The sequence below is a fragment of the Azospirillaceae bacterium genome (assembly GCA_028283825.1).
GTDB lineage: Bacteria > Pseudomonadota > Alphaproteobacteria > Azospirillales > Azospirillaceae > Nitrospirillum.
Genome location: JAPWJW010000005.1, coordinates 1 through 57,671, shown reverse-complemented (window position 1 = coordinate 57,671; position 57,671 = coordinate 1). Strand labels below are relative to the sequence as shown.

39 protein-coding genes (1 of these 39 running past the window's edge) are annotated in these 57,671 nt (G+C 68.0%); 22 read left to right on the top strand and 17 right to left on the bottom strand.

Annotated features, from left to right (window positions below; genetic code table 11):
• Both PW843_27130 and PW843_27125 read right to left on the bottom strand, forming a co-directional pair.
• Positions 1 to 1,670 carry the 5' end (the start) of a hypothetical protein gene (locus PW843_27130; GenBank protein MDE1150240.1) on the bottom strand. 4,513 nt of this gene lie to the left of the window's left edge, so only the first 1,670 of its 6,183 coding nucleotides appear in the window; its start codon is at positions 1,668 to 1,670; the stop codon falls past the left edge of the window.
• A 3,092-nt stretch (positions 1,671 to 4,762) separates the two neighbouring features.
• Positions 4,763 to 8,716 (bottom strand): hypothetical protein, encoded by a 3,954-nt coding sequence (locus PW843_27125; protein ID MDE1150239.1) that lies wholly within the window; start codon positions 8,714 to 8,716, stop codon positions 4,763 to 4,765.
• A gap of 690 nt (positions 8,717 to 9,406) precedes the next feature.
• Between PW843_27125 and PW843_27120 the strand changes: the two genes are divergently transcribed.
• Positions 9,407 to 10,168, top strand: coding sequence for a phytanoyl-CoA dioxygenase family protein (locus PW843_27120; GenBank protein MDE1150238.1), 762 nt, complete (start codon positions 9,407 to 9,409; stop codon positions 10,166 to 10,168).
• 198 nt (positions 10,169 to 10,366) lie between these two features.
• Here PW843_27120 and PW843_27115 read toward each other — a convergent pair whose 3' ends face one another.
• Complete coding sequence (locus PW843_27115; GenBank protein MDE1150237.1) at positions 10,367 to 11,470, bottom strand: Gfo/Idh/MocA family oxidoreductase; 1,104 nt, start codon at positions 11,468 to 11,470, stop codon at positions 10,367 to 10,369.
• A gap of 181 nt (positions 11,471 to 11,651) precedes the next feature.
• On the opposite strand from PW843_27115, the gene PW843_27110 reads away from it, so the two are divergent.
• From PW843_27110 to PW843_27095, 4 genes are all read left to right on the top strand, one after another.
• Positions 11,652 to 12,590 (top strand): LysR substrate-binding domain-containing protein, encoded by a 939-nt coding sequence (locus PW843_27110; GenBank protein MDE1150236.1) that lies wholly within the window; start codon positions 11,652 to 11,654, stop codon positions 12,588 to 12,590.
• A 394-nt stretch (positions 12,591 to 12,984) separates the two neighbouring features.
• Positions 12,985 to 13,524, top strand: coding sequence for a hypothetical protein (locus tag PW843_27105; protein MDE1150235.1), 540 nt, complete (start codon positions 12,985 to 12,987; stop codon positions 13,522 to 13,524).
• A gap of 153 nt (positions 13,525 to 13,677) precedes the next feature.
• The gene (locus tag PW843_27100; GenBank protein MDE1150234.1) at positions 13,678 to 14,877 is read left to right on the top strand and encodes an IS256 family transposase; all 1,200 of its coding nucleotides are present in this window, start codon (positions 13,678 to 13,680) and stop codon (positions 14,875 to 14,877) included.
• Between the two features lie 112 nt (positions 14,878 to 14,989).
• Positions 14,990 to 15,454 (top strand): hypothetical protein, encoded by a 465-nt coding sequence (locus PW843_27095; protein ID MDE1150233.1) that lies wholly within the window; start codon positions 14,990 to 14,992, stop codon positions 15,452 to 15,454.
• Between the two features lie 25 nt (positions 15,455 to 15,479).
• Here the strand turns inward: PW843_27095 and PW843_27090 are convergent, their stop codons facing one another.
• Entirely contained in the window at positions 15,480 to 16,697 is a 1,218-nt protein-coding gene (locus tag PW843_27090; GenBank protein MDE1150232.1) for an MFS transporter, read from the bottom strand.
• 2 nt (positions 16,698 to 16,699) lie between these two features.
• Positions 16,700 to 19,024, bottom strand: a complete 2,325-nt coding sequence (locus PW843_27085; GenBank protein ID MDE1150231.1) for a TonB-dependent receptor — start codon at positions 19,022 to 19,024, stop codon at positions 16,700 to 16,702.
• Between the two features lie 483 nt (positions 19,025 to 19,507).
• Here PW843_27085 and PW843_27080 point away from each other — a divergent pair, with 483 nt between their 5' ends.
• From PW843_27080 to PW843_27070, 3 genes are all read left to right on the top strand, one after another.
• Positions 19,508 to 20,416: a nickel/cobalt efflux transporter gene (locus tag PW843_27080; protein ID MDE1150230.1), complete on the top strand. Its 909-nt coding sequence runs from the start codon at positions 19,508 to 19,510 to the stop codon at positions 20,414 to 20,416.
• A gap of 25 nt (positions 20,417 to 20,441) precedes the next feature.
• Complete coding sequence (locus tag PW843_27075) at positions 20,442 to 21,323, top strand: AraC family transcriptional regulator (protein ID MDE1150229.1); 882 nt, start codon at positions 20,442 to 20,444, stop codon at positions 21,321 to 21,323.
• A 224-nt stretch (positions 21,324 to 21,547) separates the two neighbouring features.
• Positions 21,548 to 22,303: an SDR family oxidoreductase gene (locus PW843_27070; GenBank protein ID MDE1150228.1), complete on the top strand. Its 756-nt coding sequence runs from the start codon at positions 21,548 to 21,550 to the stop codon at positions 22,301 to 22,303.
• Between the two features lie 4 nt (positions 22,304 to 22,307).
• Here PW843_27070 and PW843_27065 read toward each other — a convergent pair whose 3' ends face one another.
• Positions 22,308 to 23,717: a PLP-dependent aminotransferase family protein gene (locus PW843_27065; protein ID MDE1150227.1), complete on the bottom strand. Its 1,410-nt coding sequence runs from the start codon at positions 23,715 to 23,717 to the stop codon at positions 22,308 to 22,310.
• 354 nt (positions 23,718 to 24,071) lie between these two features.
• On the opposite strand from PW843_27065, the gene cyoA reads away from it, so the two are divergent.
• From cyoA to PW843_27030, 7 genes are all read left to right on the top strand, one after another.
• Positions 24,072 to 25,040, top strand: a complete 969-nt coding sequence (gene cyoA, locus PW843_27060) for a ubiquinol oxidase subunit II (protein MDE1150226.1) — start codon at positions 24,072 to 24,074, stop codon at positions 25,038 to 25,040.
• Complete coding sequence (gene cyoB / locus PW843_27055; GenBank protein MDE1150225.1) at positions 25,040 to 27,016, top strand: cytochrome o ubiquinol oxidase subunit I; 1,977 nt, start codon at positions 25,040 to 25,042, stop codon at positions 27,014 to 27,016. The genes cyoA and cyoB overlap by 1 nt, the downstream gene beginning before the upstream one ends.
• A gap of 3 nt (positions 27,017 to 27,019) precedes the next feature.
• Positions 27,020 to 27,640 carry a cytochrome o ubiquinol oxidase subunit III gene (gene cyoC, locus PW843_27050; protein ID MDE1150224.1) on the top strand — a complete coding sequence of 207 codons (621 nt, stop codon included), beginning with the start codon at positions 27,020 to 27,022 and terminating at the stop codon, positions 27,638 to 27,640.
• Complete coding sequence (gene cyoD / locus PW843_27045; GenBank protein ID MDE1150223.1) at positions 27,640 to 28,005, top strand: cytochrome o ubiquinol oxidase subunit IV; 366 nt, start codon at positions 27,640 to 27,642, stop codon at positions 28,003 to 28,005. The genes cyoC and cyoD overlap by 1 nt, the downstream gene beginning before the upstream one ends.
• Positions 28,006 to 28,289: 284 nt before the next feature.
• Positions 28,290 to 28,745, top strand: a complete 456-nt coding sequence (locus PW843_27040) for a (2Fe-2S)-binding protein (GenBank protein ID MDE1150222.1) — start codon at positions 28,290 to 28,292, stop codon at positions 28,743 to 28,745.
• 13 nt (positions 28,746 to 28,758) lie between these two features.
• The gene (locus PW843_27035) at positions 28,759 to 30,933 is read left to right on the top strand and encodes a xanthine dehydrogenase family protein molybdopterin-binding subunit (GenBank protein MDE1150221.1); all 2,175 of its coding nucleotides are present in this window, start codon (positions 28,759 to 28,761) and stop codon (positions 30,931 to 30,933) included.
• Positions 30,933 to 32,264, top strand: a complete 1,332-nt coding sequence (locus tag PW843_27030) for a cytochrome c (GenBank protein MDE1150220.1) — start codon at positions 30,933 to 30,935, stop codon at positions 32,262 to 32,264. The genes PW843_27035 and PW843_27030 overlap by 1 nt, the downstream gene beginning before the upstream one ends.
• A 139-nt stretch (positions 32,265 to 32,403) precedes the next feature.
• On the opposite strand, the gene PW843_27025 is transcribed toward PW843_27030, so the two are convergent.
• The 3 genes from PW843_27025 to PW843_27015 are packed head-to-tail and all read right to left on the bottom strand — an operon-like array spanning position 32,404 to position 33,835.
• The gene (locus PW843_27025) at positions 32,404 to 33,066 is read right to left on the bottom strand and encodes a peroxiredoxin-like family protein (GenBank protein ID MDE1150219.1); all 663 of its coding nucleotides are present in this window, start codon (positions 33,064 to 33,066) and stop codon (positions 32,404 to 32,406) included.
• A gap of 30 nt (positions 33,067 to 33,096) precedes the next feature.
• Positions 33,097 to 33,729: a glutathione binding-like protein gene (locus tag PW843_27020; GenBank protein ID MDE1150218.1), complete on the bottom strand. Its 633-nt coding sequence runs from the start codon at positions 33,727 to 33,729 to the stop codon at positions 33,097 to 33,099.
• Positions 33,695 to 33,835, bottom strand: a complete 141-nt coding sequence (locus tag PW843_27015; protein MDE1150217.1) for a hypothetical protein — start codon at positions 33,833 to 33,835, stop codon at positions 33,695 to 33,697. Before PW843_27015 ends, PW843_27020 begins: the two co-directional genes overlap by 35 nt.
• 143 nt (positions 33,836 to 33,978) lie before the next feature.
• Between PW843_27015 and PW843_27010 the strand changes: the two genes are divergently transcribed.
• Positions 33,979 to 34,857 (top strand): LysR family transcriptional regulator, encoded by an 879-nt coding sequence (locus PW843_27010; protein ID MDE1150216.1) that lies wholly within the window; start codon positions 33,979 to 33,981, stop codon positions 34,855 to 34,857.
• A 134-nt stretch (positions 34,858 to 34,991) separates the two neighbouring features.
• Positions 34,992 to 35,549: a carboxymuconolactone decarboxylase family protein gene (locus tag PW843_27005; GenBank protein ID MDE1150215.1), complete on the top strand. Its 558-nt coding sequence runs from the start codon at positions 34,992 to 34,994 to the stop codon at positions 35,547 to 35,549.
• A 27-nt stretch (positions 35,550 to 35,576) separates the two neighbouring features.
• Here PW843_27005 and PW843_27000 read toward each other — a convergent pair whose 3' ends face one another.
• The 3 genes from PW843_27000 to paoA are packed head-to-tail and all read right to left on the bottom strand — an operon-like array spanning position 35,577 to position 39,385.
• Positions 35,577 to 37,784 carry a xanthine dehydrogenase family protein molybdopterin-binding subunit gene (locus tag PW843_27000; protein ID MDE1150214.1) on the bottom strand — a complete coding sequence of 736 codons (2,208 nt, stop codon included), beginning with the start codon at positions 37,782 to 37,784 and terminating at the stop codon, positions 35,577 to 35,579.
• A 3-nt stretch (positions 37,785 to 37,787) separates the two neighbouring features.
• Positions 37,788 to 38,735 carry a xanthine dehydrogenase family protein subunit M gene (locus PW843_26995; protein MDE1150213.1) on the bottom strand — a complete coding sequence of 316 codons (948 nt, stop codon included), beginning with the start codon at positions 38,733 to 38,735 and terminating at the stop codon, positions 37,788 to 37,790.
• Positions 38,732 to 39,385: an aldehyde dehydrogenase iron-sulfur subunit gene (gene paoA / locus PW843_26990; protein MDE1150212.1), complete on the bottom strand. Its 654-nt coding sequence runs from the start codon at positions 39,383 to 39,385 to the stop codon at positions 38,732 to 38,734. The genes PW843_26995 and paoA overlap by 4 nt, the downstream gene beginning before the upstream one ends.
• 419 nt (positions 39,386 to 39,804) lie before the next feature.
• On the opposite strand from paoA, the gene PW843_26985 reads away from it, so the two are divergent.
• From PW843_26985 to PW843_26975, 3 genes are read left to right on the top strand one after another with little or no spacing between them, the layout of a single operon-like run.
• Positions 39,805 to 43,008, top strand: coding sequence for an efflux RND transporter permease subunit (locus PW843_26985; protein ID MDE1150211.1), 3,204 nt, complete (start codon positions 39,805 to 39,807; stop codon positions 43,006 to 43,008).
• On the top strand, positions 43,001 to 44,161 hold the full coding sequence (locus PW843_26980; protein MDE1150210.1) for an efflux RND transporter periplasmic adaptor subunit: 1,161 nt from the start codon (positions 43,001 to 43,003) through the stop codon (positions 44,159 to 44,161). Before PW843_26985 ends, PW843_26980 begins: the two co-directional genes overlap by 8 nt.
• Positions 44,162 to 44,190: 29 nt before the next feature.
• Positions 44,191 to 45,594 (top strand): efflux transporter outer membrane subunit, encoded by a 1,404-nt coding sequence (locus PW843_26975; GenBank protein ID MDE1150209.1) that lies wholly within the window; start codon positions 44,191 to 44,193, stop codon positions 45,592 to 45,594.
• A gap of 40 nt (positions 45,595 to 45,634) precedes the next feature.
• Here PW843_26975 and tehA read toward each other — a convergent pair whose 3' ends face one another.
• Entirely contained in the window at positions 45,635 to 46,585 is a 951-nt protein-coding gene (gene tehA / locus PW843_26970; GenBank protein MDE1150208.1) for a dicarboxylate transporter/tellurite-resistance protein TehA, read from the bottom strand.
• A 216-nt stretch (positions 46,586 to 46,801) separates the two neighbouring features.
• Between tehA and PW843_26965 the strand changes: the two genes are divergently transcribed.
• Together PW843_26965 and PW843_26960 are read left to right on the top strand one after the other, a co-directional pair.
• A complete protein-coding gene (locus PW843_26965; protein ID MDE1150207.1) occupies positions 46,802 to 47,815 on the top strand; it encodes a zinc-binding alcohol dehydrogenase family protein in 1,014 nt (337 codons plus the stop codon).
• Between the two features lie 105 nt (positions 47,816 to 47,920).
• Positions 47,921 to 48,232: a putative quinol monooxygenase gene (locus PW843_26960; protein MDE1150206.1), complete on the top strand. Its 312-nt coding sequence runs from the start codon at positions 47,921 to 47,923 to the stop codon at positions 48,230 to 48,232.
• A gap of 70 nt (positions 48,233 to 48,302) precedes the next feature.
• Here PW843_26960 and PW843_26955 read toward each other — a convergent pair whose 3' ends face one another.
• From PW843_26955 to PW843_26940, 4 genes are all read right to left on the bottom strand, one after another.
• Positions 48,303 to 49,220 carry a LysR family transcriptional regulator gene (locus tag PW843_26955; GenBank protein ID MDE1150205.1) on the bottom strand — a complete coding sequence of 306 codons (918 nt, stop codon included), beginning with the start codon at positions 49,218 to 49,220 and terminating at the stop codon, positions 48,303 to 48,305.
• Positions 49,221 to 49,286: 66 nt separating this feature from the next.
• Positions 49,287 to 55,898, bottom strand: a complete 6,612-nt coding sequence (locus tag PW843_26950; protein MDE1150204.1) for a hypothetical protein — start codon at positions 55,896 to 55,898, stop codon at positions 49,287 to 49,289.
• A 102-nt stretch (positions 55,899 to 56,000) separates the two neighbouring features.
• Positions 56,001 to 57,032: a hypothetical protein gene (locus PW843_26945; GenBank protein MDE1150203.1), complete on the bottom strand. Its 1,032-nt coding sequence runs from the start codon at positions 57,030 to 57,032 to the stop codon at positions 56,001 to 56,003.
• The coding region (locus PW843_26940; protein MDE1150202.1) for a hypothetical protein at positions 57,002 to 57,671 on the bottom strand (670 nt) is incomplete at its 5' end. The genes PW843_26940 and PW843_26945, both read right to left, overlap by 31 nt.

The window sequence follows — 57,671 nt, the reverse complement described above, 5'->3', positions numbered from 1 at the left end:
TTCGACAGCGTGCCGATGCTGCCGGTGGTGGCCACGAAGGCGGCGGTGGTGACGCCGGCGATGGTTCCGGTGTTGTTCAGCGTCGGCAGGATGGTGCCGACATAATCGTTGGCACCGGCCAGGATCAGGTCGACGTTGGACCCGATGGTGGCCGTGGCGCTCGACACCACCAGGCCGGTGATGCCGCTGGTGACCGAGATGTTGTAGCTGGACCCCAGGCCGCCCTGCACCAGGGTACCGGCGGCCGACCCCACCAGATAGTTGCCCGACGCGTCCAGCACCGACGTGCTGATGTCGCCGCCGGAGATGTTGGCGACGCCGCTGACCACCAGGACGGAGTTGCCCAAGGCCAGGTAGCCGCCGGTCTGGGTGTAGTTGCCGGTGATGGTGAGCGGGTTCACCAGCGCCAGGTTGGCGCCGGCGTTGGTCACCGTGTGGCTGCCGACGTTGATGTCGTCGTTCAGGATCACGTTGCCCGACGCGAACAGCAGGTTGGACCCGGTATTGGTGATGGTGCCCCGGGCACCGTCATAGCCCGTGTACACCGCCGACCCGGTCACGCCGCCGATGACCGTCAGGTCAGCGGTCGAACTGTTGGCGATGTTGCCGGCGATGGTGCCGGCGCCGCTGATGGTGTCCAGGCGGCCGCTGCTGCTGATGGCGGCAAAGCTGCCGGTCAGCAGGCCGGTGTTGTTCAGCGTGCCGATGCTGCCGTCGTTCACCACGCCCAGGACACCCTGGATGGTGCCGGCGTTGTTCAGCAGCGCCAGGCTGCTGGCCGTGCCGGCGTTGTGCAGGCCGATGGTGTTGCCGTTGATCAGCCCGGTATTGGTCAGCGTGGTGATGCCGCCCTGGTTGTACACGCCGGCCGCCTGGCCGGTCAGCACGCCGTTGTTGAACAGGGTGCCGACGCTACCCGTCGCCGCCACGTAGACGGCGTTGACGGCACTGATGGTGCCGGCGTTGTTCAGGGTGCCCAGGCTGCCGCCGACATAGTCGTTGAGGCCGACGATGTAGAGGCTGTTGCCGGCCACGGAGCCCGTGACCTCCAGCCCCGCCAGGTCGCTGGCATAGCTGAGGTTGGTGAAGGTGGAGGTGGTGCCGCCGGCGACCACGGCGCTGCCGCCGCCTTGGCCCGCCAGCACATTGACCGTGCCCGGCACGCCGCTGACCGCCACCGTGCCGCCGGTCATGACGGCCGCACCGCTGACCGTCAGCCGGCCGGCGCCGTAAGCCGCCACCAGGGTGCCGGCCGACTGGCTGAAGTTGCCGGTGACGGCGACGACCGTTTCCAGCCGGACCGAGGCGCCGCTGTTGACCAGGGTGTGGCTGCCCAGGCTGAAGACATCGTCCACCAGCAGGTTGCCCGAGGCCAGCACGACGTTGCCCAGCGGGGCCGTGACCGTGCCCATGGCACCGCTGCTGTAGCCGGTCAGCGTGCCGACGGTGGTGCCGGTGCCGCCGGTGAGGACCAGGTCGCCGGTGCCGACGTTCTGGATGTTGCCGGCGATGGTGCCGCTGTTGGCCACCGTGCCCAGGGTGCCGGTGTTGGCCAGCGCGTAGGTGGAGCCGGTGATCAGGCCGCTGTTGGCCAGGGTGCCGATGGTGCCGCTGTTGCGGATGCCGGCACCCGCCGTGCCCATGATCGCGCCGCTGTTGTCCAGCGCCATCGATATGGCCAGTGTTGTAGACACCGTTCTGGCCGGTGATCAGGTTGGTGTTGGCCACCGACCCGATGCTGCCCCCCAAATTGTACAGGCCCATGGCGCCGCCGCCGGCGAGGGTGCCGTCGTTGATGACGGCGTCGATGGAACCGGTGTTGTACAGCCCCATGGCCACGCCGGCGATGGTGCCCTGGTTGTCGATGGTGCCGACGCCACCGGCGTTGTTCAGGCCATAGCCGTTGCCGCTGAGGACGCCCTGGTTGTCGATGACACCGACGGTGCCGCCGACGGTGTTGAACAGGCCGGCCACCGAACCGTTGATGCTGCCGCTGTTGTCGACCAGGCCGATGGTGCCACGGTTCTCGACCCCGTACTGGCTGCCGTCCAGCAGGCCGCTGTTGGACAGGGTGCCGATGCTGCCGGTGGCCGCCACATAGGCAGCCGTGCGGACGCCGGTGATGGTGCCGCTGTTGTCCAGGTTGGACAGGGTGCCGCCGATATAGTCGTTGGCGACGGCCACGACCAGATCCACGCCCGAACCGATGGTGGCGGTTTCGGCGGTGACGCTGAGGCCGGTGACGTTGGACGTCAGGCTGACGCCGGTGTAGCTGGAACCGGCACCGCCCTGGACCAGGATGTTGCCGCTGCTGGTGCCCACGACATAGTTGGCGCCGGCATCGATGTTGGCGCTGATGGCGCCGCCGCTGATGTTGGCGACACCGCTGACCACCGCCGTCAGGGTGCCCAGGGCCAGCGTGCCGCTGGCTTGGCTGTAGTTGCCGGTGATGCTGAGCGTGCTGTCCAGCGACAACGTGGCGCCGTTGTTCACCACCGTGTGGCTGCCGACGTCGATGACGTCGTTCAGTTCCACCTTGCCCGAGACGAACGTCAGGTCGACCCCGGTGCTGGTGATCGTGCCGACGGTGCCGTTGTAGCCGGTGAACAGGGCCGCCGTCGCCGTGCCGCCGGCGATGGTCAGCCCATGGGCGCCGGTGTTGAGGACATTGCCGGCGAAGGTGCCGTCGCCGCTGATCAGGCCGATGCTGCCGTTGATGTTGTACAGGGCATAGATGGTGCTGGTGATCAGGCCGGTGTTGTTCAGCGTGCCGATCGTGCCGGCGTTGGCGATGCCGTTCTTGGTGCTGGTGATGGTGCCGGCGTTGTCCAGCAGGCCGATGGCCTTCCGGTTGAACACGCCGATGGTGGTGCCGGAGATCAGGCCGTCGTTCACCAGGGTGACGATGGTGCCGCCGTTCTGGACGCCATCGACCTGGCCGATCAGCGCGCCGGTGTTGACCAGGGTGCCGATGCTGCCGGCGGTATCGACGTAGACGGCGTTGTTGGCGCTGACCGTGCCGGTGTTGCCCAGGCTGCCCAGGATGGTGCCGACAAAGTCGTTGACGCCGGCGGTGTACAGGTCGTTGCCCACCACGCTGCCGGTCAGTTCCTGGCCCTGCACGCCGTTGAGGACGTAGCCGCTGTAGCTGGAACCGGCGCCGCCGGCGATGACGATGCTGCCACGCTGGCCCGCCAGCAGGTTGCCGGCGGTGGTGACATCCGTGGCGGCGATGGTGCCGCCGGTGACGACGGCCGCCCCGCTGACCGACAGTTGCGCGCCGCCCGCGACGCTGAGCACCAGGTCGCCCGTTGACTGGCTGTAGTTGCCCGTGACGTTGACCACCGTGGTCAGCGAGACCGAATAGGCGTTGTTGACCAGGGTGCCGGTACCGACATTCACCTGGTCGTTCAGCAACAGGCTGCCCGAGGCCAGCACCACGTTGCCCAGGGTGCTGACGATGCTGCCCATGCCGGTGTAGCCGGTCAGGACGCCGACGGTGGTGCCGGTGCCGCCGGTGATGACCAGATCCTGGGCGGCAAGGTTGCGGATGACGCCGGCGATGGTGCCGCTGTTGGCGATCGTGCCCAGGCTGCCGCTGTTCACCAGGGCGTTGAAGCTGCCGGCGATCAGGCCGCTGTTGACCAGCGTGCCGATGGTGCCCGCGCCCGTGACCTGGATGGCCGTGCCGGCGGCGCTGATGGTGCCGCTGTTGTCCAGGCTGCCCAGGACGCCGCTGTTGTAGACGCCGGTGGCGTCGTTGATCAGGCCGGTGTTGACCAGGCTGCCGATGCTGCCGGCGTTGCGCACGCCCAGGCCGGTGCTGCCGCCGATCACGCCGCTGTTGGTGACGCCACCGATGGTGCCCAGGTTCACCAGGCCGTGGGCCTGGCCGTAGATGGTGCCGGTGGCCTGGTTGTCGATGGTGCCGATGGTGCCGGCGATGCTGTTGTACAGGCCGTAGACGCCGCTGGTGATGCTGCCCTGGTTGCTGACGGCGCCGATGGTGCCGACGTTGTACAGGCCGTAGGACTGGCCGCTGATGGTGCCGGTCCCCTGGTTGTCCACCAGGTTGATGCTGCCGGCGTTGTTCAGGCCGGCCGCGGCGGCCGAGGCCCCGTCCAGCAGGCTGCCGCTGTTCACCACCGTGCCGATGGCACCCACATTGTACAGCGCCACCAGGCCGCTGACCGTGCCGGTGTTGTCGATCAGGCCGAGGGTACCGTCATTGAGGAGGCCGTACTGGTTGCCGGCCAGCACGCCGCTGTTGTGCAACGTACCCAGGCTGCCGGTGGACGCCACGTAAAGGGCGGTGCGCACCGCGGCGATGGTGCCGCTGGTGTCCAGGCTGGACAGGGTGCCGCCGATGTAATCGTTGGTGCTGCTGAGCAGCAGGTCGACGTTGGCCCCCAGGGTGGTGGCACCCGAGGCCAGCGTCAGGCCATCGATGGTGGACGCGACCTCGACGCCGGTGTAGCTGGACCCCGCCCCGCCCTGCACCAGGGTGCCGGCGACAGTGCCCACGATGTAGTTGGCGGTGGCGTCCAGCAGGGCGGTGGTGAGGGTGCCGCCTGACAGGTTGGCGGCGCCGCTGACCACCAGGGTGTTGGCGCCCAGGCCCAACGTGCCGCTGGTCTGGGTGTAGTTGCCGGTGATGCTGAGGGTGCTCAGCAGGGCCAGGCTGGCGCCGATATTCAGCACCGTGTGGCCGGTGGCGTTGATGATGTCGTTCAGCGCCAGGTTGCCGCCGCTGAACACCAAATCATGGCTGGTGCTGGTGATGACGCCCTGGCTGGTCAGGTCGTAACCGGTCAGCGTGCCCACCGTGCCGCCGGTGCCGCCGCCGATGGTCAGGTCGCCGGCGCCGGTGTTGCGGATGTCGCCGGCCAGGACGCCACTGTTGATCAGCGTGCCCACCGTGGCGGTGGAGGTGATGTAGAGGGCGCCGGTCGCGTTGTTGCCGATCAGGGTGCCGCTGTTGTCGATGGTGCCGATCACGCCGCCACCGGCGTAAATGCCGCCGCCGCCCCCCATGACACCGCTGTTCACCACCGTGCCGATGGTGCCGTCGTATGTGGACAGGCCGAGACTGTTGCCGATGCCGATGCGGCCGGTGTTGATCAGCGTGCCGATGACGCCCCGGTTCTGGACGCCCGTGCCGGCGATGATGCCGCCGCCGTTGTCCAGCACCGCGATGGTGGCGTTGGTTACATTGCTCAGGCCGTAATAGACGGCGTTGATGGTGCCGGTGTTGCCGATGCTGCCGATAAGGCCGGTGTTCTCGATGCCGGCGCCGCTGATGGTGGCGGCGATGATGCTGTTGTTCAGCAGGGCGCCGATGGTGCCGTAGTTCTGCACGCCGTCGCCGAAATGGCTGCCGGTGGCGCCGATGACGCCGCTGTTGACCAGCGTGCCGATGCTGCCGACGACGCGCACGCCGGCGGCGCTGGAGGCGCTGGAGGTGCCGACCAGCGTGCCGGTGTTGGTGAAGGTGCCGACGGTGCCGGTGGCCGCGACGACGGCGGCGTAGACGACACCGCCGATGCTGCCGGTGTTGCCGATGCTGGCCTGGGTGTCGCCGATGTAATCGTTGCCGGCGGTCGCCACCAGGTTGGTGCCGTCGCTGTTGGTGGACAGCGCCAGGCCGGAGACGCCGGCGGCCACCACCCGTCGCGCCGGAATAGTCGGACGCGGCCCCCGCCTGGACCAGGGTGCCGACGGCGCTGCCGGCCATGTAGGTGGCGTTGGCGTTGAAGCCGCTGGCGGAAATGACGCCGCCGGTGATGCTGGCGGCACCGGTGACCGCCAGGGACGCGCCGGTGGCCAGCGCCAGGGTGCCGGCGGTCTGGCTGTAGGCGCCGGTCACGGTGACGATGCTGTTGAGTTGCAGCGACGCGCCGGTGTTCAGCACCGTGTGGCCGGTGGCGTTGACGTTGTCGTTCAGCAATAGGCTGCCGCCGGCGAACACCAGGTTGCTGGCGGTGTTGGTGATGACACCCTGGCCGGTAACACCCGTCAGGGTACCGACGGTGCCATTGGCCCCGCCCACGATGGTCAGGGCGGTGCTGGCGTCGTTCTCGATGGTGCCGGCGATGGTGCCGCTGTTGACCAGCGTGCCGATGGTGCCGGTGTTGAAGATGGCATAGCTGCCGCTGATCAGGCCGCTGTTGGACAGCGTGCCGATGGTGCCGGCGTTGCCGACACCGCCGGAGATGGTGCCGCTGTTGATCAGCACGCCCAACCAGCCCTGCGCGTCGTTGAAGACGCCGGCGTTGCCGTCGGAGATGATCTGCCCGCTGTTGATCAGCGTGCCCAGGCTGCCTTCGTTACGCACCGCCGAGCTGGTGGCGCGGATGACACCGCCGAGGGTGTTGACCAGGGTGCCGACGCTGCCGCCGTTGAAGACACCGTAATCCTGCGTGCCGTACAGCGTGCCGCTGTTGACCAGCGTGCCCAAGGTGCCGGTGGCGGCCACATAAACGGCGGTGGCCGCACCGATGCTGCCGGTATTGCCCAGGCTGGCCAGCGTGCCGCCGATGTAATCGTTCAGGATGGCCAGCGACAGGCCGCCCGCACCCGACACCAGGGTGGCGGCCTGGCCGGTGACGGTGGACATGTCGGCATTGGGCGTGCCGATGATGCTGCCGCTCACCAGGGTCTGGGTGCCCGTCAGGTAGTTGCCGGTGCCGGAGAAACTGACCTGCACCGCGCCGCCGCTGAGGTCGGCCGTGCCGGTGACGACCAGGCCGCCGCTGCCGCCTGGCGTCAGCGCCAGGGTGCCGCCGCCGGCCTGGCTGTAATCGCCGGTGATGGTGACGGCGTTGTCCAGGCGCAGGGTGGCACCGGTGTTCAGCACCGTGGCGCCGATATCGTCGTTCAGGGCCAGGGTGCCGCTGCCGAAAACCAGATCGGGAACCGACACGATCGTGCCCTTGGCGCCGCCGACACCGGTCAGCGTGCCGATGGTGCCGCCCATGCCGCCATCAATGGTCAGTGCCGCGGATCCGACGTTGGCGATGGCGCCTTCGATGGTGCCGCTGTTGACCAGCGTGCCCATCGAGCCGCTGCTGGTCATGAGCAGGGCGTAGTTGTTCGTGCCCTGCGCCAGCAGGGTGCCATCGTTGACCAGCGTGCCGATGCTGCCGACGACATAGGCGGCGGCGACGACGCCGATGATCAGGCCACTGTTAAGCACGGTGCCAATGGTGCCACCGGCATCCACCCCGATGCCGACGCCGGCGATGAGGGTGCCACTGTTGCTGATGGTGCCGATCTGGCCAGCGCCAAGCGTGCCGCTGCCGGTCACAGCCACAGCGACCGTGCCATAGATCAGCCCGGCATTGTTCAGCGATGTCAGAACGCCGCCGTCGCCCACCACCACGCCATTGATGATGCTGCCGCCCGTCTGGTTGACCAGATTGACGATGGTGCCGCCACCGACGATCGACACGCCACTGGAGGTGCCGGACAGCAGGCCGCTGTTGATCAGCGTGCCCACGCTACCGGATCCTGCCACGTAGACGGCGGTGGGCACGGCGCTGATGGTGCCGGTGTTGCCGATGCTGGCCTGGGCGTCGCCGATGTAATCGTTGCCGATGCTGGCGACCAGGTTGGTGCCGTCGGTGCTGGACGCGTAGGCCAGGCCGGTGACGTCAGCGGAGGTGATGACGGCACCGTCATAGGTGGACCCGACGCCGGCGGAAATCAGGGTGCTGCTGCCGCCACTGCCCGCCAGGTATGTCGCATTGGCGGACAGGGTGCCGCCGCCGACGGCGATGGTGCCGCCGGTGATGCTGGCGACGCCGGTGACGATCAGCGTGCCGCCCCCGCCCACGGTCAGGGTGCCGCTGGCCTGCGCATAGGTGCCCAAGATGGTGTCGGCGCCCGAGATGATCAGGTTGGCGCCGTCGTTCACCACCGTATGGGTGCCGACGCTGATGGTGTCGGCCACCACCATGGTGCCGCCGGCGAAGATCACGTTGCTGCTGGTGTTGGAGATGATGCCGCCCGTCAGGGTGCCGACGGCGGTGCCGCTGCCGCCCACGAACACCAGATTGACCGCCGAGGCGTTGTTGATGGCACCGCTGATCGTGCCGGTATTGGTGATGGTGCCCAGGGTGGCGGAGGAGGACCCGACATTGATGGCGCCGCCGCCGCCGGTGATCAGGCCGCTGTTGATCAGCGTGCCGATGCTGCCGGCGCCGACCATGCCGATGCCCCACAGCGAGGTGCCGGCGATGGTGCCGCTGTTGATCAGCGTGCCGATGGTCACGTTGGTGTGCACACCGCTGACGCCGCCGATGATGGTGCCGCCCGAATTGTTCAGGGTGCTGATGCTGGAGGCGCCGGAATTGATGCCGAAACTGCCGCCGCTGATCAGGCCGGAATTGGTGATGTTGGTGATGGCGCCGAAGGCCTTGATGCCGGCCGTGCCGCCCTGGATGGTGCCGCCGATGCTGTTGTAGACCGCGCCGACGGCGGCGCTGATGGAAAGGCCGGCGTCGGTGCCCAGCAAGTGGCCGGCGTTGTACAGCGTGCCGGCCGTGACGGTCGCGGTCAGGCCGCTGAGGGTGCCGGTGACGCTGCCTGCGACGGTGCCCGTGCTGGTGATGGTGAAGTTGCTGGTTGCCGGCCAGTTGCGGCCGGTGACGGAACCGCCGATGGTGCTAATCCGCCGCGCGGGCCGGGTGGGGTGCCGCCAGCGCCAAGCCGACAACCACCAGGGAAGAACCGGCCAACAGTGCCTTGCTGACCATCTTGCGCTTCGTCATAGCCCCATCCTCAACACCAGCGACACGGGGGGAACGCGACCGGCACCGTCCGGGGTACTTCCCCGGCTAGGCCCCATCGCACCCGCGTATCTTTTTTTGACCCAACGTCCACACCATCGGTTCGGACACAGACCTGTCCGAAAGATAGTTTCCTACCAGACCTTCTGGGGCAGCAACAGATGTGTGTCAATCGCTACGTGGGTAAGATTGTATGTATAGCTGGAATGAATTTGGCGAAATGTCAGAACCTGTCACGTAATGTCTAAAAATAGATCGCCTTTACAATTGCGTTTGCGTTTTTGTTCTCACTTTCCATTTATCAGAGAATCGTCATCATGATTGTGTGATACCGATCACACAGTACGAATGCGCCAAAAACTACTTAAGTAAAATCAAAGAACATACAAATGATTGGGCCGATCCCGCGCACCGGGATGGAATAAATCGGATGCCGGGTTACCTCGAAAGGTAAGTCTTGCGCCAGTATCCCGGGCATTGCCGGCATCCATAGCGTGGCCGAATGAGCCCCAGAATTCATTCGATTGGATTTGCCGGCGGACGGGCGCCAGCATGGGGCCGGGTCACGGGAAAAACCCATGGGGAAGAACGGGCGGCACCGAGGGGGCAAGACCACCATGAGTTTTGAGACACAGCGCCGGCAATTCGCCGCCGAGGGCTACGCCGTCTTCGAAGGCGCCCTGCTGGGGCCGGCGCTGGACCTGCTGCGCGCCGAATGCCAGCGCTTCGTGGCGCGCGAGGATGCGCGGCTGGACGCCCTGGGCGTGGACGCCGACGGCATCACCCACCGTGGGCGGCGTTATTTCGCCGGGGAGTGCCAACGGGAACAGCCGGCCTTGCGCGGCGTGCTGTTCGGCCAGGTGATGGCCGACATCTGCAGCACCACACTGGGCCCCGACGCCTATTTCTTCTTCGACCAGTTCGTGGTGAAGGGGCCGGACAACGGCATGGCGTTCAGCTGGCACCAGGATTCCGGCTATATGAAATACAATGGCGGACCGCCAGACCACCCGCCCTACCTCACCTGCTGGTGCCCGCTGGACGATGCCACGGCGGAGAACGGCACCGTGCACCTGCTGCCCTTCACCCAAGTGCCGGAAAGCCGCGACGCCATCCTGCATCATGAGCGCAACCCCGCCACCCGCGACCTGATCGGCTGGACCGGGCCGGAGGAGGGTACGGTGGTGGAGGTGCCGGCCGGCAGCGTCGTCGCCTTCAGCAGCCGGCTGCTGCACGCCACCGGCCCCAACCTCACGCCCCACCTGCGCCGCGTCTACCTGATGCAGTATTCCGCCCTGCCCATCCTGGATCCGGGGCCGGGCCACCTGCGCCGCAACGCCGTGCCGGTGGTGCGCGGCGGCCAGCGGGTGATGAGTTGACGCAAAGAACCCCGGGCACCGACGGCGCCTGGGGTATCCTCACCCACCACCAGCGGCATGAGACTTTACTCATGCCGCTGTAGGCCCCGACTGGGGCCGCCGGAGATTTCTGGGAGCCGAAGGCGGACTGGAAATCGAGGAAGCCCAAGCCGGCGGATGCCGGCGCCCGGCGATTGAGGGGGCATTTGATCCGACGGATCAAACGCCGCGCGTATTAAACTCCGCCAGGTCGACCGCCCGCTTCTCCCGCGCGCTCAGTTCGGCGGCGGCGCCGATCTGCACGGCGCGGTAGCCATCCTCGGCCGACACCTGCACCGGGCCGCCGGACAGGATGGCGTCCAGGAAGGCGCGGTGCTGGTAATAGGTGGCACCGTGGTGGTGGCCGGCGTCCAGCACCACCTGGTCCACCGCCACGTGTTCCCGCTCCACCCGGTCCGGCCGGCGGAAGGCGCGGCGGGGCCTGTAGACCAGGTCGCCCTTGGGGATGGTGACGTCCAGGCGGGCCTGGTCACCCACGGCGATCACCTCCTCCTGCTCCTGCGCGCCTTCGGCGAACATGGAGAGATCCAGCAGGCCGCGCACGCCGTTGGCGAAGTCCACCACGGTGTAGCTGTTGTCGATGATGTCCGGCGTCTCACCATCGTACCGCTCGTCCAGATGATTCACGTCCATGGCGCCGGAGCAATAGACGCGCACCGCCTCCGCCCCCACCACCAGGCGCATGAGGTCGAAGAAGTGGCAGCACTTCTCCACCATCGTGCCGCCGGTGTTGCGGCTGAAGCGGTTCCAGTCCCCCACCTTGGGCAGGAAGGGGAAGCGGTGCTCGCGCATGGACAGCATCACCAGCCGCCCCACCCGGCCGCCATGCACATCCTGGACGAAGCGGGCCACCGGCGGCATGTAGCGGTATTCCATGCCCACCCAGAACACGCCGCGATGGCCGGCCGCGGCATCCGCCACCCGGGCCGCATCGTCCAGATCGGCGCACATCGGCTTTTCACACAGGATGTGCAGGTCGGTGCCCAGCAGGGGCTGCAGCACATCGTGGTGGGTGTGGTTGGGGGAGGCCAGGATGACGCCGTCCAGCCGCCCGCCCTTCAGCATGTCCGCGACACTGCCATAGGCGGTGACATCGGCGTTCTTGCCCGTGCGCCGCAGGGCGTCGCGCGCCCAATCCAGCGAGGAGGGGGTGGGGTCGACGATGGCCGCCACCTCCACCTCCGGCGACAGGGCCAAGCTGGCGATATGCTCCACCCCCATCATGCCGGTACCGACGATGCCGAAACGCAGGCGCGCGCTCATGGAAACCTTCCCCTTTCCATATTTAACATTTAATTTTGCGTCATTAACTGACTCATATGACGCATACTATCGGACGTTTTTGTGTTGAACTGTGGATTTCACAGTCTAATTTATCCCACCCACCATTCATTCGATCCAATCGAATTGGTTTCCCTATCCATCCGCTGAAGCTATCCATCCCATGCAGATCCGACAGATCGAAGCCTTCCGCGCCGTGATGACCAGCGGCGGCATCACCGCCGCCGCCGCCATGCTGAACATCAGCCAGCCCTCGGTCAGCCGCCTGATCGCGGACCTGGAACGGGTGGTGGGGTTCGACCTGTTCGAACGGCGGGGCCGCCGCCTGGTGCCCACCGAACAGGCCAACAGTTTCTATGAGGCCGTGCACCAGAGTTTCACGGGCGTGGAACTGTTAAAACAGGCGGCCCGGCGCATCCGCGCCCATCCGGTGGGCACCATCCGCATCGCCGCCCTGTCGGCCCTGGCCGGCGGCATCCTGCCCACGGTGATGGCGCGCTTCCACGCCCTGTACCCCGACGTGAAGGTCACGGTGGAATCCCAGGGCCAGCATGGGGTGGAGGACCGGGTGTTCCTGGGCCAGGCGGATCTTGGCCTGGGCGTCAACGCCCCGCCGCGCCAGGGCCTGCGCACCAGCCCGCTGGTGCCGGCGGAATATGTCTGCGTGCTGCCGCCGGACCACCCGCTGGGCGCCAAGCGCGTCATCCACGCCGGCGACCTGGCCGGCCAGCGCTTCATCGGCCCCATGCACGAGGCCGACGCCCTGTGGGACGACATCGACCGCATGCTGGTGGCGGAGGGCGTGGTGGTCGACCGGCTGATCGAGACCCAGCATTCCTTCCCGGCCTATTGCTACGTCACCGCCGGGCTGGGTGTCACCATCGCGGAGCCGTTCTCCGCCCTGCTGTTCGCCCGCCTGGGCGCGCAAATCCGCCGCTTCCGCCCCCGCATCGCCAGCACCTTCACCTTGCTGGAGGCCACCAGCATCGGCCCCACCCCCGGCCTGGTGGCGCAGTTCCGCCAGATCATCCAGGACGTGGCCACGGAACACATGGCGGCGGTGGAGCGCCTGGCCAATCCAACCGGCGGGCCGGTTGATTGAGGCCGTCACACGGCCGCCTCGCCACCGCAACCTAGCACGCCGACATATACAATCCACATTGCTTGCATAACTGTCGTATATAAGCCAAAAAATCTATCAACCGACAATGATATGCACTCCATGATTGATGTCTTGATTTGGAACGGAGATCAAAATGGAGATCACGGACGTACAATCGGCACGCGCATTAAGAACCCAACAAAATATCAATACCGAACCCAATTTGTGGATAAATGACTCACGAAACAATAATATATACCAAATAACCAATGGTATATTGCAACAATCACAACCGAATCAAACTGATATAGTTAATATCAATGACGACATACCAACAAATTAGCCCCTTGAATTCCTGGGATTTTTGGAGAAAACACGCAGAACCCAGTCATCATTGACCGTGAATACGACGGCAGCGGCAGTGGATTCTGGCACATCTGGAATCTCAACCATCCGGCCCCTTTATGAAGAATCCCCCTCAAGTGACGACAATGAAGTCGTCGTGTATGGTCAGCCATCCCCGACCGCGCCGTTCAGTTTCTGGACTTTATCATTTCCACCCGACGGGGGAATGATTTGGTCCGCCGCGACAGGCTCTTATCAAAACGTGCCAACGCCCTATGGGGGCGACGTCTCGGCCAGTCCCGACTGGAATACTTTCCTCACAAACACGTACGCGAAACATGGCCCAGGCGCCAATGCCACGGGGAAAAGCGAATTCGACGTCGACTACCACACCTTCACCGTCATGGTCGCAACAACAATCGTTCAGGGTGAACGATTTGTTCCAACCGGCTGGGCGAATAGTCCGGCGACCGTGATATCGAAGGACTTTGGAGCACCGATCGGCAAGTTGGCTGACGGAACGCCGACCAGCATCATGACCATAATTTCCACCCAGAATGGCCAAGCCGCTACCATCTACGCGGGCTAGGTCACGTCCCACTGCGTGGTGTAGGAGCGCCTCCGCCGTGTCAGGCGTGGAGGCCGGCATAGCCGGCTGGAAGGCCTGACACGGCGGGCGGTCATCGCGGTTCTTCGGTAGAGTTTGGTCACCACAACACATCCCCAACCGAGGGTGACCACGATGACCGACCCGATGATGGCGCTGCGCGTGATGCTTGAAAAGGGCGCAGACGCCGATGTCCTGAGACAGATGATCGGCTTTGCCGCCGAGCGACTGATGGAACTGGAGGTTCAGGAGTTGACCGGTGCCGGCCACGGCGAACGGTCGGCCGACCGCCTGGTTCAGCGCAATGGCTACCGTGACCGCGATTGGCATACCCGCGCCGGCACGGTGGAACTGCACATCCCCAAGCTGCGCAAGGGCAGCTACTTCCCAGGCTTCCTGGAGCCCCGCCGCATGGCGGAGAAAGCGCTGACCGCCGTGATCCAGGAGGCCTACATCCAGGGCGTCTCCACCCGCGCGGTGGACGACCTGGTCCAGGCCATGGGCATGACCGGCATCTCCAAGAGCCAGGTCAGCCGGCTGTGCGAGGAGATCGACGGCCGGGTTAAGACCTTCCTGGAACGGCCGCTGGAAGGCGACTGGCCCTACCTGTGGATCGACGCCACCTATGTGAAGGTCCGCCAGAACGGCCGCATCGTCTCCGTGGCCGTCACCATCGCCGTGGCGGTCAATACCAACGGTCGGCGAGAGATCCTGGGCATGGACATCGGCACCTCGGAAGCCGAGACCTTCTGGGTAGAGTTCCTGCGCAAGCTCAAACGCCGCGGCCTGGGTGGCGTCAAGCTGGTCGTCTCCGATGCCCACGAGGGCATCAAGGCCGCTGTCGCCCGCGTATTCCGTGCCACCTGGCAGCGTTGCCGTGTCCACTTTATGCGCAACGCCTTGGCCCACGCCGGCAAGCAAGGCCGCCGTGTGGTGGCTGCCTTCATCGGCACCGCCTTTGCCCAGGATGACGCCACCGCCGCCCGGACCCAGTGGCGCCAGGTCGCCGATCAACTCCGACCCAAGGTCGGCAAGCTCGCCGCCCTGATGGACGAGGCCGAGGAGGACGTCCTGGCCTTCATGTCCTTCCCCGCCGCCCACAGGGCAAAGCTGCACAGCACCAACCCCATCGAACGCCTCAACGGCGAGATCAAGCGCCGTACCGAGGTCGTCGGTATCTTCCCGAACGAGGACGCCATCACCCGCCTGGTGGGTGCCGTCCTCATGGAGATCAACGATGAATGGGCAGTTCAGCGCGGTCGCTACATGACCCTGGAAACCATCGCCGCCGTCGGCGATGATCCAACCATCATGCTGCCCACTGTCGCCGCATGATCGTCCCGGCCAAACGCGCCGGAGACCAAAATGACCGGGCGCTTCTTACACCACGACCTGGGACACGATCCGCGGGCTATCCCAGCGCCGTCGACTCGCCAACGAGAGACAAATGATGAGCATCAAACTGAACCTCAAGAATGACCTGCAGAATGACTTCAAGGGGTATTTTGATTTCGAGACGATGCTCTGGAACAATATCGAAGGAGATGTCGAAATGAGGATTGATCAGAGCCAGGCATTATTCCGCGACCGCCCGGCCCTGCATATGCTGTCGACACTCGCCATCATCGCCAAAAAGTTGGAATCCGGCGACACGGCCCCTCAACCATGGGCGGACAAATTCCTGGATTATTCCATGACCTTGGCTCGGCAGGGCGATCTGGTCGACATATATACCAACGCCGACGCGTCAGGAAAAAGACTGCCCAAGAGCCACCGGCTGGGCACAATCCCAGTCTCCGATTTCACGCGGAGCGTTAGGGAGGGGCTTTCAACCATCTTTGATCATGTCCGGAGCACGCGGCCGGACATTGCGTCGATGCCTGAATTCACATCCAGATTTCCGGCACTGTGATGTTCGACCGGCCATGTGCACCCTGTTAAGTGGCACCCACCAAGCTTGGCCGAGCCCGAAGCAGCAGTATCCAGCCTAGGGCCAGCAGGTAGGAGACGGAGGCCAGCGCCAGCATGGGCGCGTAGCCGTGGCCGTCCGCCAGCACGTGGCCGGTCACCTGCAGGATGGCCATGCCGGCCAGGTTGCCGCTGAGCGCGCCCAGGCCGGTGACCAGGCCCACCCGCGCCGGCGGCACGATGTCGGTGATCATGCCGAACAGGTTGGTGGAGAAACCCTGGTGCGCCGCCAGCGTCAGGCCCAACAGGCACACCGCCGCCCAGACGCCATCGACGTTCAGCACCAGCGGCAGGGGCAGGACGCAAAGGCCGCACACCAGGAAGATGGCCCGGCGTGCCCGCTCCGCGGACCAGCCCCGCCGTTCCACCAGCCGGCCGAAGGCGCCACCGCCCAGGGCGGCCCCCACCGCCGCCGCCACATAGATGGTGGCCAGCGGCACGGCGGACTGCATCAGGTCCAGATGGAAGATTCGGTGGAACAGGTCCGGCGCCCAATAGAGCAGGAACCACCAGACATGGTCGCTCAAGGCCTTGGCGCCGGCGATGGCCCAGGTGCCCCGGTCGCTGAGCGCCTGGCGCCACAGCCCGGCCTCACGCACCGGCACCGCCTCCGCCGGCAGGGGTGCCTCCACCGTGCCCCGGGCCAGCAGGACCCAGGCGATCACCCAGACAAAACCCAATCCACCGGTGATGAGGAAGGTGCCGCGCCAGCCGACGTGCGCCGCCACCACGGGAATGAACAGCGGCGTCAGGATGGCGCCGATGCTGCCAGCGGCGTTCATCAGGCCCAGGGCCTGGGTGCGGCCCGCCGTGCCGAAGCTGAGCGCGATGGTTTTCACCGCCGTGGGCGTGCCCAGGGCCTCGGTGGCGCCCAGGGCCACGCGGGCCATCAGGAACTGCGGCAGGGTGACGGCCACGGCATGCGCCATGGCCGCCAGGCTCCACGAGCCCACCGCCAGCGGGTTGGCCCACTTCGCCCCCACCAGATCGACGAAGCGCCCGGCGAAGAGGAAGGTGGCCGCAGCCGCCAGCTGGAAGACGGCGGCCAACTGGCCATAGTCCGCGTCCGACCAGCCCAGGTCCTGGCTTAGCAGGGGCTTCACCAGGGCGATGATCTGGCGGTCGGCGTAGTTCAGGATGCCGCCACTGATCAGCAGCACCAGCATCCAGCGGCGGGCGATGAGCACTATCAGAAGTCCTTGCGCACGGTGATGCCGTAATAGCGGCTGTCGTCACGCGGCACCCACCGCACCAGGCCCGCCAGGTTGCCGTGGGCGAGGTAGGAGGAGTAGTGCGTGTCCAGGAGGTTCTTCACCAGGCCGGTGACGCGCAGGCCGTCATCGTCATCGGCGAAGGTAATGTTGGCGTTCCAGATGCCGTAGGCGTCCTGGATGGTGTCCGGCGTCTCGGTCAGCTGGTACTGCACCTTGCTCTGCCACCGGTAATCGGTGTCCAGCACCAGGTTGAACCGGCCGTTGAGCGGGATGGTGTATGTCGCCGAGGTGTTCAGCTTCCAGTCCGGGGCGAAGGGCAGCGGCTGGCCGTCGATGTCGCAGCTGCTGGCGGCGTTGGCCGGGCAGTTGAAATGGTCGACACGCGCCTGGGTCCAGGCCAGCGACTGGGTCAGGACCAGATTGTCGATGGGACGGTAGGTGATGTCGGCCTCGATGCCCTTGGTGGACACGCTGCCGGCGTTGATCAGGCGGGTCACCAGGGCGCCGCCCACCGTGTCGGCGAAGTTGGCCTGGTAGTTCTGGAAGTTGGTGATGAAGCCGGCGAAGTCCGCCTGCAACTTGCCGCCCAGCGCCTTGGCCTTCAGGCCGATCTCATAGCTGTCCGAGGTTTCCGGCTTCAGCGCCAGGGTGGAACTGGCCACCATGTTGAAGAAGGCGTTATAGGCCGGACCCATGTAGCCGCGCGAGTAGGTCGCGTAAGCCGTCACGTCGTGGCTGATGTCGTATTGCAGGCCCAGGCGGTCGGAATAATCGGTGGTGCCGGTGGACCCGCTGCTGCTGAACGCCGGCTGGATGGCGGTCACGGCCGTGGCGGAGGTGGAGACGCGGTTGAAGCCGTAGTCCAGATCGTCATGCACCACGCGGACACCGGCGATGGCGCGGAAGTCCGGGGTGAAGTTGATGTTGGCCTCACCGAAGGCGGCGTAGTTGTTGCCGGTGGTGCCGAAGCGGGCGGTGCCCTGGTTGGTGACCTGGCTGCCACCCGAGATCTGCGTCACGCCGCGTCCGTACACCTCGGTATCCACCGCGTGCATGTAATAGAGGCCGGCGACGTAGTCGATCAGCCCGCCCTTGGGCGAGGCCAGGCGCACCTCCTCCGACGACTGGCTGAACAGCAGATAGCCGTTGTCGGCCACCTGCGGGATGGAGGAGGTTAGCTGCGACAGCTGGTCGTAATCCTGGAACTGGGTGTTCTGCCATTTGCGGTACGCGGTGATGGAGGTCAGCGTGTAGCCGTTGAACGACCAGTCCACCGTGGCGGAGATGCCGCCGTTGTTGTCCTTGGTGCCGCTGTTGGTGTTGGCGTTGACGCGGGTGTTGTCGCCGGACGCCTGGATGTTGGCGGCACTCAGCGCGGCGGCCAGGGGTGCGCTGCTGGTGACGGCGTTGGTGGGATAGGCGGTCTGCGTCGTGGCGGCGAACACGCCGGTGGGAACACTGTCGCGGGAGAACAGATAGTCGGCCGCCACCGTCACCGTCACATCGTCCGACGGGGTGAACAGGAACTTGGCCCGGCCGCCGCTGTGGGTGTAGCCGTTGACCTTGTCGTTGGTGTAGGCGTTGGTGACATTGCCGTCATAGCCGCTGGTCACCACCGACAGCAGGCCGTCCAGCTTGCCTGGCACCAGCGGGCCGGAGATGCCGGCCTTCACCCGGTATTCATCGCCGCCGCTGAAGTACGACCCCTCGACATAACCGTGGAACTGGTCGGTGGGGTTGGTGGTGGCGACGTTGACGACGCCGGCGGTGGCGTTCTTGCCGAACAGCGTGCCTTGGGGCCCGCGCAGCACCTCGATATGGTCGATGTCCAGCAGGTCCAGGGTGGCCTGGCCGGGGCGCGCCAGCACCACGCCGTCCACCACCATGGACACCGACGGCTCCACGCCCGGCGAGGTGGTGACGGTGCCGATGCCGCGGATGAAGATGTCACGGTCCTTGTTGGAGGCGCCGGTGCGGAAGTTCAGGGCGGGGACGGCGGCGCTGAGGTCCTGCACGTCGGCCAGGCCGCGCCGTTCCATCACCGCGCCATCGATCACGGACACGGCCAGCGGCACCTCTTCCAGGCGCTGGGACCGGCGGGTGGCGGTGACCACCACGTCCTGGATGGCCTGTCCATCGGCCGGGGCTGCGTCAGCCGGGGCGGCGGCATCCGCCGCAGCGGCCTGGAACGCCACCATGCCCAGCAGCAGCGCGCCGACACCCGCACCTGCCTTCAGATGGGCGGCCAGCGTCTGAACATCCTTGCCCGGATTAGAAGACCGGGACGTTGCTTTCCCCATGATTTTCCCCACTTCGCGTACTTGGTTCGGCTGTCCCGGGGCCGGCGACCATCACCACCCGTTTTGCCAGTAGAAGTCGCGTTAAACCGTTTGATGCGGCATTCGTTCAACGCGCCATTTGTGTGGAAAAAATCAATTACGCAGACGGTAGCGTCAAATCGAATTGATTTCACTACTCATTCGTCAATGCTATGGATCGGCGGGGGCGGCGAAGCGGACTGGGCGGAACGGCTGAAAGCCACGGTTTCCGGGAACCGCCGGCACCAGAACGCCGGGATGCGGGGCGGCCATGCGCCGAAGCATGCCCCAAAGGGCGCCCACATAAAGCCCACATCCGGGGTGTGAAACCCTGACGCATTCACTTTCTGCGCCGATCACGGGCGGGGGTCAAGCCCCCTCGCCCGCCGGCATCGGACTGTGGCTTGCGCATATCCCCTCGGGGGGGATAGGATACCGGCCAACGATCAAAGCCTGTGAGCCTCAATGACCCCGCTTTCCGACCTGCTGCAGCAGGGGGCCGGCAATGCCTGGCTGTTCATCCCCAGTGCCATCCTGTTGGGCGCCCTGCATGGGCTGGAGCCCGGGCATTCCAAAACCATGATGGCCGCCTTCATCATCGCCATCCGCGGCACGGTGGGCCAAGCCGTGCTGCTGGGCCTGTCGGCCACCCTGTCCCATACCCTGGTGGTGTGGCTGGTGGCATTGGCCGGCCTGCATTTCGGCGGCACCTGGAACGCGGAAACGACGGAGCCCTATTTCCAGCTGGCGTCCGGCGCCATCGTCATCGCCGTGGCCCTGTGGATGCTGTGGCGTACCCGCCAGGCGCAGTTGGAAGAGCATGAGCATGATCACGACCATCATCATGATCATCGGCATGACCATGGGCACCACCACGGGCATGATCATGATCATCATGGGCACGGGCATGACCATCATGGCGACCACGATCATGGGCATCATCACCATGACCACCACGGCGACCGGGCCGGCGTGGTGCTGGAGGCCGCCGGCTATCAGGACGCCCATGAACTGCAGCACGCCGCCGACATCCGGCGGCGCTTCGCCAACCGGTCGGTGACCACGGGGCAGATCGTGCTGTTCGGCCTGACCGGCGGCCTGATCCCCTGCCCCGCCGCCATCACCGTGCTGGTGCTGTGTTTGCAGCTGAAGCAGGTGACCCTGGGCGTGGCACTGGTGCTATGCTTCAGCATCGGCCTGGCGCTGACCATGGTGACGGTGGGCGTGGCGGCGGCCTTGGGCATGCGCCACGCGTCGCGCCGCTTCTCCCACGCCTTTGGCGTGCTGGCGCGCCGGGCGCCCTATTTCTCCGGCGGGCTGATCATCCTGGTCGGGCTCTACATCGCCTGGCAGGGGTGGCGCGCGTTGCCCTGACGCCCGCCCACCGCTAGGATCGGGCATGGCCGACACGCTGCTTTCCGCCGTTTCCCGCTATGCCGACGCCCATGCCGATGTCGGCGGCGTCGCGCGCACGCCCATCCCCGGCCTGACCCTGATCCGGGCGACGGCGCCCAGCGCGCTTCAGTACGCCATCTCCCGCCCGCTGGCCTGCCTGGTGGTGCAGGGAACCAAGCATGTCACCATGGGCGACCAGGCCTATACCTTCAGCGGCGGCGACAGCCTGCTGATCACCGCCGACGTGCCCACCGTCAGCCAGGTCACCCGCGCCAGCCTGGGCGCGCCCTACCTGTCGCTGGTGCTGGACCTGGATTTGCCGCTGATCGCGGCGCTGGCGGTGGAGATGAAGGCGGCGGCGGACGAGAGCGACACGGCGCCCGTGCGGGTGGAACCGACAGATGGGGAGGTGGCGGGGGCCGCCCTGCGCCTGCTGCGGTTGCTGGACCGCCCGGCGTCGGTGCCGGTGCTGCAGGCCCAGATGGTGCGGGAGATGCACTACTGGCTGCTGGCCGGCCGGCACGGGCCCGCCATCCGCCGCCTGGGGCCGCCCGACGGCCATGTGCAGCGGGTGGCCCGCGCCGTCGCCGTGCTGCGGGCGGAGTTCGCGCAAGTCCTGCCCATCGAGCGCCTGGCCGCCGTGGCGGGGATGAGCCCGTCCTCCTTCCACCAGCATTTCCGCGCCGTCACCTCGCTCTCGCCCCTGCAATTCCAGAAGCGCCTGCGGCTGATCGAGGCGCGGCGCCTGATGCTGGCGGGGGAAAGCCCGGCCAACGCCGCCTTCGCCGTGGGGTATGAGAGCGTGCCGCACTTCACCCGCGAATACGGCCGCCTATTCGGCCTGTCCCCCGCCCGCGACGTCAGGGCCGCCCGCGAAGCCGCCTGACGGCCACAGCGCAAACGCCCCTAGGACGCGACCGCGTCCGCCGGAGTTTTGTGGGGAGCCGAAGGCGGACTGCAAAACGAGGAAAGCCAAGCCGGCGGATGCCGGCGCCCGGCGCCTGAGAGCGGAAAAGATTATCAAGCAAGAAACGTCGAGCTTCCGGCAACAATGCCGGGGCCGCCGGCCCGATGGTTGCGGCATCGCAACACGGGCGGAGCATAGACCCCATGAGCAAGATCACCATCGTCACCGGTTCCAGCCGTGGGCTTGGCCGCAACACCGCGCTGAACATCGCGGCCAAGGGCGGCGACGTCATCGTGACCTATCAAAGCCGGGCGGAGGATGCGCAGGCCGTGGTCGCGGAGATCCGGGCGATGGGCCGCAAGGCCGTGGCCCTGAAGCTGGACGCCGGCACCATCGCCACCTTCCCCGCCTTCGTGGACCAGGTGCGTGCCACCCTGCGCCAGACCTGGAACCGCGCGACCTTCGACCACCTGGTCAACAACGCCGGCCACGGCGACATGGCCCTGATCGCCGACACGACGGAGGCCCAGTTCGACCGTTTGGTCGACGTCCACTTCAAGGGCGTGTTTTTCCTGACCCAGGCGCTGCTGCCGCTGATCGCCGACGGCGGGCGCATCGTCAACCTGTCCACCGGCCTGACCCGCGTGTCCTACCCCGGCTTCGCCGCCTATGCCGCCGCCAAGGGGGCGGTGGAAACCCTGAGCGTCTACTTGGCCAAGGAACTGGGCGGCCGGGGCATCGCCGTCAACACGGTGGCGCCCGGCGCCATCGAGACCGATTTCCTGGGCGGGGCGGTGCGCGACATGCCGGACCTGAACAAGGTGTTCGCCGACATGACGGCCCTGGGCCGCGTCGGCACACCCGACGACATCGGCCCGATGATTGCCAGCCTGTTGTCGGACGACAACCGCTGGATCAACGCCCAGCGCATCGAGGTGTCGGGTGGACAGGTGATCTGAAGCCTCACACCACCAGCGAGGACAGGGCCGGTGGCTGGTCCAGCAGGTCGGCGACGATGCGCAGGCCCAGCACCAGATCGTCGCGGCTGGCGGGGGCACCCAGGCCCAGGCGCACGGCCTCCGGCGGATTGGCCTGGGCGAAGGCGTCGCTGGCCACCACACCGATGCCGACGGTGCGCAGGCGGGCGGCGAATTCACCCCGCGTCCAGGGGAGCGACAGGCGCAGCCACAGGTGAAAGCCTTCCGGATCGGCCGTCACCGCGTCCGGCGGCAGGATGCCCGCCGCGAGGTGCTGGCGCGCCCGCGCCTCGTCCCGGATGGCGTCCAGCACCCTGTGGGCGGTGCCGTCCTCGATCCAGCGGGTGGCCAGCGCCGCCGTCAAGGGTGAGGCCATGGCGGCGGTGGCGCGCAAGGACCCGGCCAGCCGCGCGGCGGCCCGCGTGTCCGGCGCCACCAGATAGGCGATGCGCAGGGCCGGGGCCAGGCACTTGGCCAGGCCGGCGATGTGATAGACGATGTCGGGCGCCAATGCGGCGAACGGCGGCACCGGCTGGCGCGGCAGGGCGCCGTAGGCGTCATCCTCCACGATCATCACGCCCTGGGCACGGGCGATATCGGCCAGCGCCTGGCGCCGGGCCAGTGGGATGGTCAGGCTGGTCGGGTTCTGAAGGGTGGGGTTGGTATAGAAAACGCGCGGGGTGTGCGTCCCGCACATGGCGCGGAAGGCGTCGGGCAAGGGGCCGGCCGCATCCGACGGCACCGCCAGGCAGCGCAGGCGCAGGTGTGCCGCCAGCGACAGCAACCCCGGGTAACTCAAGGGTTCCACCAGCACAGTGTCACCCGGCGCCGCCAGGACGCCCAGGGTCGCCAGCAGCGCCCCTTGCGCGCCCGGGCAGACCAGCGTGCGCTCCACCGTGGCGCCCGGCAGCCGGCCCGACAGCCAGGCCACGCCGGCGGCGCGGTCGCGCACGCTGCCGCCCGGTTCCTGGTAACGCATCAGCAGGTCCAGCCCGCCGCCCGTTTCCAGTGCCGAAACGGTGGACCAAAGCTCCGCCGCCAGGGCCGCGTCGGTGAACCGGGGCGGCAGGTTCATGCTCATGTCCACCATGCCGCCATTACCGGCCGCGAGGGTGGATCTGGCGGCGGGCGCCAGTGCCGCCGCCGCGACGGCCCGGATATAGGTGCCCTGCCCCACCTTGCCCTCCACCAGCCCGCGCCGGCGGGCCTCGGCATAGGCGCGGCTGACGGTGGTGAAGTCGATGCCCAACTGGTCGGCCAGGGTGCGCTGGGGCGGCAGCCGCGTGCCCGGCGCCAAACGGCCGGCGGCGACGTCGGCGGCGATGGCGTCGGCGATGGCCAGGTAGACGGGGCCGGCGGCCTTGCTGACGACGGGTTTCCAGTGCGCGGCGATCATTTTTTCCGTCCGGCCATCACATCAATATCCATACACTGCGCTCATGATCGCGCCGTCCCTCGACGCACGTGCGCCACCGGCGAGTTTATAGGCTGGGCCTGGCGGCGATAGCGGGAAATGCAGCCCCCACGCAAAGCCCGCCGAACGCCGGGATTCGGACGGTCTGGACACATACCAGTCCGGCCGGCGATCTGTCGCCCCGCCAACGATCAAGGCAGCCCATCATTTTCCGCACGTCATCCGCCGGCGCATTGATGGCACATATCCATACATACAAACACCGATATTGGCAGGCGGATTATCCATACAATCCGCACACCGCCGCCTTGTATGGAGAAGATAGTGATCCCGTTCATGAACCCCATCGCGACGGCCGCGCCCACGGGCGGCGACGGCGATCGGCACGCCCGGTCAGGACCGGCCAGCCGCCTGCTGAGCCCGCTGGCCCTGCTGGCGCTGTCCGGCTGCGGCGACCTGGAACTGCTGAACCCCAAGGGCGCCATCGGCGACCAGGAACGCACCCTGATCCTGCTGGCCCTGGGCCTGATGCTGCTGGTCGTCATCCCGGTGATGGTGCTGACCCTGGTGTTCGCCTGGCGCTACCGCGAGGGCAACACCCGGGCCACCTACGCGCCCAAATGGGCCCATTCCAACGCCATCGAGGTGGTGGTGTGGTCCATCCCCTGCGTCATCATCCTGTTCCTGGCCGTGCTGATCTGGCGCACGACGCATGAGCTGGACCCCTACCGCCCGCTGGAGGCCAAGGCCCAGCCGGTGAACGTGGAGGTGGTGGCCCTGAACTGGAAGTGGCTGTTCATCTATCCCGACTACGGCATCGCCACCGTCAACCGCCTGGAAATCCCGGTGGACACGCCCATCGCCTTCAAGCTGACCGCCCAGTCGATGATGAATTCCTTCTTCATCCCGGAACTGGGCAGCCAGATCTACGCCATGGCCGGGATGCAGACGCAGTTGCACCTGATCGCCAACACCCCCGGCACCTATGCCGGCCGGTCGTCCGCCTACAGCGGCGAAGGTTTCTCCGACATGCATTTCGACACCGTCGCGGTGGACCGCGCGTCCTTCGACGCCTGGGTGGCGGAGGTCAAGGCCGCCCCCGCCGTGCTGGACGGTGCGGCCTATGATGCGCTGGCCAAGCCCAGCATCAAGCATGCGGTGACCCTGTACCACGCCGTCGATGCCGGCCTGTTCGGCGACATCGTCCACCAGTTCATGCCCGCCATGGCCCCGGGCCTGGCCTTCAACGACCAGCTGGCCCTGTGCACCGCACCCCGGGCCGGCAGCACGCGGAGTGTCCGCTGATGTTCGGAAAACTGACCCTACAGGCCATCCCCTGGGATGAGCCCATCATCATGGGCACCGGCGCCATGGTGGCGCTGGGCGGCCTGGCCCTGCTGGGCCTGATCACCTATTTCGGCAAGTGGCGGTACCTGTGGTCCGAATGGATCACCAGCGTCGATCACAAGAAGATCGGCGTCATGTACTTCATCCTGGGCCTGGTCATGCTGCTGCGCGGCTTCGCCGACGCCATCATGATGCGGGTGCAGCAGGCGCTGGCCAGCAACGACGCGGCGGGCTACCTGCCGCCACACCATTACGACCAGATCTTCACCGCCCACGGCGTGATCATGATCTTCTTCGTGGCCACGCCCTTCATCCTGGGCCTGATGAACGTGGTGGTGCCCCTGCAACTGGGTGCCCGCGACGTGGCCTTCCCCTTCGTCAACTCGCTGGGCTTCTGGCTGTCGGTGGCGGGTGCGGTGCTGGTGATGATGTCCATGTTCGTGGGCGACTTCGCCGCCACCGGCTGGGTGGCCTATCCGCCCCTGTCGGAACTGGGCTACAGCCCCACGGTGGGGGTCGATTACTACATCTGGTCGCTGCAAATCTCAGGCGTGGGCACCACCCTGGCCGGCGTGAACTTCATCGTCACCATCCTGAAGATGCGGGCGCCGGGCATGAACCTGATGAAGATGCCCGTCTTCGTCTGGACCTCGCTGATCACCAACATCCTGATCGTGGCCGTCTTCCCCGTGCTGACCGCCACCCTGGCCCTGCTGACGACCGACCGCTACCTCGGCATGCATTTCTTCACGAATGAGCTGGGCGGCAACGCGATGATGTACATCAACCTCATCTGGGTGTGGGGCCATCCGGAGGTATACATCCTGATCCTGCCGGCCTTCGGCGCCTATTCCGAAATCATCGCCGCGTTCTCGCGCAAGCCGCTGTTCGGCTACACCTCGATGGTCTACGCCACCGCCTCGATCGGCATCCTGTCCTTCTTCGTCTGGCTGCACCATTTCTTCACCATGGGGTCGGGCGCCAACGTCAACGCCTTCTTCGGCATCATGACGTCCATCATCTCCATCCCCACCGGCGTGAAGCTGTTCAACTGGCTGTTCACCATGTACCGGGGGCGCATCCGCTTCCATTCCGCCACGCTTTGGACCATCGGCTTCATGGTCACCTTCGCCGGCGGTGGCATGACCGGCGTGCTGCTGGCGGTGCCGGGCGCGGATTTCGTGCTGCACAACAGCCTGTTCCTGGTGGCCCATTTCCACAACGTCATCATCGGCGGCGTGGTGTTCGGCTGCCTGGCCGGCATGACCTTCTGGTTCCCCAAGGCCTTCGGTTTCACGCTGGATGAGTTCTGGGGCAAGGTGTCGTTCTGGTGCTGGCTGGTGGGCTACTGGCTGGCGTTCACGCCGCTGTACATCCTGGGCTTCAAGGGCATGACGCGGCGCATGAACCATTACGACGTGCCCGGCTGGCATCCCTACCTGGTGGTGGCCCTGGTGGGCGCCTGCATCATCGGCGCCGGCATCCTGGCCCTGGTGGTCCAGCTGGTGGTCAGCATCCGCGACCGGGAGAAGAACCGCGACCTGACGGGCGACCCGTGGAACGCGCGCAGCCTGGAATGGTCCACCGCCTCGCCCGCCCCCTTCTACAACTTCGCCCACGTGCCCCACATCACCTCGCTGGAACAGCACTGGGCGGACAAGGAGACGGGGCACGCCTATGTGCAGGCGGCCGGGTATGAGGACATCCACATGCCGCGCAACACCGCCGCCGGCGCCGTCATCGCCGCCTTCGGCCTGGTGATGTGCTTCGCCCTGATCTGGCACATGTGGGGCATCGCCCTGTTCGGCTTCGCCGGCCTGGTCGCGACCTTCATCCAGCGCAGCTATGACCGCGACGTCGACTACTACGTCCCGGCGGCCGAGGTCGCCCGCATCGAAAACGCGCGCTTCGCGCAATTGCAGAAAGTGGGTTGAGCCATGAGCACCGCCCTCGCCCCCCAAACCGCCCTTGAGGCGGCGGCACATGCCGATCACGGCCATGATGACGGCACCAAGACGGTGCTGGGCTTCTGGCTGTACCTGATGAGCGACTGCCTCATCTTCGCCTGCCTGTTCGCCACCTTCGGCGTCCTGGCCGGCAACGTGGCCGACGCCCCCACGGGCAAGCAGTTGTTCGACCTGCCCTATGTCGCCGGGGAGACGGTGCTGCTGCTGGTCAGCAGCTTCACCTTCGGCTTAGGCATGCTGAACATGCATGCCGGCCGGCGGCACCAGGTCATCGCCTGGCTGGCCGTGACCTTCCTGGTCGGCGCCGGCTTCATCGCCATGGAGGTGCATGAGTTCGCGCACCTGATCGCGGAGAACGCCGGGCCGGGCCGCAGCGCCTTCCTGTCCGCCTATTTCACCCTGGTGGGCACCCACGGCCTGCACGTCACCGCCGGCCTGGTGTGGCTGGCGGTGATGATGCACCAGACCGCCCGGTTCGGGCTGGACGGCATCGTGCGCCGCCGCCTGTCCTGCCTCAGCCTGTTCTGGCATTTCCTGGACCTGATCTGGATTTGCGTCTTCACCTTCGTCTACCTGCGGGGGGTTCTGTGATGTCCGCGACCGTTCACGCGAAACCAAGCGCCGCGCACGGCACCTTCAAATCCTATCTGGTGGGTTTCATCGCCTGCCTGGTCCTGACAGGCCTGTCGTTCGGCGCGGTCATGGGCGGCGTGCTGCCGCCGGAGAAGATCATGGGCACCATCGCCGGCCTGGCGGTGGTGCAGCTGCTGTTGCAGCTGGTGGTGTTCCTGCACCTGGGCCTGGCGCCGGAACAGCGCAACTACACCGTCATCGGCGCCCTGACGGTGCTGCTGATCGCCACCATCGTCATCGGGTCGCTGTGGGTGATGCACAACGCCAACCTCAACATGATGCCGACCCAGATGTCGGTGGAACGCGCCCTGTCGAAGGACTGACGGGCCATGCGCACCGGGAATGGGAGACAACACCCTTCCCGGTGTCGTTGCGGCGGGCGCAACGGACCGGGCCAAATGAGATCATAAACCCTTTCATTCCAAGTGGTTACGTCCCAATGTCTGTCACTTCCACTTTTGGAACTAACCCTCGGGGTGCCCGAACCCATACCGCGTGATGGTTCCAATACAACCCCGTATCGGGCAACAGTTAAGGCTGCGACACAATCGGCGCCCCGCAAGGTGCCCGTGTTCGCCACCGGCCGCCCAAAAACGGGGAACTACCCATGTTCAAACTTTCCATCAACGGCACCCAGCACGACGTGGACGTTGAAGAGGACACGCCCGTGCTGTGGGTGTTGCGCGACGTCCTGGGCATGACCGGCACCAAGTTCGGCTGCGGCATCGCCCAGTGCGGCGCCTGCACCGTGCATTTGGACGGCACGCCGGTGCGGTCCTGCCAACTGGCGGTGGGCGATGTCGGCGACATGGCGATCACCACCATCGAGGGCATCGGCGCCACCCCCGCCGGCGCCAAGGTGCAGAAGGCCTGGATGGAATTGCAGGTGGCGCAGTGCGGCTATTGCCAGTCCGGCCAGGTGATGGCCGCCGCCGCCTTGCTGGCCCAGACACCCACGCCCAGCGACGCCGACATCGACGCCGCATTGGCGGGCAACATCTGCCGCTGCGGCACCTATGTCCGCATCCGCGAAGGCGTGAAGCACGCCGCGGCGTTGACCTGAGGGGGGCCGCATCATGGACAAGCACTCCCCCCCGACCGGCGCGTCACGGCGCGACCTGCTGCGCGGCCTGGCCTATGGCGGCCTGCTGCTGGCGGTGGACCTGCCCCTGGGCCGCCTGGCGGTGGCGCGTGAGGATGCGGGCGCCGCGTTCGCGCCCGACGCCTTCATCCGCATCGCCGGCGACGGCGCCGTCACCCTGATCATGCCCCAGGTGGAGATGGGCCAGGGCATCTACACCGCCATCAGCATGATGATCGCGGAGGAGCTGGACCTGCCGCTGGCGTCCATCCGGCTGGAGGCGGCACCGGCCAGCGACGCCCTGTACGGCAACCCCCTGTTCGGCATCCAGGCGACCGGCGGCTCCACCTCCGTCCGCGCCTATTGGACGCCCATGCGCAAGGCGGGTGCCGCCGCCCGCGCCATGCTGGTGGAGGCGGCGGCCAAGCGCTGGCAGGTGGACCCGTCCACCTGTGAGACGCGCGACGGCGCCGTCCTGCACACGGCCAGCAACCGCACCCTGACCTATGGCGAGCTGGCCGCCGCCGCGTCGCACCTGACCCCACCGGCCAAGCCGCCGCTGAAGGACCCGAAGGCCTTCCGCCTGCTGGGCAAGGTCCAGACCCGGCTGGATATCGAGGGCAAGGGCAACGGCAGCGTCAAGTACGGCATCGACGCCCTGCCGCCCGGCGTGAAGTTCGCCACCCTGGTCAGCTGCCCCGTGCCCGGCGGCAAGGTGAAGGCGGTGGATGACGCCGCCGCCCGCGCCGTGGCCGGCGTGCGCCAGGTGGTGGTGCTGGAGGATCTGGTGGCCGTGGTGGCCGACCACATGTGGGCCGCCAAGAAGGGGCTGGAGAAACTGGCCATCACCTGGGACGAGGGGGCCAACGCCGACATCTCCACCGACAGCTTGCGCGCCGCGCTGTATGAGGCCGCCAAGCAGCAGGGTGTGGCGGTGAAAAACGAGGGGCCGGACGTCCAGCCGGGCCAGCCCGGCGTGATCAGCGCCATGTATGAGCTGCCCTTCCTGACGCACGCGCCGATGGAACCGATGAACTGCACGGTACATGTGCGCCCCGACGCCTGCGAGGTATGGATCGGGACCCAGGTGATGACCAAGGCGCAAGCCGCGGCGGCGCAGGCATCCGGCCTGAAGCCGGAACAGGTGACCGTCCACAACCACCTGATCGGCGGCGGCTTCGGCCGCCGGCTGGAGGTGGACATGGTGGACAAGGCCGTCCGCATCGCCGCCAAGGTGGACAGCCCGGTCAAGGTGGTGTGGACGCGGGAGGAGGACATCCGGACGGCGATGTACCGCTCCACCTACGGCACCTGGATTTCCGCCAAGCTGGAGAACGGCAAGCCGGTGGCCTGGCATCACAAGGTGGTGGGGCCCAGCATCATCGCCCGCTGGCTGCCGCCGGCCTTCACCGGCGGCATCGACATCGACGCCATCGACGGCGCCAGCGAACAGCCCTACGCCGTCGGCGGCTTCCATGTCGAGTATGTGCGGCATGAGCCGCAGGGGGTGCCCACCTGCTTCTGGCGCGGCGTGGGCCCCAACTACAATGTCTTCACGGTGGAAAGCTTCATCGACCGGCTGGCGTTTGAGACCAAGACCGACCCGCTGGAGTATCGCCGTGGCCTGCTGGGCGCCAACCCACGGGCACTGGCGGTGTTGAACAAGGCGGCGGCGCAAGCCGGCTGGGGCACGCCCCTGCCAACAGCGGCGGGCCAGCGCGTCGGCCGGGGCATCTGCCTGCAAACCGTGTTCGGCAGTTATCTTTCCACCATCGCGGAGGTGGCGGTGGCGGACGACGGCCGGGTGACGGTGCGCCGCCTGGTCACCGCCGTGGATTGCGGCATGCCGGTCAACCCGGATGGCGTCATCTCGCAAATCCAGGGTGGGCTGGTGTTCGGCCTGTCGGCGGCCCTGCACGGCCAGATCACGTTCGAGAAAGGCCGGGTGCAGCAGAGCAATTTCCACGACTACCGCGTGGTGCGCATCGATGAGATGCCGGCGGTCGAGGTGCACCTGATGCCCACCGCCGAGGCGCCGGGCGGCATCGGCGAGCCCGGCACCACGACGGTGCAGCCTGCCGTCGCCAACGCCATCTACGCCGCCACCGGCGTGCAGCTGACACGCATGCCCATCGATCCCAAACGCCTGGCCAAGGGGGTGCGGACGTGATGCGCAAGACCTACAAATGGGCAGCACTGGCCGTCGTCGGGGTCGTCGCCGTGGCGGCCGCCGTCGTGATCATCCCCATGGTTTTCCTGCCCGGCCAGATGGCTTTCGCCGGCAAGACGGTGCCGCTGTCGGCCTACAAGGGCCCCTCGCCCACCGGCGTGCCGGCGGAGTTGGCCAACGCCAGCCTGCTGGAGCGCGGCGCCTATCTGACGGCGGCGGCCGACTGCCAGGCCTGCCACACGGTGGAGGGCGGCACACCCTATGCCGGCGGCCGGGCGTTCAAGCTGCCCTTCGGCACCCTGTACACGCCCAACATCACGTCCGATCCGGACACCGGCATCGGCCGGTGGAGCGACGCGGACTTCCTGAAGACCCTGCGCGACGGCGTGGGACCGGGCGGACGGCATCTCTACCCCGCCTTGCCCTACGCCTCATACACCCTGATGACCGACGACGATTTGCTGGCCATCAAGGCCTATCTGGCCTCATTGCCGCCGGTGAAGCGGGCCAACCGGCCCGACACCTTCGGCTTTCCCTATAACCAGCGCTGGCTGATGGCCTTCTGGGGGGCGCTGTACAATCCCGACCACCGGTTCGAGCCGGTGGCGGAGCGCAGCCCGGAATGGAACCGGGGCGCCTATCTGGTGGAGGGGGCGGCCCATTGCGGCGAATGCCACACGCCGCGCACCCTGGCCCAGGCCATGGACACCCGGCACAAGCTGGCCGGCGGCCAGGCCGAAGGGTGGAACGCCTATAACATCACCCCGGACCAGACCAGTGGCATCGGCACCTGGTCGGCGGCGGAGATCGAGGCCTATCTGGCCCACGGCCACGCCAAGGGCAAGAGTGTGGCCTCCGGCCCCATGCGCGAGGCGGTGACCTTGAGTTTCTCAAAACTCACGGCGTCGGACATCACGGCCATCCGCACCTATCTGCAAACCGTGCCGGCGGTGCACACCGACCTGCCCGCCCCCGCCGGCCCCGCCCCGAAGGGACACGACGCCGCCATTGTCGCCGGCAACATCGACGGCAAGCGCATGTTCGAGGGTGCCTGCGCCAGTTGCCACGCCTGGAGCGGGGCGGGCGCCACCTCGGCGGAGGCGCAATTGACGGCCAAGCGGGCGGTCAACGACCCCAGTGCGGCCAACGTGGCCCTGATGATCCTGAAGGGGTCCGGCGCGCAAAAGGCCGGCCATCCCTACATGCCCAGCTTCGCCGCCGCCTATTCCGACGCGGAAGTGGCGGCCGTCGCCAACTACGTCACCGGCCGCTTCGGCGCCCAGGCGTCGAACCTGACGGCCAAGGACGTGGAGAAGCTGCGGCTGGAGTAAGACACCAGCGGCATGAGGTGTAAGCCTCATGCCGCTGTAGGCCGCGACCGCGGCCGCCGCAGGTTTCCGGGGAACGGAGTGGACTGGAAGCCGAGGAAGCCCAAGTGGCCGGATGGCCACGCCCGGCGCCTGAGGGCTTCTAACAAATGGCGCGCAGCGCCGGCAGCATGTCCTCCGGCTCCGGCCGGCGGGTGTAGTCGGGGTTGACCTCGGCATAGAGGATGGTGCCGTCCGGACCGATGACGTAGCGGGCCGGCATGGGCAGGGTCCAGCTGGGGTCGCCGTTGAAGGCCGGCAGGTCGTTCTTCAGCCCCTTGTACAAATCCACCAGGTAATCCGGCAGGGCGAAGCGCAGGCCGAAGGACGCGGCCACCGCGTTGTGGGCGTCGGACAGGATGGGGAAGTCCAACGCGTTCTGGCGCACCGACTTGCGGCTGTTGACCGGCGTCTGGGGCGAGAGGGCCACCAGGCTGGCGCCCAGCGCCCGGAAGGCCGGCAACGCCGCCTGCAAGGCCTGAAGCTCCATATTGCAATAGGGGCACCAGACGCCGCGATAGAAGCTGACCACCAGCGGCCCCCGGGCCAGCAGGTCGGCGGACGAGACGGGTTGCCCCTCCGGATCGTTCAGGGTGAAGGGTGGTGCCTGGTCGCCAGCCTTCAGGGCGCGGGTGGCGGCACCCGACGCGATCAGTTCGGCGGTGGCGCGGTGCATGGTGTCGATCACCGACCGCGGCACGCTGTAGGGCGGCTTGCCCGCTTCGAAATCGGCCTTGAAGGCGTCCAGTTGGGCTTGAAGGGTCATGGCTTGTCTCCTTGGGATTTTTCGGGGGGATCAGGCGGGGACCAGGGCGTTGACGCGGTCGACGCCGCACTGCACCGCCGGCCGGGCGGCGACGGTCTCGTACCAGCGGGCCACGTTGGGGGCGTCATCCAGGCTCACGCCGGCGAACTCCCGCCGCCACAGCCAGCCGAAATGCGCGATGTCGGCGATGGTGTAGGTGTCGCCGGCCACGAAGGGCCGGTCGGCCAGCACACCGTCCAGCACGGCCAGGGTGCGGCGGGCCTCGGTGGCGAAGCGTTGGATGGCCAGGGGCTGCGGTTCCGCCGCCTGGCGTTGGAAGAAACCCGCCTGTCCGAAGGCCGGGCCCAGGGCGGAGGCATGGAAGAACAGCTGTTCGAACACCCGTGCCCGGCCAGCGAGGGTGGTGGGCAGCAACCGGCCCGTCTTCTCCGCCAGGTAAACCAGGATGGCGGCGGATTCCGTCTGGATGAGGCGCCGGCCAGCGGCGTCGGTGTCCACCAGCACCGGCACCTTGGCGCTGGGGTTGAGGGCGACGAAGCCCGCATCCTTCTGCTCCCCCTGGCGAACGTTGACGGCGTGCAGGGTGTAGGCCAGGCCCAGTTCCTCCAGCGCGATGGGAACCTTCACGCTATTGGGCGTGGCGAAGGCGTAGACGTCGATCATCAAAAGCATCCTTGAAGGGGCGCAGCACCCATCCGGCCAGCATCAGCAGGGCGGGCGTGGCGCGGCCGGTGGTCTGGAAGGCCACGAGACCGTCGATCAGCAGCATGCGAAGCATCGTCGGCCCCCGGCGTGACGCGCCCCGGTTCATTCCGGGGTGGTGAGCGGAGAATGGCTGGTCGCTTCTCGACATGGCAGGTGGGCTGGAGCGATAATATTCATTCCCAATAGGAATGAGAGAGGACAGCCGACATGGACCGTTTCCAGGCGATGGCCACCTTCGTGCGGGTGGTGGACACCGGCTCCTTTTCCGCCGCCGCCCGGCAGCTGAACGTGGGTCAGCCGGCGGTGTCCAAGACCATCGCGCAGCTGGAGGACCGCTTGCAGGTCAGCCTGCTATTGCGCTCCACCCACGGGCTGAGCCCGACGGAGGCGGGCCTGCGTTTCTATGAGCGCGCCCGCCGCGCGGTGGAGGAGGCGGAGGAGGCGGAACTGGAGGCGCGGGGTGCCGGCGGCGGCCTGTCCGGCCGGCTGCGGGTGTCGGCGGCCACCACCTTCGCCCGCCTGCACATCATCCCCCGCCTGCCGGATTTCCTGGCCCGGCATCCGGATCTGGAGATGGACGTGATCCTGGACGACCGGACCATCGACCTGATCGCCGAGGGGGTGGACGTCTCCCTGCGCATGGGCGCGCTGCCCGACAGTGCCGCCACGGCACGCCGGCTGGCCAGCGGCGGCCGGTCGGTGGTGGCCACACCCGGCTACCTGGCGCGCGCCGGCCATCCCCAGGTGCCGGCCGACCTGGCGGGGCATGAGGCCGTGGTCCATAGCCAATTGTCCAACGCCTGGTCCTTCCAGCGCGGCGGGGCGCAGGTGTCGGTGGCCGTGCACGGCCGGGTGCGGGTGAGTGCGGCGGAGGGCGTACGCGCCGCCGTGCTGGCCGGCATGGGCCTGACCATCGCGTCGGACTGGATGTTCGCGCCGGAACTGGCCAGCGGCGCCGTGGTCAAGGTGCTGGCCGACTGGAGCCTGCCGCCGCTGGATTTGTGGGCGGTGTTCCCCACCGGCCGCCTGGCAAGCGCCAAGGCGCGCGAATTCGCCGCCTTCGTGGAACAGGCGCTTCAGGAATAGGGGCCACCGCCTGTACGCCCTGGCCATTCTTGTCAGGAATAAGCGTTAGTCGACCGCCCCGGCTACGACGCCCCCGGCCCCGCCGCTACCTTCTGCCCCGTGAGTTGCACACGAACCAACCAACGGAGCTGAAAATGACCACGTTCACCGCCTACACCATCGAGACCGCCCCCGAGGCCGCCCGCCCGACCCTGCAGGGGGTGAAGGGCGCCTTCGGTTTCGTGCCCAACCTGCAGGCCCACATGGCGGAAAGCCCGGAATTGCTGGCCGGCTACAGCTCGCTGTGGGACCTGTTTTCCAAGTCCACCCTGACGCCGCACGAACAGCAGGTGGTCTATTTGACCTCCAATTTCGAGAATGAGTGCCACTACTGCATGGCCGGGCACACCACGCTGGCCAAGATGCAGAAAATGGACCCGGCGGTGATCGAGGCCCTGCGTGCCGGCACCCCCCTGCCGGATCAGCGGCTGGAGGCCCTGCACGCCTTCACCACCCTGGTGGTGCGCAACCGGGGCTGGGTGGATGACGCCGCCGTCGACGCCTTCATCAATGCCGGCTACACCCGCCGCAACGTGCTGGAGGTGGTGCTGGGCGTCGCCACCAAGGTGATGAGCAACTACACCAACCACATCGTGCACACGCCGCTGGACGGTTTCATGCACGGCAACGAATGGACCAAGCCGGCCGCCTGATCACCTTTCCCGTCGCTGCCGGCGGTGTCACACCGCCGGCATGCGGCCGATCAGCTTGTCCAGGGTGATGGGATAGTCGCGCACCCGCACGCCGGTGGCGTTGTGCACGGCGTTGGCGATGGCCGCCGCCACGCCGCAGATGCCCAGTTCGCCCACGCCGCGCCCCTTCATGGGCGACATGGTGGGGTCGACCTCCTCCAGGAAGACCACTTCCTGATGCGGGATGTCGGCATGGACCGGCACCTCATACCCCGCCAGGTCGTGGTTGACGAAAAAGCCGTGGCGGGTGTCCACCACCAGTTCCTCCATCAGCGCCGCCCCGGCGCCCATGGTCATGGCGCCGATCATCTGGCTACGCGCCGCCTTCGGGTTCAGGATGCGGCCGCAGGAACAAACGGCCAGCATGCGGCGCAGGCGGATTTCGGCCGTGTCGGCGTCCACCCCCACCTCCACGAAATGGGCGCCGAAGCTGGCCTGCTGCAACTGCTTGCGGAAGTCGCCGTATTCCATGGTGTCCTCGCCCACCAGTTCACCATCACGGGCGGCATCGGCCAGGGGACGGGTATGACCTTCGGTGCGCACCCGGCCGTCGGCGAAATCCACCTCGGCCACGTTGAAGCCCAGCTTGGCCGCCACCGCCTCCCGCAGCTTCACGCACGCGGCATAGACGCCGGCGGTGGAACTGATGGCGCCGAACTGCCCGCCGGAACCGGCGGAAACGGGGAAGGTGGAATCGCCCAGCCGCACCACCACCCGCTCCAGCGGCAGGCCCATCATCTCCGCCGCCGTCTGCGCGATGATGGTGTAGCTGCCGGTGCCGATGTCGGTCATGTCGGTCTCGACCGTCACCATGCCCCGCCCGTCCAGCCGCACGCGGGCGCCGGACTTCATCAAGGGGCTGGCGCGGTAGGCCGCCCCGACACCCATCCCCACCAGCCAGCGCCCGTCGCGCACCCGGCCCGGCGCCGGCTTGCGGTCGCCCCAGCCGAACCGCTCCGCCCCCTGGCGCAGGCATTCCACCAGGTGACGCTGCGAGAAGGCGTGGTCCGGCGTTTCCGGATTGACCTGGGTGTCGTTCAGGACGCGGAACTCGATGGGGTCCAGGCCCAGCTTTTCCGCCATCTCATCCATCGCCACCTCCACCGCCATGGAACCGGGGGCATCGCCCGGCGCCCGCATGGCATTGGCCTCCGGCAAATCCAGGGTGGCCAGGCGGGTCGCGGCCAGGCGGTTGGCGCCGGCATACAGCGGGCGCGACGACAGCACCACGTTCTCCGGCTTGCCGTGCTCCAGGTTGCCGGACCAGCCCTCATGCGCCAGGGCGGTGATGTGGCCATCCTTGTCAGCACCGATGCAGATGCGCTGGATGGTGGCGCCGCGATGGGTGGTGTTGTTGAACATCTGCGGCCGGGTCAGCGCCACCTTCACCGGCCGGCCTGCCGCCCGCGCGCCCAGTGCGGCCAGCACGGCGTCGGCGCGCACGAACAGCTTGCCGCCGAAACCGCCGCCGATATAGGGCGAGCTGAGGCGGATGCTCTCCTTCGGCATCTGCAGCGTCTCGGCCACGTCGGTGCGGCCCCAGTCTATCATCTGGTTGGACGTCCACAGCGTCAGCCGGTCGCCGTCCCACGCGGCGATGGTGGCGTGCGGTTCCATCATGGCGTGGGCCTGGCCCGGCGTGGTGTATGTCGCGTCCAGCTTCACAGCGGCGCTGGCATAGGCGCCTTCGAAGTCGCCGAAATGCGGATCGTCCTTCTGCGCCTGGGGCAAGCCGCCGTCCGACTTTTCCGCCCGGGCGGCGGCCAGGTCGAAGGCGCCCTTGTCCTTCACATAGCGCACCTGGACCAGGCCGGCGGCGGTGCGCGCCTGTTCGAAGGTCTCCGCCACCACCACGGCCACCGCCTGGTGATAGTGCTGGACCTCCGGCCCGGCCAGCAGCTTGGCGATGTTCCATTCGCCCTTGCCCAGGGGGCCGGCATTGTCGGCGGTGACGATGGCCAGCACGCCCGGCGCCGTCCGCGCCCGGCCAAGGTCGATGGAACTGATCCAGCCCTTGGCGATGGCCGCCCCCAGGACGAAGCCATAGGCCTGGTTGGCCACCACGTCGTGCCGCTCATAGGCGTAAGGGGCCGTGCCGGTCGTCTTCAGCGGACCCTCCACCCGGTCGGTGGCATGGCCGATGACCTTCTGCCGGTCGATGGGGTTGGGGGCGGTGGCGGGTTGGTCGAACTTCATGGGTCAGGCCCTCGCCTCTTCCAGCACGGCGTGCAGCGTGCGTTCCACCAGGGGCAGCTTGAAGGCGTTTTCCGCCGTCGGCCGGGCACCCGCCAGCAGGCGGCCGGTCACGGCCTTGGCGCCGTGCGGCATCTCCGCCTCCGCCGCCTCCACCCGCCAGGGCTTCGGCGCCACGCCGCCCAGGGCCACGCGGCCGGTGCCGTCCGGTTGCACCACCGCCGCCACCGACACCAGGGCGAAGGCGTAGGAGGCGCGGTCGCGCACCTTGCGGTACAGGTGCCGGCCGCCCAGGGGCGGGGGCAGGGTCACGGCGGTGACCAGTTCGCCCGGCGACAGCGCCGTTTCCACCTCCGGCGTGCGGCCCGGCAGGCGGTGGAAATCGTTAAGGGGGATGCGGTGGGTGGTGCCGTCGGGCCTGACCGTTTCCACCGTCGCGTCCAGCAGCCGCATCGCCACCGCCATGTCGCTGGGGTGGACGGCGATGCAGGCCTCACTCACGCCCACCACCGCGTGCGGCCGGCTGAACCCGCCCAGGGCGGCACAGCCGCTGCCCGGCCGCCGTTTGTTGCAGGGCTGGTTGGTGTCGTAGAAATAGGGGCAGCGGGTGCGTTGCAGCAGGTTGCCGGCGGTGGTCGCCTTGTTGCGCAACTGGCCCGAGGCGCCGGCCACCAGGGCCCGCGACAGCACGGCATAGTCGCGCCGCACGCGGGCGTCGGCAGCCAGGTCGGTGTTGCGCACCAGGGCGCCGATGCGCAAGCCGCCCTCCGGCGTCGCCTCCATCGTGTCCAGCGCCAGGCCGTTGACATCGACCAGGTGGGTGGGCGTCTCGATCTCCAGCTTCATCAGGTCCAGCAGGTTGGTGCCGCCGGCGATGAAGCGGACGCCGGGGACCTGTGCCGCGGCGGCGGCCTCGGCCGGGGTGCGGACGCGTTGATAGGTGAAGGGCCTCATGCGTTTCCTCCCCCCACCTCGCCGATGGCGGCCAGGATGTTGGCGTAGGCGCCGCAGCGGCAGATGTTGCCGCTCATCCGTTCGCGGATCTCCGGCGCGGTCAGGGCGGGCGGCTGCGTCAAATCGTCCGTCACGTGGCTGGGGATGCCGGCCTTGACCTCATCCAGCACGGCGACGGCGGAACAGATCTGCCCCGGCGTGCAATAGCCGCACTGATAACCGTCGTGCTTCACGAACGCCGCCTGCAAGGGGTGCAGCCGGTCCGGCGTGCCCAACCCTTCGATGGTGGTGACCTGGTCGCCCCCGTGCATCACCGCCAGGGTCAGGCAGGAATTGATGCGCCGGCCGTTCACCAGCACGGTGCAGGCGCCGCATTGGCCATGGTCGCAGCCCTTCTTGGTGCCGGTCAGGCGCAGGTGTTCGCGCAGCGCGTCCAGCAAGGTGGTGCGGGTATCCACCGTCATGTCCCGGGCCCCGCCGTTCACGGTCAGCAACACCCGGGCCATCACCGGATCCAGGACCGGACCCGGGGCCCCGCCAAAGATTCCAGCCTGCGGATTTGCCGACGCCGGCACGGCCGTCACCGCGGCGGAGGCGGCGCTTCCGACCAGCACGCCCCGGCGGGAGACGGCGGATCTATCTTTCCTCATATCCATGACTCTGCCTTTTGTCAGAGTGGGTTAGGCCTGAAGGAGCCCTCCGGAAAACCCGGCAAGGAATGTAAGCAACCCAGGCCCGCGCGACGGGACGGTCGTACGCGCGCGTAACAATTCGGGTACTAACGATACGGGCAGTTGTGATATTAACCCCACCGATGGGACAGGGGGGCATGAGACGATCTGCCGACTACCGGGCCGGCGGGCATCGGGGTCATAACGGTCTGGATCCGACCCTGGTTCCATTCATGAATGGGACAGATGGGTTCGTGCGGTTTCCGCCGCCTAATAAGATAATCGGCCGTCGCCTATAATCAGGCGGGCCAATCTCCGCGGAACGTCATCGTCCCGGCGGGGCGTCGCCTTGCGTATTTTTCGTCGTCGCTGAAGTTCTATTGCCGGAGTCCGTTGACTTGATCGCATTAGTCCGCACCGCGCTCGCGCGCCCGCTGACGTTCATCGTCATGGCCATCCTGATCCTGATCGTCGGCGTGCTGTCGGCCATCCGGACGCCGGTGGACATTTTCCCGGACATCCGCGTGCCGGTGATCGCCGTGGCCTGGAACTACACCGGCCTGTCGCCGGATGACATGGCCGGCCGCATGGTGACGCCGTTCGAACGCGCGCTGACCACCACGGTCAACGATATCGAGCATATCGAAAGCCAGTCGATGCAGGGCATCGGCATCATCAAGATCTTCTTCCAGCCGGGCGTGAACATCCCGATGGCGACGGCCCAGGTGACGTCGATTTCCCAGACGATCCTGCGCCAGCTGCCGCCGGGCACCACCCCGCCGCTGATCTTGAACTACAGCGCCGCCACCGTGCCCATCATTCAGCTGGCGCTGTCGGGCAAGGGCCTGTCGGAAGGCCAGATCTTCGACCTGGCGCAGAACCAGGCGCGCCCGCCCCTGGTCATGGTGCCGGGTGCGGCCATCCCCTACGCCTCGGGCGGCAGCGTGCGCCAGATCCAGGTGGACGTGGATCCCGAAGCCCTGCAGTCCAAGGGCCTGTCCGCGCAGGACGTGGGCAACGCGCTGGCGTCCCAGACCCAGATCACGCCCGCCGGCTTCGCCAAGATCGGCGCCTACCAGTACACCGTCCACCTGAACAACGCGCCCGGTGCCGCCACCGACCTGAACGACATCCCCATCAAGGTGGTGAACGGCGCCACCATCTACATGCGCGACGTGGCCCATGTGCGTGACGGCAACGCCCCGCAGACCAACGTGGTGCATGTGAACGGCGGCCGGTCGGTGCTGATGACCGTGTTGAAAAGCGGCGCCACCAGCACCCTGTCCATCGTCCAGGGCATCAAGGACACCCTGCCCCACATCCAGCAGGTCCTGCCCGACACCCTGAAGGTGGTGCCCATCGGCGACCAGTCGGTGTTCGTGAAGGCCGCCATCAAGGGTGTCGTGACCGAAGGCGGCATCGCCGCCGCCCTGACCTCGCTCATGATCCTGCTGTTCCTGGGCTCATGGCGGTCGACGCTGGTCATCGCCGTGTCCATCCCGCTGGCCGTGCTGTCGGCCATCATCGGGCTGTCGTTCACCGGCAACACACTGAACATCATGACCCTGGGCGGCCTGTCGCTGGCCGTCGGCATCCTGGTGGACGACGCCACCGTGGCGATCGAGAACATCAACCGCCACCTGGAGATGGGCAAGGCCGTGCGCCAGGCCATCCTGGACGGTGCGAAGGAGATCGTGACCCCGGCCTTCGTCTCGCTGTTGTGCATCTGCATCGTCTTCGTGCCGATGTTCTTCCTGCCGGGTGTCGCGGGCTTCCTGTTCGTGCCGCTGGCGCTGGCGGTGGTGTTCGCCATGATCGCGTCCTTCGTGCTGTCGCAGACGGTCGTGCCCACCATGGTGCTGTTCATCCTGAAGCCGCACGTCCCGGAGGAAGACCATGAGGGCCATGGTCACGCCGCCCCCCGGCGGTCGCGCAACCCGCTGGTCCGCTTCCAGCAAGGGTTCGAGCGGCGGTTCGAGGCGTTCCGCGCCGGCTACGGCCGCATCCTGGAAAAGGCGCTGTCGGTGCCCAAGCCCTTCGTGCTGACCTTCCTGTGCCTGGTCTGCCTGTCCTTCCTGTTGATCCCCTTCCTGGGCCGCAACTTCTTCCCCACCGTGGACGCGGGCGCCATGTCCATGCATGTCCGCGCGCCCGTGGGCATGCGCATCGAGGAAACGTCGGCGCAGTTCGACCGTGTCACCCGGCGCATCCGCCAGCTGATCCCGGAAAGCGACCTGGCGTCCATCGTCGACAACATCGGCCTGCCCAACAGCGGCATCAACACCATCTACGGCACGTCCGGCACCGTCGGTCCCCAGGACGGCGACATCCTGATCCAGCTGAAGGAAGGCCACGCGCCCACGGCGGAATACGTCCAGAAGCTGCGGGAAGAGCTGCCCAAGTCCTTCCCCGGCACCCAGTTCGCCTTCATGCCGGCCGACATCACCGGCCAGATCCTGAACTTCGGCGCCCCCGCCCCGATCGACATCCTGATCCAGGGCAACAACGCCGCCGGCAACGAGGTCCTGGCCAATGAGATCCTGCGCCGCCTGACCCACATCCCCGGCGTGGCCGACGCCCGCATCCAGCAATCGTCGCGGTACCCCCAGCTGGACGTGAACATCGACCGCAGCCGCATCGGCCAGTACGGCCTGACGGAACGGGACGTGACCTCGGCCGTCGCCGGTTCCCTGGCCGGCACGGCGCAGACCGCCCCGGTGTTCTACCTGAACCCGCAGAACGGCGTCTCATACCCCGTGGTGGCGCAGACGCCGGAACGGCAGATCGGCTCGGTCGACGACCTGTCCAACATCCCGGTCACCGGTGCCGACAACAGCAACTCGCAAATCCTGGGCGGCCTGGGCAGCATCGTGCGCACCCACGCCGCGGCCGTCGTCACCCATTACAACATCGCGCCGGCCATCGACATCTACGCCAACACCAACGGCCGGGACCTGGGCGCCGTGGCGTCCGACATCAACAAGGTGCTGGACGATGTGAAGGCCAACGTGCCGCGCGGCAGCACGGTGCAGCTGCGCGGCCAGTACGTCACCATGCAGACCGCCTTCTCCGGCCTGATCTTCGGCCTGATCGGCGCCATCGTGCTGATCTACCTGCTGATCGTGGTGAACTTCCAAAGCTGGCTGGACCCGTTCGTCATCATCACCGCCCTGCCGGGCGGCCTGGCCGGCATCGTGTGGATGCTGTTCCTGACCCACACCACCCTGTCGGTCCCGGCCTTGACCGGCGCCATCATGTGCATGGGCGTGGCCACCGCCAATTCCATCCTGGTGGTCAGTTTCGCCCGCGAACGGCTGGCGGAACTGGGCGACGCCACGGCGGCGGCGATGGAGGCCGGCATGACCCGCTTCCGCCCCGTGCTGATGACCGCCCTGGCCATGATCATCGGCATGGTGCCCATGTCCCTGGGCCTGGGCGACGGCGGCGAGCAGAACGCCCCCCTGGGCCGGGCCGTCATCGGCGGCCTGAGCGTCGCCACCCTGGCCACCCTGATTTTCGTCCCTGTCATCTTCAGCCTTGCCCATCGGCGCAAGGCCGGCGCGCCGCGGGCCGCCGATCGTATGGAGGAAGCACATGTCTGATCGCGGCAACAGCCGGCTGAAGCTGGTCGGCGCCGTCGTGGCCGTCGGCGCCCTGGCGGCGGTGGGCACGGGTATCGTCGGCCGCAGGCAGGACGAACACAAGCTGGCCACCTGGACGGCGGAACAGGCGGTGCCGGCGGTGGCGACCATCAAGCCGTCGCCCATCAAGTCGGGCGGCGTCCTGACCCTGCCCGCCGCCTTGCAGGCCCTGAACAGCGCGCCCATCTACGCCCGCACCCAGGGGTATGTGCAGCGCTGGCTGGTGGACATCGGCGACAACGTCAAGGCCGGCCAGACCCTGGCCCTGCTGGACGCGCCGGAAATCGACCAGCAGCTGGCGGCGGCCAAGGCCGACCTGCAGACAGCACTGGCCAACCAGAACCTGGCCGACAGCACCGCCAAGCGGTGGAGCGGCATGCTGGCCAAGGATGCCGTGTCCAAGCAGGAAACGGATGAGAAGCTGGGCGATCTGGCCGCCAAGACCGCCGTCACCAACGCCGCCAAGGCGCAGGTGCTGCGGCTGGAGGCGCTGGCCGGCTTCAAGCTGCTGGTCGCCCCGTTCGACGGCGTGGTCACCAGCCGGTCGGTGCAGATCGGCGCGCTGGTGAACGCCGGCAACGCCGCCGCCCAGCCCCTGTTCACCGTGGCCGACGTCAGCCGCATCCGCGCCTATGTCCGGGTGCCGCAGCAAAGCTCCGCCGGCCTGAAGGAAGGCATGGCGGTGAAGATGAGCCTGCCGGAATATCCCGGCCGCGCCTTCACCGCCAAACTGACCCGCACGGCCCAGGCCATCGACCCGGCCTCGGGCACCTTGCTGGTGGAATTGCAGATCGCCAACGACGACCGCGCCCTGAAGCCCGGCGCCTATGCCCAGGCGGACTTCCCCTTGCAAGGGGAGAGCAAGACCGTGACCCTGCCGCCCAGCGCCCTGCTGTTCGGGGAGCACGGCATGCAGGTGGCGGTGCTGGGCGCCGACGGCAAGGCGGAACTGCGCCCCGTCACCCTGGGCCACGACCAGGGCAAGGTGATTGAGGTCACGGCCGGCCTGGGCGCCGATGAGACCGTGATCGACAACCCGCCGGAATCCCTGCGGACCGGCGACGCCGTGCGGCTGGCCAACACGACGGAGAAGGTGGCCGATGCCGCGAAATAAGAAAGCATTGGGCGCTGGCCAGCCTGCTGTTGGCCGGGGCCTGCAACCTGGCACCGGACTACAAGCCGCCGGTGGTGGATGCCGGCAACGCGTTCAAGGAAACGGGTCCGCAAGAAAGTGGACCGTGGCAGAAGGCCGGCGTGGCCGTGCCCGCCACCGGCAAGTGGTGGGACCTGTTCGGCGACGCGGTGCTGAGCGGGCTTGAGGACCGGATCGAGGCCGGCAACCCCAGCCTGGCGTCCGCCGTGGCCCGCTATACCCAGGCGACGGCCATCGTCACCCGTGACCGCGCCAACCTGCTGCCGACGGTGGACATGGCCGCGCAGGCCGGGCGCAGCCGGGTTTCCGCCCGCCGCCCGCTGAGCACCGGGTCGGCCGAGACCTACAACAACTATATCGTCGGCCCGTCGCTGAGTTATGAGCTGGACCTGTTCGGCGGCGTGCACAACGGCGTGGTGGCCGCCGAGGCCAGCGCCGACGCCGCCCAGTCCGACGTGGCGGCCGTGCGCCTGGGCCTGCAGGCCCAGTTGGCCAGCGTCTATTTCGACCTGCGCGAACTGGACGCCCGCACCACCCTGCTGACCGACACGGTGACGGCCTATCAGCGGGCCTTCGACCTGACCTCCACCCGGCACGACCAGGGCGGAGCGTCGGGCATAGATGTGGCCCGGTCTGAGGCGCAGCTGGCCACGGCGCAAGCCGAGCTGGACGCCGTCGTGGCACTGCGCGCCGGGGATGAGCACGCCATCGCCATCCTGCTGGGCGACGTGCCGGCGCATTTCACCTTGGCGGCCTCCAACGACCGGCTGTCGCCGCCGCAAATCCCGACGGCCGTGCCCTCCACCCTGCTGGAACGGCGGCCCGACGTGGCGGCGGCGGAACGGCGGGTGGCGGCGGCCAACGCCCAGATCGGCGTCGCCCGCGCCGCCCAGTACCCCAACATCACCCTGGGCCTGTCCGGCGGCTATCAGTCGACCTACGGCAACCTGTTCCAGACGGCCAACAATTACTGGTCCCTGGGCCCGCTGTCGGCGACCATGCCGCTGTTCGACGGCGGCGCCACCGAGGCCGGCGTGCGCATCAGCAAGGCGCAGTACGACCAGGCGGTGGCCGATTACCGCCAGACCGTGCTGACCGCCTTCCGCGAGGTGGAGGACGATCTGGCCACGGCGCGGCAGCTGGTGAGCCAGGAACGCAACCAGACCCGGGCCGCCACCGCCGCCGACCACGCCCGCGACCTGGCGCTGACCCGTTACCAGGACGGCGCGTCGGATTACCTGGAGGTGGTGACGGCGCAGACCGCGGCCCTGGATGCGGAACGCGCCCTGCTGGACGTGCGCAGCCAGCGCCTGCGCCTGGCGACCGACACGGTGCGGGCCCTGGGCGGCCTGTACCAGCCGACGGCGGCCGAGGTGCAGGGCGCCGTGCAGTAATATCAGACGGGCGTGGGCTTGAAGCTCACGCCCGTTTTGCTCAGGCAATCGGTCGGGAGAATACCCGCCGGCCAACCAGATAAACCGACCCCAGCGCCACAATACCCACCAGCAGGTTGGCACCCGCGAACAGGATGGGCGCCAGGACGGCCATGGGGCCCTGGTCCCCCGCCGCGACCATACGCAAGGGGGCGGCCGCCAGGGCGGTGGCGCCAAAGGTGAAGGCCCAATAGCCGGGCCCGAACGGCTGTTTCAGAATCCAGGGCGCCAGGCGCAGCAGGACCAGGGCCTGCAACAGTCCATACCCCACCAGCATGTAGGCGACCAAATCGGGCCGGCCGCCATTGACGCCCAGATAGGCGACGGCGCCCACCACCGGCGGCGCCAGCTGGATGCCCAGGGTGGGGCGCAAGGGGGGCGGCAGGGCGGGGCCGTTGTACAGACGGCGCAGCAGCACGGATTCGATGGCCAGCCAGGCGAACACCCCGGCGCCGAACGCCAGCCGCGCCCAATCGGCACGGCCCAGCGCGGCGGCGACCACCGCCGTGACGAAGGATCCCGCCACCGCCGGCAGGTACAGCACGGGCGTGGTCGCACCCTCATCCCGTTCACCCTGCCACAGCCCGCCGGTGCGCCAGACGGCGAAGGCCAGGGTGAAGGCGGCACCGGCGATCAGCAGGCCTTCCGCCACCCGGGGCGCATGCGGGACGGCGGCCCCGGCCACCAGCATCGTGGCGACGCCCACCAGGCCGATGAAACAGCACTGCACGGGGTGGCGCGCCTCCTCCATCGCGGCGGCGCGGTCGACCAGCCATTTGGCGGCATACAGCACCAGCAGGGCCAGCCACACCACAGAGGCCAGCAGCATCAGCCCTTCGCCCACCACCGCCGGCAGGCCCCAGGCCAAATGCGCCCACCGCCAGGCGCCGCCCAGGCCGGCCAGGCCCAGCACGCTGCCGAAATACGCCGCCGGAATTCTCACCAATGCCATGAGGTCGCCTCCTGCCGTCATCGGGAATTGGGGAGTGTCGCGCCGCTTACGTTGTCCTACCAGTTCCGCAACGTCCCCGTGCCCGGAATATCACCAGGCAGGCGGGTCACTTCCATGCATTTCCGTATAAAGACCGTACGATTTACGCCATGGCTGAAACATGAATGCATGATCCATGCTCCGGGCATCCAACAAGCCCCCGAGAGGATGCGCATCATGAAAGCCATCGGCTATTACACCCCCGGCCCCATCGACCGCGCCGACGCCCTGGTCGACCTCGACATACCCGCCCCGACGCCGGGCCCGCGCGACCTGCTGGTGCGGATCAAGGCGGTGTCGGTCAACCCGGTGGACACCAAGGTTCGCGCCGGCGCCCAGCCGGCGGAAGGCCAGGCCCGCATCCTGGGCTGGGACGCCGCCGGCATCGTCGAGGCTGTCGGGCCGGAAGTGACGCTGTTCAAGGTGGGGGATGAGGTCTTCTACGCCGGCGACCTCAGCCACCCCGGCACCAACGCCGAACTGCACGCGGTGGACGAACGCATCGTGGCGCTGAAGCCGCGCACCCTGTCCTGGGCCCAGGCCGCGGCCCTGCCCCTGACCGCGATCACCGCCTGGGAACTGCTGTTCGACCGCCTGCGCGTGCCCTACGGCCGCAAGCGGGCGGGCGGGTCCATCCTGATCCTCAACGGGGCCGGCGGTGTCGGCTCCATCCTCATCCAGCTGGCGCGCCGCCTGACGGGCCTGACGGTCATCGCCACCGCCTCGCGGCCTGAGACCATCGTCTGGGCGCGGGACATGGGCGCCCACCATGTCATCGACCACCACCAGCCGCTGGACCGGGAACTGATCCGCATCGGCATTCCGGAGGTGGAGTACCTGGCCGGCCTGACGGGATCGGACAGGCAGCTGCCCTACCTGCCCACCATCATGGCGCCCCAGGGCCACGTGGCCCTGATCGACGACCCGAAATCCTTCGACATCGTGCCGCTGAAGCGCAAGTCCATCACCGTGGCGTGGGAACTGATGTTCACCCGGTCGCTGTTCGGGACCGCCGACATGGTCGAGCAGCACAAGCTGTTGCAGGAGGTGGCGCATCTGGTGGACACGGGCGTGCTGAAGACCACGCTGACCCATGAGACCGGCCCCATCAACGCCGCCACCCTGAAGGCCGTCCACGCCATCGTGGAAAGCGGCACCGCCATCGGCAAGACGGTGCTGACGGGGTTCTGACCCGCGCGCCGATTGTCGCGATGGGGTGGACAAGTGCCGCCAAGCCCATGAATTATAACGGGGCCGGACCCATGCCGGCCCCGTTCCGCTGAAGTGAGAGCCACAATGACGACGACCGTTTCCCCCGACCAGATCCAGCTTGTCGCCTACCTGACGGCGAAGCCCGGCCGGGAACAGGCGCTGGCCGACGCCATGGCCGCCCTGGTGCCGCTGGTGCTGGCGGAGCCGGGCTGCATCGCCTACACCGCCCACATCAGCCGCACCGACCCCGCCACCGTGGTGATGTATGAGGTCTGGGCCGACCAGGCCGCCCTGGATGTTCACGCCAAGGGCGCCAACCTGGCCAGTCTGGCCGCCCGGTTCGACGAATTGCTGGGCGCGCCCCTGCGCCTGGAGCCCCTGCGCCGCATCGCCTGACCCTCAGCCGGCCGCATGCGTTTCGAACCCATGTAGGCTGCGACCGCAACCGCCGACGCCTGAGGCCGGCTTAAGCCACCAGATGGTCCAGCAGGGCCCTGAGGCGGGCCAGGCGGCGCAGGTCGCGGTGATAACCCAGCCAGACCTCCCGCGCCGGCGGCGGCTCGCCCAGGTCCACCTCGACCAGCGGGTGGCCCACCGCCACCGCGCGGGGCAGGACGGCCAGGCCGGCCCCGGCGGCGCAGGCCGCCGCCTGCACGTCGCGGCTGTTGCTGCGCAGGGCGAAACCCGCCTCGGGAAAATGGCGGCGCAGCCAGGCGACGTCGGCCTGGGTGCTCAACTGGCTGTCCATGGCGATCAGGCTGTGGCCGGCGCCATCGCCCCGGGGCATCCCCCGCCGCTCAAGATAGGCCGGGGCGGCGTACAGGCCGTAGGGCACGGTCATGAACCGCCGCTGCACGATGTCCGGCCCGTCGAAGGGCAGGAAACGGAACACCAGGTCGGCGTCGCGGCGGTTCAGGTCGAACAGGCGGGAATCGACCACCAGTTCCACCGTCACCTTGGGGTGCCGGATGGAAAAGCCGGCCAGGGCCGGGGCCAGGATCTGGCGCCCGAACCATTCCGATGAGGACAGGCGCAACAGCCCCTCCAGCCCCCGTCCATCCCCCACCAGCCGCCGCTCCAGGGCCAGCGCCTCGGCCTCCATCCGGTCGGCGTATTGCAGCATGACCTCGCCGTCGTCGGTCAGGCGGAATCCCGCCGGCGTGCGCTGGAACAGGGTGATGCCCAGCCGCCCCTCCAGCGCCTTCAGGCGCCGGCCGGCCGTGGGCTGCGTCAGGTTCAGGCGGGGGGCGGCGGCACTCAAGGTACCGGCCCGGGCGATGGCCAGGAACAGGCGCACATCATCCCATTCCAGGGTCGAGGTCTCGGTGGGGGGCTTGGTGGACTTCACGGGGGAAAGACCGCTGGCGTAGGGGTGTTCGACCATAAAGAAAAACCCCGCCGGCGGCCACCGGCGGGGTTTTGTTTGGGTTGTCCGCTTGGGGTTGCGGGATCAGAAGTCCCAGGAGGCGCGCAGGACGCCGCCGTGGCTCTGGTAGTCGCGGCGGTATTCGCCGTTGTACTCCAGCCGCAGCTTGAATCCCCCGCCCTGGTCCAGGGTGGTGCCCAGGTTCAGCGCCAGGCCGTCGGTGTTGATCCGCCCGGTGGTGCTGGCGAACGCCACGCCGGCCAGCACGCCCGTCGTCGGGATGGGGCCGTCCTTGAAGTCATGCAGCCAGGCCACCTTCAGGTCCGGCATAAACGTGCCCAGGCCGGTGTGCACGTCCGTCGTCACCTTCACCCCCAGCTCCTGCGTCAGCGCCGTCGTGCCCAACGGGTCCACCGTCAGGTTCGCCGGACCCGCGTCCCGCTCCTGGTAGCCATGGTTGGTCAGGCGCACCGCCCGCAGGCTGTATTGCGGCGTGAACGTCAGCGCCCCCTGCTTGGGCAGGTCGTACCCCACCGTCACCTTGCCCAGGTACTGCTCGCCACCATAGTTGGCGTTGGCACGGGCGCCCAGGAAGGCGATGTCGCGCCGCTGGTCGAAGTGGTTGTAGCCGAAGCCCAGCTGGCCCTCCACCGACAGACGCTGGTCCGACCAGTCCGGACGCCAGACGCTGTAGGCCGTCAGCTGGTAGCTGCCCACCCGCGTCAGGCTGCCCGCCATCACCCCCTGGCCCACCGACGCGCTGTTGATCCAGCTGAACGCCATGCCCGCCATCAGTTCGGAGTTGGCGAACCAGTCCGCCCCCAGCACGATGCCCGCACTGCTGGCCCGGTACCCGGCCGCCTCCGTCGTCGTGCCGCGCAGCACGCCCGCCCCCACGACCTCGCCCCAGATCACCCCGGTACGGCCGTCGGAGCCCGCCGCCAGGCCCTTGCCGTCTCCGTCCATCAGGCCCGCCACCTGGTCCTGGTGCTGGCTGATGGCCGTGGTGGTCGGCGTCACCGACGTCGCCGTCAGCTGCGGTGTCAGCTGGCTGGGCGACAGCTGCGCCACCGCCGTCCGCTGCGCCGTCGGCGTCAGGGTCGCCAACGGCGCCAGCACCTGCTGCTGGAAGGCCGCCAGCTGCGTGTTGGTGGTGATGCTGTTGCCGGCCAGGGCCGCGATCCGGTCCAGCGCCGATCCCGTGCCCACCGCCGCACCGCCCTGGGCGTTGCCCACCGAGGTGTAGTTGGTGGCGGCCCCCGCCACCTTCAGCACCAGCTCCGTCACGTTGCCCACCGTCACCAGGTTGCTGGTCACGGTGTAGCCGGTGGCGCTGAAGCTCAGGCCGCTCAGGTTCAGCCCGTTGGCCGAGGCGATGGTGTAGGTACCGGCCTGCAAGGCGCCCGCCCCGCTGCCCACGCCCTGCAGCGCGATCGACCCGCCGGTGAACGCCGCACTGCCGCTGATCACCAGGTTGCCGTAGTTGGTCTGCGACGTCACCCCGATCACCAGGCTGCCCGCACTCTGGCTGTAGCTGCCGGCGATGTTGATCGCGTTGTTCACCAGCAGGGTCGCCCCGCTGTTGAACACCGTGTGGCTGCCAACATCGATGCTGTCGTTCAGCAGCTGCACCCCGCCGGTGAACCGCACGTTGGACAGGGTGTTGCTGATGGTGCCGACGCTGCCGTTGTACCCGGTCAGCGTCCCCGGGGCCGCGTCCGTGCCGCCGTTGATGACCAGGTCACCGGCCGACAGGTTGGTGATGTTGCCCGCCAGCGTGCCGCTGTTGGCGAGCGTGCCCAAGGTCCCGGTGGCCGCGATGTACAGGGCGGTGGGCGAGGACACCACCCCCGTCACGTTCAGCGTGTCCAGGCTGGCGCCGATGTAGTCGTTGGCAGCCGCCGCCAGCAGGCTGGTGCCGCTGGTCACCCCGGTGGCCGACAGGCCGGTCACCCCGCTGGTCACCGTGGCCCCGGCATAGCTGGACCCCGCCCCACCCTGGATCAGGGTGATGCTGTCGCCCACGATGTAGTTGGCCGTCCCGCTGAGGCCGGCATTGACCAGGCCGCCCGTCACGCTGGCCGCCCCGCTGACCGACAGCACATGGCCGTTGGCCGACAGGGTGCCCGCCGACTGGCTGTAGTTGCCGGTGATGGCAACGTCCTGGGCCAGGCCGATATTGGCGCCGATGTTGCCGACCGTGTGGCTGGCCACGTTGATCGCATCGGCCAGGCTGACCGCCCCCGCGGCGAACACCACGTTGGCGGATGTGTTGCTGATCGTGCCGCCGCTGAACAGGCCCACCGTGCCATTGCTGCCGCCGGTGATGCTGAGGTCGCCCGACGACAGGTTGGTGATGCTGCCCACGATGGTGCCGCTGTTGGCCAAGGCCCCCAGCGTGCCGGTCGAGGCGATGTACAGCGCCGACAGACCCCCGGCGGTGTTGCCCAGGGTGCCGGTCACGACCAGCGTGCCGTAGCTGGCGCCGATGTAGTCGTTGGCCGCCACCGCCAGCAGGCTGGTGCCGCTGGTGGTGCCGGTGGCGTCCAGGCCCGTCAGGCCGCTGGTGACGGTGGCGCCCGTGTAGCTGGACCCCGCACCGCCCGTGATCATCGTCACGCTGTCGCCGACCAGGTAGTTGCCCACACTGGCCAGGCCCGCCGACACCGTGCCACCGCTCACCAGCGCCGGGCCGCTGACCGTCAGCACATGGCCGCCCACAGTCAGCGTGCCCGCACTCTGGGCATAGGTGCCGCTGACCGCCACGTCATTGGTCAGGTTGAGGCTGGCGCCGATGTTGCTGACCGTGTGCGTCCCGCCCACATCGATGGCGTCGCCCAGGGCAACCGCCCCGCCGGCGAACACCACGTTGGCCCCGGTGTTGGCGATGGTGCCGCCGGTGAACACACCCACCACGCTGCCGCTGCCGCCGGTGATGCTGAGGTCGCCCGACGACAGGTTGGTGATGTTGCCGGCGATGGTGCCGCTGTTGGCCAAGGCCCCCAGCGTGCCCGTGCGGGCGATGTACAGCGCCGTGGCACCCCCGGCCGTGTTGGCCAGCGTGCCGGTGATGGCCAGCGTGCCGTAGGCCCCGCCGATGTAGTCGTTGGCAGCCACCGCCAGCAGGTTGGTGCCGCTGGTGGTGCCGGTGGCGTCCAGGCCCGTCAGGCCGCTGGTGACGGTGGCCCCCGTATAGCTGCTGCCCTCGCCGCCCTGGATCAGGGTGACGCCGTCACCCACCAGGTAGTTGGCCGTCCCGCTCAGGCCGGCATCGACCAGGCCGCCCGTCACCACCGCCGCCCCGCTGACGCTCAGCACATGGCCCGCCACGCTCAGCGTGCCCGCACTCTGGCTGTAGGCCCCGGTGACGCTGACGTCATTCGCCAGCGTCAGGCTGGCGCCGCTGTTGCTGACCGTGTGGCCGCTCACGTCGATGGCGTCGCCCAGGCTGACCGCGCCCGACGCGAAGGTCAGGTTGGACAGGCTGTTGTGGATCGTGCCGCCGGAGAAGCTGCCCACCGTGCCGCCGGTGCCACCGGTGATCACCAGGTCGTTGGCGCTGGCGTTGACCACGTTGCCGATGATGGTCCCGCTGTTGGCCAGCGTGCCCAGGCTGCCGGCGCTGGTGATCATCACCGCCGTCGGCGCATTGATGGTGCCGCTGTTGGTCAGCGTGCCCAGCGTGCCGCTGACGTAATCGCTCAGCAGGGTCAGCAGCAGGTCGGTCGACGTCCCGTTGGTGCCGGTGCCCAGCGTGGCGCTGAAGCCCGTGGCCGCCGCCGCCAGGTTGCTGGTCGTCAGGGTCCCGCCCACCTCGGCGATGGTGTAGCTCTGCCCCGCGATCAGGTTGCTGCCCGTCAGCGCCGTCACCGCCACCGTGCCGCCGCTGAACGCCGCGTCGCCGCTGACCAGCAGCTCACCCGCCGTGCCGCTGCCGATGCCCATCGCCAGCGTGCCGTCGCTCTGCGCGTAGTTGCCCGTCACGCTGACCACGCTGGTCAGCAGGACGCTGGCCCCGCTGTTGACCAGCGTGCCCGTGCCCACATTGACCGCGTCGTTCAGCAGGATGTTGCCCGAGGCCAGCACCACGTTGGCGCCAGTGCTGGTGATCGTCCCCTGCGCCCCGGCCAGGCCGGTCAGGGTGCCCGTCACCGTGCCCGTACCGCCGGTGAAGGTCAGCGCGTTGGCGCTGGTGTTCACCACCGCGCCGGCGATGGTGCCGCTGTTGGCGATCGTGCCGATGCTGCCGCTGGTGTACAGCGCCGTGACACCCGTGATCACACCGCCGTTGGACAGGCTGGCGATGGTGCCGACGTTGGCCAGCGCCTGGCCGGAGACCGTGTTGGTGGCGCTGATCAGCCCGCTGTTGTCCACGCTGGCGATGCTGCCGCTGTTGTACAGGCCGTAGAACACGCTGCTGATGGTGCCCGTGCCCTGGTTGATCACCGCCCCGATCAGGCCGGCGTTGTTCAGCCCCGCCGCGTTGATCTCCGGCTCATCCAGCAGGCTGCCGCTGTTCAGCACCGTGCCGATGACGCCCTGGTTGTACAGCCCGATCACCCCCGTGGCCGTGCCGCTGTTGCTCACCAGGCCGATGCTGCCCAGGTTGTCGATGCCGTAGCGCGAGCCGCTCAGCACACCGCTGTTGGACAGCGTGCCGATGCTGCCCGCACTGGCGATGTAGGCCGCCGTCAGCACGCCGGCGATGGTGCCGCTGTTGTTCAGGGTCCCCAGCGTGCCGCCGATGTAGTCGTTGCTGGCCGCCAGCACCAGGTCCACGTTGGACCCCACGGTGGCCACTCCGCTGCCCAGGGTCAGGCCGGTGACGGTGGAGGTGACGCTGACCCCGCTGTAGCTGGACCCCGCACCGCCCTGCACCAGCACCACGCCCGTGCTGCTGCCCACGATGTAGTTCAGCGTCGGGTCCACGCTGGTGCTGACCGTGCCGCCGCTGATGCTGGCAACACCGCTGACCACCGCCGCGTACGTGCCCAGCACCAGCGTGCCGCTGGCCTGGCTGTAGTTGCCCGTGATGCTCAGCGTGCCGGCCAGCACCAGGCTGGCCCCGCTGTTCACCACCGTGTGGCTGCCCACGCTGATCGCGTCGCCCACCACCTGGGCCCCGCCCGCGAACACCACGTTGCTGGCCGTGTTGCTGATGGTGCCGCCCGTGAGATTGCCGCCGCTGCCGGCCACCACCAGGTCGCCCGACGACAGGTTGGTGATGTTGCCAGCGATGGTGCCGCTGTTGGCGATCGTGCCCAGCGTGGCCGTGGCCGCGTTGTAGATGGCCGTGACGCCGCTGATCAGGCCCTGGTTCGCCAGCGTGCCGATCACGCCGCTGCCGCTGTTGCTGATGCCGATGGCGGAACCGGTGATGGTCCCCAGCAGCGTGCCGAAGCCGATGTTGCCCAGCGCACTGATCGAGCCGGTGTTGTTGACACCGATGGAACCGGAGACCAGGCCCGCGTTCTGCACGATGGTCATGCTGCCGGCGTTGTTCAGGCCCGCCGTCACACCCGTCATGGTCCCGGCATTGCCCAGGCCGAAGAGCGTGCCCTGGTTGTCGACCGCCGCCCCGGTCGTGCCCAGGATGGTGCCGTAGCTGGTCAGCGTGCCGAGGTAGCCCGCATTGGCGATGCCCACCGCACCCGCCATCAGGCCGGGGCTCACCACCGTGCCCAGCGTCCCGTTCAGGATGCTGGTGATGCTACCCAGGTTGCTCACCGCCGCGCTGGAACCCAGCACCGTGCCGCTGTTGGACAGCGTGCCCAGCGTGCCGGTGCTGGCGACGTACACACCCGCCGTCGCGTTGCTGCCCAGGGTGCCGGTGTTGGTGATGCCCGCCAGGCTGTCACCGACATAATCGCTGGTCAGCACGGCGCGCAGCAGGCTGACCAGGCTGCCGGAACCGCCGCCCGAGCCCTCGCCCAGCGAGACCACGGTGTTGCCCAGCGTGGCGCCGACATGCGCCCCCAGGATCTGCGCCGCGGCACCGGTGTAGCTGGACAGGGTCGAGCCCTGGACCAGGTCCACCGTCTGGCCCGCCAGGTAATGACTGCCGGACGACAGGCTGGCCGCCACCGTGCCGCCGCTGATGCTGGCCGCACCGCTGACCACCAGCTCGCTGCCGGTGTTGAGGGCCAGGACACCCGATGCCTGGCTGTAGTTGCCGGTGACGCTGACGATGCTCGCCAGCAGGACGCTGGCGCCGCTGTTGGCCAGCGTGCCGGTGCCGACGTTGACCGCGTCGTTGAGCAACAGGGCGCCGCTGGCCAGCACCACGCTGGCGAGCGTGCTGGTGATGGTGCCCTGGCCCGACTGACCGGTCAGCGTGCCCACCGTGGTGCCCGTGCCGCCGGTGATGGTCAGCGCGTTGGCGCTGTTGTTGGTGATGTTGCCCTGGATCAGGCCGCTGTTGGCCAGCACACCCAGGGTGCCGGTCGAGGCGATGTACACCGCCGTGGCCGCACTCAGGGTGCCGGTGTTGGACAGCGTGCCGATGCTGCCGCCGACATAGTCGTTGTTGACCGACAGCAGGAAGGTGTTGCCGCTGATGCTGCCCGCCGCACCCAGGCCGGCCACGCCCGCAACCGCCGCCGTGGCGCCGGTGTAGCTGGACCCCGCCCCACCCTGCACCAGGGTGTAGGCGCTGCCCACCAGGTACACGCCCGTGGCCGACAGGCTGGCCAGCACCGTGCCGCCAGTGATGCTGGCCGCCCCCCGTCACCACCAGCCGGCTGACGCCGGGGTTGACCGACAGCGTGCCCGAGACCTGGCTGTAGTTGCCCGTCACCGTCACGGTGCCGCCCAGCCCCAGGCTGGCGCCGCTGTTGACCACCGTGTGGCTGCCCACGTTGAGCTGGTCGGCCAGGTCTGGCTGCCGCCCGCGAACACCACGTTGGAGGCGGTGTTGCTGATGGTGCCACCGGTCAGTGTGCCGCCGCTGCCGGCCAGCACCAGGTCGGCCGACGACAGGTTGGTGATGTTGCCGGCAATGGTGCCGCTGTTGGCGATGGTGCCCAGCGTGGCCGTGGCCGCGTTGTAGATGGCCGTGACGCCGCTGATCAGGCCCGCGTTCGCCAGCGTGCCGATCACGCCGCTGCCGCTGTTGCGGATGCCCGTCGCCGACCCGACGATGCTGCCCAGCAGCGTGCCGAAGCCGATGTTGCCCAGCGCACTGATCGTGCCGGTGTTGTTGACACCGATGGAGCCGGAGACCAGGCCCGCGTTCTGGACGATGGTCATGCTGCCGGCATTGTTCAGGCCCGCCGTCACGCCCGTCATGGTGCCGGCGTTGCCCAGGCCGAAGAGCGTGCCCTGGTTGTCGACCGCCGCCCCCGTCGTGCCCAGGATGGTGGCGTAGTTGGTCAGCGTGCCGAGGTAGCCGGCGTTGGCGATGCCCACACCGCCCGCCATCAGGCCGGGGCTCACCGCCGTGCCCAAGGTGCCGTTCAGGATGCTGGTGATGCTGCCCAGATTGCTCAGCGCGGCACTGGCGCCCAGCAGCGTGCCGCTGTTGAACAGCGTGCCCAGCGTGCCCGTGGCCGCCACATAGACCGCGTAGTCGGCGCTGATGCTGCCGGTGTTGGCGATGCTGGCCAGGCTGCCGCCGACATAGTCGTTCAGGCCCAGGACCACCAGGTTGGTGCCGCTGGTGGTGCCGCCCACCGCCAGGCCGGCCACGTTGCCGACCGCGACCGCAGCACCGCTGTAGCTGGAACCGGCGCCGCCCGCCACCAGGGTGGTGGAACTGGCCACGCCCGCCAGGTAGTTGGTGGTGCTGGACAGGCTGGCCGTCACCGTGCCGCCGGTGATGCTGTACGGCACCGCTGACCACCAGCTGGCTGGCGCCAAGGCCCAAGGTGCCGGCCGACTGGCTGTAGCCGCCGCTGACCGAGACGATGCTGGTCAGCAGGACGTTGGCGCCGCCGTTGACCAGGGTGCCGGTGCCGACATTGATGGCGTCGTTCAGCACCGGGTTGCCGGACGCCAGCACCACGTTGGCGAGCGTGCTGGTGATGGTGCCCTGGCCCGACTGGCCCGTCAGCGTGCCCACCGTGGTGCCGCTGCCGCCCGCTGATGGTCAGCGCGTTGGCGCTGTTGTTGATGACATTGCCCTGGATGACACCGGTGTTCACCAGCGTTCCCAGGTTGCCGGTCGAGGCGATGTAGACCGCCGTGGCAGCACTCAGGGTGCCGGTGTTGGACAGCGTGCCGATGCTGCCGCCGACATAGTCGTTGCTGACCGACAGCAGGAAGGTGTTGCCGCTGATGCTGCCCACCGCACTCAGGCCCGCCACGCCCGAGACCGTCGCCGTGGCGCCGGTGTAGCTGGACCCCGCCCCGCCCTGCACCAGGGTGTAGGCGCTGCCCACCAGGTACACGCCCGTGGCCAGCAGGCTGGCCAGCACCGTGCCGCCGCTGATGCTGGCCGCCCCCGTCACCACCAGCTGGCTGACGCCGGGG

Excerpts from the sequence above, each read along its gene's own strand:
- paoA (MDE1150212.1), bottom strand. The coding sequence starts at position 39,385 with ATGAGGAAAGATAGATCCGCCGTCTCCCGCCGGGGCGTGCTGGTCGGA.
- PW843_27020 (MDE1150218.1), bottom strand. The coding sequence starts at position 33,729 with ATGATCGACGTCTACGCCTTCGCCACGCCCAATAGCGTGAAGGTTCCC.
- PW843_27115 (MDE1150237.1), bottom strand. The coding sequence starts at position 11,470 with ATGAGCGCGCGCCTGCGTTTCGGCATCGTCGGTACCGGCATGATGGGG.
- PW843_27065 (MDE1150227.1), bottom strand. The coding sequence starts at position 23,717 with ATGATCGCCGCGCACTGGAAACCCGTCGTCAGCAAGGCCGCCGGCCCC.
- PW843_27095 (MDE1150233.1), top strand. The coding sequence starts at position 14,990 with ATGATGAGCATCAAACTGAACCTCAAGAATGACCTGCAGAATGACTTC.
- PW843_27035 (MDE1150221.1), top strand. The coding sequence starts at position 28,759 with ATGGACAAGCACTCCCCCCCGACCGGCGCGTCACGGCGCGACCTGCTG.
- PW843_27100 (MDE1150234.1), top strand. The coding sequence starts at position 13,678 with ATGACCGACCCGATGATGGCGCTGCGCGTGATGCTTGAAAAGGGCGCA.
- tehA (MDE1150208.1), bottom strand. The coding sequence starts at position 46,585 with ATGGCATTGGTGAGAATTCCGGCGGCGTATTTCGGCAGCGTGCTGGGC.
- PW843_27015 (MDE1150217.1), bottom strand. The coding sequence starts at position 33,835 with ATGCTGCTGATCGACGGTCTCGTGGCCTTCCAGACCACCGGCCGCGCC.
- PW843_27070 (MDE1150228.1), top strand. The coding sequence starts at position 21,548 with ATGAGCAAGATCACCATCGTCACCGGTTCCAGCCGTGGGCTTGGCCGC.
- PW843_27025 (MDE1150219.1), bottom strand. The coding sequence starts at position 33,066 with ATGACCCTTCAAGCCCAACTGGACGCCTTCAAGGCCGATTTCGAAGCG.
- cyoC (MDE1150224.1), top strand. The coding sequence starts at position 27,020 with ATGAGCACCGCCCTCGCCCCCCAAACCGCCCTTGAGGCGGCGGCACAT.
- PW843_27000 (MDE1150214.1), bottom strand. The coding sequence starts at position 37,784 with ATGAAGTTCGACCAACCCGCCACCGCCCCCAACCCCATCGACCGGCAG.
- PW843_27010 (MDE1150216.1), top strand. The coding sequence starts at position 33,979 with ATGGACCGTTTCCAGGCGATGGCCACCTTCGTGCGGGTGGTGGACACC.
- cyoD (MDE1150223.1), top strand. The coding sequence starts at position 27,640 with ATGTCCGCGACCGTTCACGCGAAACCAAGCGCCGCGCACGGCACCTTC.
- PW843_26960 (MDE1150206.1), top strand. The coding sequence starts at position 47,921 with ATGACGACGACCGTTTCCCCCGACCAGATCCAGCTTGTCGCCTACCTG.
- PW843_27080 (MDE1150230.1), top strand. The coding sequence starts at position 19,508 with ATGACCCCGCTTTCCGACCTGCTGCAGCAGGGGGCCGGCAATGCCTGG.
- PW843_26965 (MDE1150207.1), top strand. The coding sequence starts at position 46,802 with ATGAAAGCCATCGGCTATTACACCCCCGGCCCCATCGACCGCGCCGAC.
- PW843_27030 (MDE1150220.1), top strand. The coding sequence starts at position 30,933 with ATGCGCAAGACCTACAAATGGGCAGCACTGGCCGTCGTCGGGGTCGTC.
- PW843_27040 (MDE1150222.1), top strand. The coding sequence starts at position 28,290 with ATGTTCAAACTTTCCATCAACGGCACCCAGCACGACGTGGACGTTGAA.
- PW843_26955 (MDE1150205.1), bottom strand. The coding sequence starts at position 49,220 with ATGGTCGAACACCCCTACGCCAGCGGTCTTTCCCCCGTGAAGTCCACC.
- PW843_27120 (MDE1150238.1), top strand. The coding sequence starts at position 9,407 with ATGAGTTTTGAGACACAGCGCCGGCAATTCGCCGCCGAGGGCTACGCC.
- PW843_26995 (MDE1150213.1), bottom strand. The coding sequence starts at position 38,735 with ATGAGGCCCTTCACCTATCAACGCGTCCGCACCCCGGCCGAGGCCGCC.
- cyoA (MDE1150226.1), top strand. The coding sequence starts at position 24,072 with ATGAACCCCATCGCGACGGCCGCGCCCACGGGCGGCGACGGCGATCGG.
- PW843_26980 (MDE1150210.1), top strand. The coding sequence starts at position 43,001 with ATGTCTGATCGCGGCAACAGCCGGCTGAAGCTGGTCGGCGCCGTCGTG.
- PW843_27085 (MDE1150231.1), bottom strand. The coding sequence starts at position 19,024 with ATGGGGAAAGCAACGTCCCGGTCTTCTAATCCGGGCAAGGATGTTCAG.
- cyoB (MDE1150225.1), top strand. The coding sequence starts at position 25,040 with ATGTTCGGAAAACTGACCCTACAGGCCATCCCCTGGGATGAGCCCATC.
- PW843_27110 (MDE1150236.1), top strand. The coding sequence starts at position 11,652 with ATGCAGATCCGACAGATCGAAGCCTTCCGCGCCGTGATGACCAGCGGC.
- PW843_27005 (MDE1150215.1), top strand. The coding sequence starts at position 34,992 with ATGACCACGTTCACCGCCTACACCATCGAGACCGCCCCCGAGGCCGCC.
- PW843_27075 (MDE1150229.1), top strand. The coding sequence starts at position 20,442 with ATGGCCGACACGCTGCTTTCCGCCGTTTCCCGCTATGCCGACGCCCAT.